The organism is Verrucomicrobium sp. BvORR034 (assembly GCF_000739635.1).
Taxonomy (GTDB): Bacteria; Verrucomicrobiota; Verrucomicrobiia; order Verrucomicrobiales; family Verrucomicrobiaceae; genus Verrucomicrobium.
In genome coordinates, this window is sequence record NZ_BATQ01000170.1 from 1 (window position 1) to 45,187 (window position 45,187).

General features: G+C 61.4%; 36 protein-coding genes. 17 read left to right on the plus strand and 19 right to left on the minus strand.

Translation table 11 applies throughout. From position 1 onward, the window contains the following. Nucleotides 1-227 precede the first annotated feature (227 nt). On the minus strand, nucleotides 228-674 hold the full coding sequence (gene tnpA / locus BV034_RS29640; RefSeq protein WP_050030561.1) for an IS200/IS605 family transposase: 447 nt from the start codon (nucleotides 672-674) through the stop codon (nucleotides 228-230). A 682-nt stretch (nucleotides 675-1,356) separates the two neighbouring features. On the opposite strand from tnpA, the gene BV034_RS29645 reads away from it, so the two are divergent. The 5 genes from BV034_RS29645 to BV034_RS29665 are packed head-to-tail and all read left to right on the plus strand — an operon-like array spanning nucleotide 1,357 to nucleotide 9,517. Further along, nucleotides 1,357-1,992: a hypothetical protein gene (locus BV034_RS29645; RefSeq protein WP_050030562.1), complete on the plus strand. Its 636-nt coding sequence runs from the start codon at nucleotides 1,357-1,359 to the stop codon at nucleotides 1,990-1,992. A gap of 27 nt (nucleotides 1,993-2,019) precedes the next feature. Then, nucleotides 2,020-3,201 (plus strand): AAA family ATPase, encoded by a 1,182-nt coding sequence (locus BV034_RS29650; protein WP_050030563.1) that lies wholly within the window; start codon nucleotides 2,020-2,022, stop codon nucleotides 3,199-3,201. 42 nt (nucleotides 3,202-3,243) lie between these two features. Further along, nucleotides 3,244-3,999 (plus strand): hypothetical protein, encoded by a 756-nt coding sequence (locus tag BV034_RS29655; RefSeq protein WP_050030564.1) that lies wholly within the window; start codon nucleotides 3,244-3,246, stop codon nucleotides 3,997-3,999. Continuing rightward, nucleotides 3,996-6,686 carry a hypothetical protein gene (locus BV034_RS29660; protein WP_050030565.1) on the plus strand — a complete coding sequence of 897 codons (2,691 nt, stop codon included), beginning with the start codon at nucleotides 3,996-3,998 and terminating at the stop codon, nucleotides 6,684-6,686. The genes BV034_RS29655 and BV034_RS29660 overlap by 4 nt, the downstream gene beginning before the upstream one ends. After that, nucleotides 6,683-9,517 (plus strand): hypothetical protein, encoded by a 2,835-nt coding sequence (locus tag BV034_RS29665; RefSeq protein WP_050030566.1) that lies wholly within the window; start codon nucleotides 6,683-6,685, stop codon nucleotides 9,515-9,517. The genes BV034_RS29660 and BV034_RS29665 overlap by 4 nt, the downstream gene beginning before the upstream one ends. Before the next feature lie 361 nt (nucleotides 9,518-9,878). Here the strand turns inward: BV034_RS29665 and BV034_RS29670 are convergent, their stop codons facing one another. Further along, entirely contained in the window at nucleotides 9,879-10,643 is a 765-nt protein-coding gene (locus BV034_RS29670; protein ID WP_050030567.1) for an ion transporter, read from the minus strand. Further along, entirely contained in the window at nucleotides 10,640-11,152 is a 513-nt protein-coding gene (locus tag BV034_RS29675; protein WP_050030568.1) for a DUF3592 domain-containing protein, read from the minus strand. The genes BV034_RS29670 and BV034_RS29675 overlap by 4 nt, the downstream gene beginning before the upstream one ends. Before the next feature lie 138 nt (nucleotides 11,153-11,290). On the opposite strand from BV034_RS29675, the gene recJ reads away from it, so the two are divergent. The 4 genes from recJ to BV034_RS29695 all read left to right on the plus strand — a co-directional run bounded on the left by recJ (nucleotide 11,291) and on the right by BV034_RS29695 (nucleotide 14,973). Continuing rightward, nucleotides 11,291-13,012 (plus strand): single-stranded-DNA-specific exonuclease RecJ, encoded by a 1,722-nt coding sequence (gene recJ, locus BV034_RS29680; protein WP_050030569.1) that lies wholly within the window; start codon nucleotides 11,291-11,293, stop codon nucleotides 13,010-13,012. A 250-nt stretch (nucleotides 13,013-13,262) separates the two neighbouring features. After that, nucleotides 13,263-14,165, plus strand: coding sequence for an N-acetylglucosamine-6-phosphate deacetylase (locus BV034_RS29685; protein ID WP_050030570.1), 903 nt, complete (start codon nucleotides 13,263-13,265; stop codon nucleotides 14,163-14,165). Between the two features lie 254 nt (nucleotides 14,166-14,419). Continuing rightward, a complete protein-coding gene (locus BV034_RS29690; protein WP_050030571.1) occupies nucleotides 14,420-14,677 on the plus strand; it encodes a type II toxin-antitoxin system Phd/YefM family antitoxin in 258 nt (85 codons plus the stop codon). Beyond that, nucleotides 14,665-14,973 carry a type II toxin-antitoxin system RelE/ParE family toxin gene (locus tag BV034_RS29695; protein ID WP_050030572.1) on the plus strand — a complete coding sequence of 103 codons (309 nt, stop codon included), beginning with the start codon at nucleotides 14,665-14,667 and terminating at the stop codon, nucleotides 14,971-14,973. The genes BV034_RS29690 and BV034_RS29695 overlap by 13 nt, the downstream gene beginning before the upstream one ends. Nucleotides 14,974-15,552: 579 nt before the next feature. Here the strand turns inward: BV034_RS29695 and BV034_RS29700 are convergent. After that, entirely contained in the window at nucleotides 15,553-17,154 is a 1,602-nt protein-coding gene (locus BV034_RS29700) for a YiiX/YebB-like N1pC/P60 family cysteine hydrolase (protein ID WP_050030573.1), read from the minus strand. A gap of 518 nt (nucleotides 17,155-17,672) precedes the next feature. On the opposite strand from BV034_RS29700, the gene BV034_RS29705 reads away from it, so the two are divergent. Then, the gene (locus BV034_RS29705; protein WP_050030574.1) at nucleotides 17,673-21,044 is read left to right on the plus strand and encodes a PSD1 and planctomycete cytochrome C domain-containing protein; all 3,372 of its coding nucleotides are present in this window, start codon (nucleotides 17,673-17,675) and stop codon (nucleotides 21,042-21,044) included. A gap of 6 nt (nucleotides 21,045-21,050) precedes the next feature. Beyond that, on the plus strand, nucleotides 21,051-22,460 hold the full coding sequence (locus BV034_RS29710; RefSeq protein ID WP_265593615.1) for a DUF1501 domain-containing protein: 1,410 nt from the start codon (nucleotides 21,051-21,053) through the stop codon (nucleotides 22,458-22,460). A 408-nt stretch (nucleotides 22,461-22,868) separates the two neighbouring features. Here the strand turns inward: BV034_RS29710 and BV034_RS29715 are convergent, their stop codons facing one another. Together BV034_RS29715 and BV034_RS29720 are read right to left on the minus strand one after the other, a co-directional pair. After that, nucleotides 22,869-24,200: a hypothetical protein gene (locus BV034_RS29715; RefSeq protein ID WP_050030576.1), complete on the minus strand. Its 1,332-nt coding sequence runs from the start codon at nucleotides 24,198-24,200 to the stop codon at nucleotides 22,869-22,871. A 131-nt stretch (nucleotides 24,201-24,331) separates the two neighbouring features. Next, a complete protein-coding gene (locus BV034_RS29720) occupies nucleotides 24,332-25,636 on the minus strand; it encodes a hypothetical protein (RefSeq protein WP_050030577.1) in 1,305 nt (434 codons plus the stop codon). Between the two features lie 86 nt (nucleotides 25,637-25,722). Between BV034_RS29720 and BV034_RS29725 the strand changes: the two genes are divergently transcribed. From BV034_RS29725 to BV034_RS29735, 3 genes are all read left to right on the plus strand, one after another. Further along, a complete protein-coding gene (locus BV034_RS29725; protein ID WP_050030578.1) occupies nucleotides 25,723-26,226 on the plus strand; it encodes a dihydrofolate reductase in 504 nt (167 codons plus the stop codon). Nucleotides 26,227-26,299: 73 nt separating this feature from the next. Then, the gene (locus BV034_RS29730; RefSeq protein WP_050030579.1) at nucleotides 26,300-28,387 is read left to right on the plus strand and encodes a prolyl oligopeptidase family serine peptidase; all 2,088 of its coding nucleotides are present in this window, start codon (nucleotides 26,300-26,302) and stop codon (nucleotides 28,385-28,387) included. A 231-nt stretch (nucleotides 28,388-28,618) separates the two neighbouring features. Further along, a complete protein-coding gene (locus tag BV034_RS29735; protein ID WP_081888211.1) occupies nucleotides 28,619-29,329 on the plus strand; it encodes a TPM domain-containing protein in 711 nt (236 codons plus the stop codon). A gap of 291 nt (nucleotides 29,330-29,620) precedes the next feature. Here the strand turns inward: BV034_RS29735 and BV034_RS29740 are convergent, their stop codons facing one another. Both BV034_RS29740 and BV034_RS29745 read right to left on the minus strand, forming a co-directional pair. Then, nucleotides 29,621-29,926, minus strand: a complete 306-nt coding sequence (locus BV034_RS29740) for a hypothetical protein (RefSeq protein WP_050030581.1) — start codon at nucleotides 29,924-29,926, stop codon at nucleotides 29,621-29,623. 132 nt (nucleotides 29,927-30,058) lie between these two features. Then, nucleotides 30,059-31,414 (minus strand): response regulator, encoded by a 1,356-nt coding sequence (locus tag BV034_RS29745; RefSeq protein WP_265593616.1) that lies wholly within the window; start codon nucleotides 31,412-31,414, stop codon nucleotides 30,059-30,061. A 182-nt stretch (nucleotides 31,415-31,596) separates the two neighbouring features. Here BV034_RS29745 and BV034_RS29750 point away from each other — a divergent pair, with 182 nt between their 5' ends. Beyond that, nucleotides 31,597-32,262, plus strand: coding sequence for a hypothetical protein (locus tag BV034_RS29750; protein WP_050030583.1), 666 nt, complete (start codon nucleotides 31,597-31,599; stop codon nucleotides 32,260-32,262). A gap of 66 nt (nucleotides 32,263-32,328) precedes the next feature. Further along, entirely contained in the window at nucleotides 32,329-33,267 is a 939-nt protein-coding gene (locus tag BV034_RS29755; RefSeq protein WP_050030584.1) for a rhodanese-like domain-containing protein, read from the plus strand. A gap of 1,147 nt (nucleotides 33,268-34,414) precedes the next feature. Here the strand turns inward: BV034_RS29755 and BV034_RS29760 are convergent. From BV034_RS29760 to BV034_RS36915, 11 genes are all read right to left on the minus strand, one after another. Continuing rightward, nucleotides 34,415-34,786 carry a hypothetical protein gene (locus tag BV034_RS29760; protein WP_050030585.1) on the minus strand — a complete coding sequence of 124 codons (372 nt, stop codon included), beginning with the start codon at nucleotides 34,784-34,786 and terminating at the stop codon, nucleotides 34,415-34,417. Between the two features lie 63 nt (nucleotides 34,787-34,849). Next, on the minus strand, nucleotides 34,850-35,257 hold the full coding sequence (locus BV034_RS29765; protein WP_050030586.1) for a hypothetical protein: 408 nt from the start codon (nucleotides 35,255-35,257) through the stop codon (nucleotides 34,850-34,852). A gap of 135 nt (nucleotides 35,258-35,392) precedes the next feature. After that, nucleotides 35,393-35,770, minus strand: a complete 378-nt coding sequence (locus BV034_RS29770) for a hypothetical protein (protein ID WP_050030587.1) — start codon at nucleotides 35,768-35,770, stop codon at nucleotides 35,393-35,395. 907 nt (nucleotides 35,771-36,677) lie between these two features. Continuing rightward, nucleotides 36,678-37,475: a hypothetical protein gene (locus BV034_RS29780; protein WP_050030589.1), complete on the minus strand. Its 798-nt coding sequence runs from the start codon at nucleotides 37,473-37,475 to the stop codon at nucleotides 36,678-36,680. 127 nt (nucleotides 37,476-37,602) lie between these two features. Beyond that, complete coding sequence (locus BV034_RS29785; RefSeq protein ID WP_050030590.1) at nucleotides 37,603-38,247, minus strand: HAD family hydrolase; 645 nt, start codon at nucleotides 38,245-38,247, stop codon at nucleotides 37,603-37,605. A gap of 1,811 nt (nucleotides 38,248-40,058) precedes the next feature. Continuing rightward, nucleotides 40,059-40,481, minus strand: coding sequence for an HIT family protein (locus tag BV034_RS29800; protein WP_050030593.1), 423 nt, complete (start codon nucleotides 40,479-40,481; stop codon nucleotides 40,059-40,061). A gap of 773 nt (nucleotides 40,482-41,254) precedes the next feature. Beyond that, nucleotides 41,255-41,809, minus strand: coding sequence for a dihydrofolate reductase family protein (locus BV034_RS29810; RefSeq protein ID WP_050030599.1), 555 nt, complete (start codon nucleotides 41,807-41,809; stop codon nucleotides 41,255-41,257). 203 nt (nucleotides 41,810-42,012) lie between these two features. After that, nucleotides 42,013-42,576 (minus strand): DUF3997 domain-containing protein, encoded by a 564-nt coding sequence (locus tag BV034_RS29815; protein WP_050030595.1) that lies wholly within the window; start codon nucleotides 42,574-42,576, stop codon nucleotides 42,013-42,015. Nucleotides 42,577-42,710: 134 nt separating this feature from the next. Further along, nucleotides 42,711-43,160 carry a hypothetical protein gene (locus BV034_RS29820; protein WP_265593617.1) on the minus strand — a complete coding sequence of 150 codons (450 nt, stop codon included), beginning with the start codon at nucleotides 43,158-43,160 and terminating at the stop codon, nucleotides 42,711-42,713. 98 nt (nucleotides 43,161-43,258) lie between these two features. Beyond that, nucleotides 43,259-43,642 (minus strand): VOC family protein, encoded by a 384-nt coding sequence (locus tag BV034_RS36910; RefSeq protein WP_050030597.1) that lies wholly within the window; start codon nucleotides 43,640-43,642, stop codon nucleotides 43,259-43,261. Nucleotides 43,643-43,922: 280 nt separating this feature from the next. Beyond that, nucleotides 43,923-44,444: an Imm7 family immunity protein gene (locus tag BV034_RS36915; protein ID WP_343123301.1), complete on the minus strand. Its 522-nt coding sequence runs from the start codon at nucleotides 44,442-44,444 to the stop codon at nucleotides 43,923-43,925. Nucleotides 44,445-44,831: 387 nt separating this feature from the next. Between BV034_RS36915 and BV034_RS29835 the strand changes: the two genes are divergently transcribed. Beyond that, nucleotides 44,832-45,187: hypothetical protein (locus BV034_RS29835; RefSeq protein ID WP_265593619.1), on the plus strand; the 356-nt coding region annotated here is incomplete at its 3' end.

Sequence of the window (45,187 nt, forward strand, 5' to 3'; positions counted from 1 at the left end):
GTTCCAGTGCGTCAGTGCGTCAAGGTGTCGGAGACGCAGTTGTACGGAGTACAGGCTTCAGCCTGCGGGAGACTGGGCCACTGAAGATTGTCGTGATCTGAAGCGGGACTTGGGGACGCCATGCCCCTGATTCAAAGCTTCCTCCCGTCTCAGGTCTTCTGTCTTCTGTCTTCTGTCTTCCAGTCTTGTGTCTCCCGCGCAGCGGGTCGCAGCAACGTCCGCCCCTGTCAATCAAGGTATTCCGGCTTGAAGGCAACCCCCGCTTTGACCAGCATTTGCACCAGCTCTTCCCTGAACGATTTCACCCGATGATGCTCCGGCTGCTGTGCAATGTACTCTTTGACCGCCTCCCGTGAAGTGGCGCTGACAGAGAATGCTGAATACCCTTCCTGCCAGGCGAAATGGTTCAGTCCGACCTCTTGGTGCACCCATATGGATGATGCCTTTTTCAACTCCCGCATAAAGTCGGAGAGACAGTGCGTGGGTTTCAGGCCGATCAACAGATGCACATGATCATTGATGCCTCCGACCCCCTGGCAAAATCCTCCGAGTCCGTGCACCGTACCACCTAAATACTCGTGCAATCGGGGAAGCCACTCCGCACCGATCAGAGGCTCCCGGTTCTTGGTACTGAAGACGACATGGTAGTGCAGCGAGACATAGGTGCCGGACATGTTTGATGATGCGTGGAGAAAGAGGATCTTGCTGGCATCCCCTTCGGGATGCAAATTTCTTTCTGCTTTCCGGAGGTATCAGTCGCTACGCTCCCTCAACCGTCCGGCTAATGGCTGCGATGCCTCCGGCATCACCCGCTGCGCGGGAGACACAAGACTGTAAGACACGAGACAGAAGACCTGAGACGAGAGGAAGCTTTGAATCAGGGGCATGGCCGTCCCCAAGTCTCGCTTCAGGTCACGACAACCACTTCAGTGGCCCAGTCTCCCGCAGGCTGAAGCCCGTACTTCTCACAACCCCACCCCCAACATCTTGACGCACTGGAGCTGCGACCTTGCTGCCACCCCTACCGGGGTGGAAATTTCCTCTTCTACCCTTCCGGAGGTATCAGTCGCTACGCTCCTTCAACCGTCCGGCTAACGGCTGCGATGCCTCCGGCATCCAGGTGCGTTGATCACATTCTCGCGTCGTGCCAGCGCCAACCAAGCCCGCACCCATGCAGGCTGAAGCCTGTACTCCGTACAACTTCGGCTCCAACACCTTGCCGCACTGCCTACTGCCCACTGCCCACTGCCCACTGCCCACTGCCCACTGCCCACTGCCCCCCGACGCACCGGCACTTTTTTCCGTATCCTTCACTGCCCAGTTGCCTCCCGCCTCCCGGAGCGGGATACTTTTCCTGTGATCGAATTTCTCCAATCTCTCCTCGATCAGGGCTTCGCCGTGGTGAAGCTCGGTCCGGCTGACCCGGCAACCCCCGAAGAGATGGCGGAACTGCTGGCGGAATTTGACCAGCGGCAGCGTGACAACCTCGCCCACGACGCCCCGGTGCTGGACCTTCCGGCCGCATCTTGGGCTGCTGGACTGCTCTACCAGGCGATTCACCTGCTCGCCGCGCGCGACGTCGATGCGGTCGGCATGGAGGTCGCTCTGTCTGAGCCGTGCCCCGTACCGCGCAGCGCCTCGGTGGACTACTCGGTGGACCTCCTCTTCCAACACCTGCCGGAGGTGGCCAAGTTCGCCGCCCGCATGGCCCCGGATGACCCCTTGGTGGCCCGGATCAAGAAACTGGGGGCCGCCTGGCCGCTCAGCTCCGTGGGCATGATGCTGGAATCCTGGAACGGGGTGAAACCCATCGTGAATCACCCCTGCCTTCTCGCGCTCTACACCGACCGTATCCTCCGCACCGCCGATCTGGCCCGTCTGGAGGAGTCCGCTGTCCGACAGGCCGCGGAGGACACCGTGGGAGCATATTCTGATCTCAGTCCCAAGGTGGCCCAGCATCTGCGCTTGCCTCTGATGGACGTTCCGCTTTGAATTAGAAAAAACACCGCCATTATCTCCATGACATCGCCTGATTCTTCAGACGCGTCGCACATCGCCGCCCGCCTCCAGACGGAGGTGTTGCAAGGCCTCCGCCAGTCTTTTGTCGCCAAAGATGAGGTCGTGGACCTGCTGGGCGTCTGTCTCGCAGCGGGGGAGAATCTTTTCATCCTGGGTCCGCCCGGCACGGCCAAGAGCGCGCTCGTGCACGCTCTGGGTCAAAGGCTGCGGGGTGATACGTTCTCGTACCTGCTCACCCGCTTCACCGAACCCAACGAGCTCTTTGGCCCCTTCGACATCCGGCGTCTCCGCGAGGGGGATCTGGTGACCAATACCGAGGGCATGCTCAGCGAGGCGTCCCTCGTGTTCATGGACGAACTGCTCAATGCCAACAGCGCCATCCTCAACAGCCTCCTCACGGTGCTGAACGAGCGCGTGCTGCATCGCGGGCGCGAGCGCCTGAAGGTGCAGGCCCTCATGTTTGTGGGCGCCAGCAACCACCTGCCGGAGGAAGACGCCCTGCGCGCCCTCTTCGACCGCTTCCTCCTGCGCGTGCGCTGCGATGCCGCCCCGGAAGACCGCCTCATGGAGGTGCTGGACGCTGGCTGGCGGCTGGAGTCCACCCCGCCGGAGATGTCCTCTCTGGGGCCGGAGCACATCCGCCTCATTCAGCAGGCCACATCACGGGTCTCCCTGAAGCCGGTGTTGAAGGACTACGTGGACCTCGTCCACCGCATCCGCCACGCGGGCATTGCTTTCTCAGACCGCCGCGCCGTGAAGGTGCAGCGCCTGGTGGCCGCCAGTGCCCTGCTCTGTGGCCGCATGGAGGCCCGGCACTCTGACCTCTGGGTGCTGCGCTACCTCTGGGACCGGGATGAACAGATGGAAGTGCTGCGCTCCCTGGTTCAGGAATCAACCAGCCGGGGTGAGGACACCTCCGATGCCACCGATCACCCGCGCGCCTCTGCCAGCGGGCAGCCGGATGCCGAAGCCCTGGCCCGCAGCCTGACCTGGCTGGAAGGCCGTCTGGACCCCGGTGCCGCTGCATCGAGCCAGGCCTACCTGCGCGACCGGCTGGCCATTCTGGAAGGCAGCGTGCAGTGGGTGCAACGGACCGATCAGCGCGAATTCCTCCAGTCCCGCATCCATCAGCTCTGGGGTGCCCTCAAAACGAAGGAACCCGAAGCGCTGGCCGGTGTCTGATGTCTTGACCGATCGCATCTCCCATCGACAAACCCTCGCCCCATGACTGCGTCGCCCCCTGCGCCTGTCGCCCCCTCTGCCACCTCCTGGGTGGCAAGACTGGCCGTTCCCTTGGCGGCGACGCTGGATCCGCTCCGGCTGCTGCCCGGTCTGGAAGGACGGCTCACTGGCGCGTGGATCTGGGTGAAGGGCGGCCCCCTCACCGACTCCCAGCAGGCGCTCTATGCCACCGTGCCGTGGCACAACCGTTTTTCCTCCGCTGCGGAGGGCTGGCTTTTTGAGTCCGATCAGGCGCTGCCTTGGGGAAAGCTCCCAGAGGGTCCCTGGCGTCCCCTGGCCGAGCTCCTGGTACCGCTGGCTCCGCCCTCGTCCTTCCCCGGGGAGTTGCGCAACCGGGCACTGCTGGAAATCCAGCGCAGTGACCTCGCCACTCCCGCCGCCCTGCTCATGCTGCCCGCCGCGGACTGGTACGAGTATGCGCATAGCGCCCCGGCCCTGCGGCTGGAGCGCCTCAGCTTTGTGCTCAACGAAGCCCAGGGCCAGGTCCTGGTTTGCGGTGAGCCCCTGCCCCCGCTGCCCGGTCGCCGTTATTATTTCCACGGTCCCGCCGCCATCCCGTGTGGACATGCGCCCTTTCCCGCACTCCAGCCCTCCACCCTGGCCTCCTGGCTGCGTCTGGCCGAAGGCGAGACCGCCCTCTTCGATGAAGACGGCACGTATGCCCGCATCAGCGCGGACCTCTGGCGGCCCGCCAGCCGCAGCGCCATCCGCGCCAACTGCGCCCCCTTGAAGCGATGAACACGGTGGTTTCCAAAACCGGATTCAGCGGGGAGATGGCCAACGCCGCCGCCTGGCTGACCCCTGCCATGGAGGCGGACTGGCACTGGGACCTGGACGGCAGCGCGATCCTGTGGGAGGACGACACCACCGTGGTCATGGCCGAGGAGCTGGCGATCATCTGCGAGCGTTATCACCATGAACCCCCGCCGCCCCTCTCCGCCATCGTCTCCGCGCTGGCCATGTTGAAGGGCTGCCGCGGCCCTTCCATCCCCCCAAGCCCAGAGAAGGCCGCGCCCCACTGGCCGGCAGATCTGCTGAAGACTCCTGCCGCCAAGCACGCGTTGCTGGACCTGATGTTCCACCAGTTGGAGGATCCCCTGCCCGCCTCCGGGGACACCATCGCCCAACTCATCCGGATCAACTGGCGGCCCGGTGTTGAAGACCGTCTACAACGGCAAAACACCCGCTACACGAGCCGCGAGCGCATCCGCGTGGCGATCAGCCGCGTCTCTCCTGAGCAGCTCCGGCTGCGCCTGGAAACAGGGGTGGAGGGCATGGTCCAGGCCGCGCCGGACCTCCCCAAACCGGAAGGCTACTCGCCCCAGACGCTCATGCGAGCGCTCGCGCAGGATCCAGAGACCGCTGGTCTCTCCCTGCTGACGCGGGACATCATGGCGGCACTCACTTTGCCCCAGGTCATGTCGCTCAAGGAAGAACGCGCCACCTCCGGTGTGTCGGACCTCAGCAACCGCGGCCCCATTCACCGGCTGCTCCTCTCTGAGCTGGCGCATGACGATGACATGCTGGCCGCCCGGCTGGCTCTGGGCGAGGCCCTCTATCTCCAACCGGAGCCTCCAGCTCACCGGCCCCCGGGCACTCAACTGCTGGTGATGGACAGCGGGCTGCGCCTCTGGGGTGCGGCCCGCATCTTCGCCCTCTCTGCCGCGCTCGCCCTGCGGCTCAAGGCCAAGGCTGGCACCAGTAACGAGGTCTGGCGGGCCAAAGGGGTGTACTGGGAGAAAGTGGACCTGGACTCCGTGGAAGGCGTCAAGAACCAGCTCAAGGTCCTGGAGACCTCCTACGACCTGACCGGGGCCCTGGCCAATCTGCCGGACTACTTGCCGGAGACTCCCGACCGCGCCCAGGACCTGGTCCTGGTGATTCACGATGCCACACTGCGTGACCCCGCTTTTCGCAAGGAGCTGGCCGCGCATCTGGACGCCTGTTGCCCGCTTCACATCGTCGCCGTGGATGCCGAGGGACGTCTGACCCTGCACCAGTACTCACGCCAGGGCATCAAGCTGCTGCACCAGGCCCGCTTGAAGCTGGAGAAACTCCTGTCCCTGGACCCAGGAAACAATCGCTCCGGCACCCGGCTCCGCGCCATGCGCTCGTGGCCGGCCGTCTTCGGCCCCGCCCAGCTGCCCTTCCTCCTCGCGCCGGCATCGCCCATCGTGGCCGCCCTCACCCTGCGGCACGACAGCCGCCAGACGACCTTTGGCCTCACTCAGAGCCGGGAGATCTGGTACATGCGCAATTTCCTCACCGGTGCCCGCCCCATGCCCATCGAGCCCCTGCGCGGGAAGGTGCTGGAGTTCTGCGCGCGCCAGGAGCCGGAGAAGGATCTGGTGGCGGCCTCCTGGGACCAGGACCGCGCCCAGGTGCAGGTGGTGGTGGTCCCAGCCCCCGCCAGCGATGAGCCCCCTCTCCCCAAGTCCTGGGTGCTGGATGGCGTGGACTCCCATCCCCGCGCCTGCTGGGTGGATGGTGACTGCCTGGTGGTCCTCACCTCCCGCACCCTCCGTGCCGTGCACCTCAGCAGCGGCGCAGAACTCCCCAGCCTGGATCTGCCGCCCAATCTCCACCATCTGGGGGAACGCCATTTCTACTCCGGCAGTGCGGAGCCGTACACCGTGCACCACTGCCTGGTGCAAGGAAACAGCATCAGCCTGCCCGCCTTTGGCACCACCAAGATCACCCGCCCGGTCCTCGCCTTCCATCGCAAGGGGCAGCTCGGCATGTGGAGCGTGGGGGCCAATGGCGTGATCATCTCGCCTTCCGGGAACCATCACATGGAGGGACTCTCCTTCCCCCACCGCCTCTCGGCCGCCAAGGCCAGTGCCGATGGCAAGAAGGTCTGGATGCGAACCCAGCAGGGCTCCTGCTTCACCAGGGATCTGGACACGGGCCAGCTCAGCTCCAACGCCGTCGACCAGGGCCAGTGGCTCTTCTTCGTGGAGAAGACGGCCTTCGCCCAGTTCTCCATGCGCACGCGGTTTGAGGCCGTTGGCCTCACCCCGGGCGGGGAGGTCGCCCTCCGCACCTCACGCGGACGCACCGCCATCGTCACCCTGTCCAACACCTGGTTCCGTCTGGAGCACAAGGCAGACGCGGTGGTGCAGGACTGGCGCACCTTCGGTGAACCGGAGCCCACCGGACACTTCTGCACTGTCCGCATCGCCGAATGGCCGGGCGGCAGCCGCGCCTTCCTGGATGATCGCGGCATCCTCCATCTCCAGGCGTCCAATCCCGCCCTGGCGGAGGTCAGCATCGGCCTGCCCGCCAACATGATGCTGCCCGCCTGGAGCTCCGACGGCCTGCTGGTGGGACCCGCCGCCTCCATGGACAGCGGACGCCCCGTCACAGGACACGCCCAGGCCATCGAGCGCCACATCCGTCGCTTCGTCACGGAGACCCTCACATGATCCCCCGTACGCTCCACCTCGAACCCGCCCGCCATCCCGCGGGCACGCCCGCCACCGCCTGGTGTCTGCCCGGGGCGGAGGCGGAGCATTGGATCGATGAAATCACACGCTGGCAGCTCAAGGACGAGTCCGCACTCAGGCTGTACGTGCTGCCAGCCTCCATCCGGTCTCGTGAACCTGCGGGATTGTTTGTCATCCCCGCCACAGGAGAAGTCCCCCAAGTGCGGCCTGCAGCCCTGGGCTTCACCTGCATTGGACGCGCGCTCTATGTACCGGTGGATGCCCTCCTGCTGCCGGCGGTGACTCCAGCAGAGGCGGACGCCGTGAACTCCTATTCCGGTGCGCTGGTTTTTCATCCCGGCCTCGGCGCGGTCGGCTTTGATGCCGGGGAGGAGTTCGCCCTTGGAGACCTCCTGATCCCACCTCCAGAGAGAGTCGAGGAATGGACGACCCCGCTGCCCGGCGTCGCGCCCCTGCCGCGTCTGCAGTCCGTGCTGGTAAAGGCCCCGTCACTCGAGAACCTCTTCGGTGATGACTCCCTTGAGATCGGCTCGGATCCCGCACCAGAGTTTCAGAATCCACCTGCCGGGGAGACGGCGGGCAAAGCCCCAGGCAAGACGCCCTCCAAGGCAGCCAGTGCCTTTGCCATACCCTTCCTCTGGCTGGCGCAGAAAATTGTCCAAAGCCTTCCCCGCACGGGCGGTCAACGCACCTTCTGGAATGATCTGGAAGACTGGGTGAACCGCAAGCTCTCCGGTCCGGAGCGCAGTCTGGGCGAGGACCGGAACCGGGCCTTGCAACGGCTGCTGGATGAACTGAAGAACAATCCGGATGAAGGCCTGAAACACGCCCTGCCGCTCACTGGCAGCGGCATGCATCGCGGCACCGCGCCGCCTTCCTCCAAGCTCGGGACCCGAGCGCCGAACTTTGACCTCGGCCGCCTGGGCGGCGGACGCGCCATCGATGCGTGGGATGTCTCACAGCAGCACCAGCAGGAGCTGCGCAGGCAGTACATGGAGCTGGCCAGCCGCGAGGTCCAACTGGGCCGCCATCGCCGCGCCGCGTACATTTACGCCGAGTTGCTGGGAGACCTCAGCACCGCCGCCATCGTGCTGAAGAACGGCGGACATCATGCAGAAGCCGCCGTGATTTTCCGCGATCACCTGCACCGCCCGTTGGAAGCCGCAGAATGCTTCGCCTTGGGTGGCCAGATCGCTGAGGCGGTGAAGCTCTATGAGGAAGGGCGGCGCTGGGATAAGCTGGCCTCCCTCTATGGCGAACTGGGGGAGGAGAAGAAGATGCGCGAGGCGTATCAGACCTGGATCGCCGAGCTGGTCCGGGCGGATGATCTCCTGCAAGCGGCAAGCCTGACCCTCAATGAACTGCAAGACCGCCCCGGCGCACTGAAGCTGCTGGAAGATGCGTGGCCCACCAGCCGCCTGGCCATGAACTGCATCGAGCGCGCCCTGGAGCTCCGCGGGGCCGCTGGTGAGCACCATGAGGCCACCCGTCTGCTGGAATCTCTGCCGCATCATCACGATGCCTCCAAGATGCAGCAGATGCTGAGCGTGTACGGCAATCTCCAGCGCACGTATCCAGACCGAACCGTCAAAGCCCGCGCCGAGGACTTGGGACGTCGCGAGATTGCCCGCCTCCTGCCCACCGTGCCGGACGGCCAGCGCAGCACCCTCATGCGACTGCTCCAGTGCCTGAGCCCCGCGGATACCCTGCTGGCCCGCGATGGACGCCGTCACCTGGACGAACACCAGGCCACACGCCGCCCTTCCCTCCCGCAACGCAACCCGAAGATCGCCCCTGCGGGCAGAGTGGATCTGGTGTCCATCTTCAGCGCCAGCCTGCCCTGGAAGAAACAGGGGCTCAAGGTGGTGCAGGCAGCCGCTGTGCACGACAGCTTCTGCCTGCTGGCCTACGATGCCAGGCAGCCCCGACTTCTCGGCCTGCATGCGGGCTTCCGTGAGACCTCCACCGCCCGGCAGATCGAGTGGAACCTGTCCAGCGATGACTGGTCCGCCGCCCCCATGCCCCTGCTGGTGGCCGCGCGGAACACGAGGAAATATCTGGTCCACCTGCCCCAGTCACCCACAGTGGTGCATCTGCACTCCCTGCCGGGCAGTGTGTCAACGGACCCCCAGGTGGAGATTGGCACCCCGGGCTGGCTCACCGATCCCATCTGGGCAGCCGCCTATGATGCCAACGGCTACCTCTGGGCACTGCGACTCACCCGAGTGGGCTGGCGGCTCAGCCAGTTCTCCCCCCAGGGCACCATCTCCAACGACCGCCTCGTCGAAGGTCTGGACGACCTGCCCATTCCCACCGCCCCGCTGCCCATGGTGGTGACCGCCACACACGTCGTCCTTGCCGCCGTGAACCGCGTCATCCTCATGCCGCTGGGGAGCGCCCCTCAACGGGCTTTCGAGGAAATCACCTTCGACGCCCCGGTGCGCTCCCTCGTGCCCGCCCCCGCCTGGAGCAGCCCCCGCGTCGCCGTCGCCGCCGGCGCAGAGGCCCACGTCCTCTGGCTCAGCGGCGCCCAGCCCCACGCCATGCTGGTGGCGTCAGACCTCGAACCCACCGCCGTCACCTCCTTCACCAACGACGGCGCCCTGCACGTCATCAGCGGCAGCCAGGGCACCATCGTCCTCGCCAACCACACCGGCTCCATCCAGCGCTGGCAGTTCGACCTTCCCAGACGGGTCACCGCCGTCATGCCCTGCGCCGACCTCTGGACCTTCGCCACCCTGGACGAGGAGTCCACTCTTGCTCTGTGGCGGTATGAGGGGAGGAATTTGCAGCAGAAGAGGAGTCAGTAGTCGGTGAGTCAGTGGGCAGTGCGTCAGTGGTCAAGGTGTTGGGGGCTGAGTTGTACGGAGTACAGGCTTCAGCCTGCGATACTTGCAGGAGCCGGAGTTCCTCCGCCCCCAACCTCTGGCGACGAAGTCGCTATGGAGTGCATGCGGGAACCGCCGCTTTCGCGGACCCAAAACGCTTCATCGAGCCCAAACAGACTGACGTTCCCGGCAAGATGCCGGGAACACATCAATGTATTGGGGAGCGCAGGCCGCTGACCTGCCATTCCTGGCGACTCGCCGGGGACTCAAGCTTCCCAGGCGCGACATTCCCGGACTCAAATGGGGAAACCGCCCCCATCCAACGGGCTCATTGCGGCACCTTTCAACTGTTCTCCTTCCGTCCAGCCTCTCCCGCCAGGCGGGCCTCCACCGCCTCCAGCTTCCGCTCCACGCTCTCCAGCTTGGCCAGCACCGCCTTCAAATCCCCCACCTCCTTCTCCGCATCCTTCTTCAAAAGGTTCGATGAAAGATACGCGGTCAACGAGCCGAACAGCCCGATGCCCATGATCATGAGGCACGCGGCCACCAGACGCCCCTGCGGAGTCACCGGGTAGTGATCACCATAGCCGACGGTAGTCATCGTCACCACCGCCCACCAGAAGGCGTCTTGCACGGTCTGGATGTTGGAGCCCGTCACGCCTTTCTCAAAGTGGAGCATCGCCATCGCGCCCACATCCACAATGAGGAAGCAGCCAAAGAGCACGCTCAACAGCAGGCTCTGCGCCCGGCTCTGCCGCAACACCAGCATGATCTGCCGGCCAGAGCGGATGATGCGCAAAATGCGGAACAGGCGGAAGAACCGCCCCCAACGAAAGATATCCAGCGAGGGGATGCTGGAAACAAAATCGATCCAGCCCCACTTCAAGTAAGCCAGCCGGTTCGGCGCGGTGGCCAGGCGGTGGAAGAAGTCGCCCAGAAAAATGAAACACATCAAGTTATCCGTGAGGTTCAACCCCCACCGGATGTCGTCATCCAGATCCAGAATCATCTCCACCCCCAAAGCCACCAGGAGGTAGATGGAGAGCAGCGCCAGCACCAGGTCCCAGACCCGGAGTTTGGTCTCTGAAGGATTCCAGGAGCGACTCATGACGTGGACGTGGGCGTGCCCCCTGGCGAAGCTTTGGGCCGGAAGAAAGCGGAAACAATCATGCCGAACCCGCCTACCACAAACAACAGCGGGAACCAGATGCTGTAAATCCCGTAGTCCGGCGCATGCTTCAGGATGGCCTTGGTGTGATCGGCCGGATCCACATAGCATGTTACCGTCTTGCCCACGGCGAAGTTCTTCACATTCTCCAGCGCGCGGTCGGTTTTGTTGGATGGGCCGTCCGCGCCCAGGCGGGTGCCAGTGTAGGTCTTGTCATCCACCGTGTAGCGATAGTGCACCTCCGCCCGGTAGTAGAGCGGCGAGTGCGGCGTGGGGCGGTCCGTCAGCATCTGGGAGCTGATCACCACCGCCTCCACCGACTGCCAGTGCCGGGTTTCCTCCGCCTTCTGGTAGGTGTACCACAGCCAGCCCGTCCCACCGCAGCCCATCAGGACCAGAGACAGGCCGAGGAGCACTTTGATGAGACAGGAACCCTTGCTGGAAGTCATGCCTGATGGTGCGCGCGAACCCCCTTCTGTCGAGCGACAAGATGCCACTCTCCCCACCTCGGAAACAAAAAAGACATGTACGCAGGCTCCACAACCGCTAGGGTGAAAACTCTCCCTCTCTGCCGCCGTCCTCTCCTCATGCCCAACTCCTCTCAGAAAGCCGTCCGCTGGATCTTGGAACCCGTTGATCCCGAGGTTCTGACCAGTCTGAGGGGCACGGCGCTGGGAACCACGTTGCCGCCGCTGCTGGTGCAGCTCCTGGCCCTGCGCGGCCTGGCCACGGAGGCCCAGGCCAAGGGCTTCCTGCAACCCCGTCTGGCCGAACTAGGCGACCCCTTCGTCCTGCCGCAGATGCAGCAGGCCGTGGACCGCATCCTCCTCGCCGTGGACCGGCAGGAGCAGGTGGTGCTCTATGGGGACTATGATGTGGACGGCGTCACCTCCCTCACCCTGATGACGCTGGTGCTGCAGGCCTACGGTTTGCAACCGCACGCCTTCCTCCCCCTGCGCATGGAGGAGGGCTACGGCCTCAGCCACGACGGCCTCGTCCGCTGCTTCGAAGAGCACGGCAAGCCCGCCCTACTCATCGCCATGGACTGCGGCACCGTCTCCGTGGCGGAGGCCGACTGGCTCCAGCAAGAGGGGGTGGACTGCATCATCGTGGACCACCACGAACCCGCCGACCGCCTGCCCACCTGTGTGGCGCTGGTGAACCCCAAGCTGGAGGCCCACACCGGGCTCACCTACTTCTGCACCGTGGGGCTTGTCTTCAAGCTCACCCACGCCCTGCTTAAGACCCGCAGGCTGGACACCTTCGATCTCAAGGAGCATCTGGACCTCGTCGCCATGGGCACCGTGGCGGACCTGGTGCCGCTCAAGGATGAAAACCGCGCTCTCGTGCGCAAGGGCCTGGAAAAGCTCGCCACCACCCGCCGCGTCGGCTTGTGCGCGCTCAAGCAGGTCGCGGGCGTGGACGGCTTCATCCAGGCCCATCACATCGGCTATCGCCTGGGGCCCCGGCTCAACGCCGCCGGTCGCCTGGATACCGCGCAGACCGCGCTGGACCTTCTGCTGTGCGAGGATCCGCAGTTTGCCCGCGAGTGCGCCGACCTGCTGGACGCCCACAATCGCGAACGCCAGGACGTCGAGTCCGTCGCTCAGAAGGAGGCACAAGCCATGATGGCGGCCGATCCGAGCCTGGGCGAAGCCGCTTGCATTGTACTCGGCTCCCGCACCTGGCATCAGGGCGTGGTGGGCATCGTCGCCTCACGCCTCATGCGCGATCACCATCGGCCCACCCTGCTCCTCGCCTTTGGGCAGGATGGCCATGGCAAAGGCAGCGGTCGCAGCGTCACCGGCATTTCGCTGGTGGCCGCTCTGGATCAGTGCCGCCATCTCCTGCTGAAAGGCGGCGGTCACCCCATGGCCGTGGGCGTCTCCTTGAAGGAGGAAAATCTCGCCGACTTCCGCGCCGCCATGAGCGCCGCCGTGGAGCGCCAGATCACCGCAGACGAGCTCACGCCCCGGCTCCACCTCTCCGCGGAAATCTCCCTCGCCGACCTCACCCCGCGCTTCCTCGAGCAGTACATACTCCTCGAACCCTTTGGCATGGGCAACCACGAGCCCGTCTTCCTCTGCCGCCGCATGGAGCCCGTCCTGCCCGGCCAGGTGCTCAAGGAAAAACACTGGAAACTCACCCTCCGCCAGGGCGGCCAGTCCCGCCCCGCCATGTGGTTCAACGCCCCCCTCAACGACGTCCCTCCACCTCCCTGGGACGTCGCTCTCAAAGTCCAGCGTCAAGTCTGGCGCGGACAGGAGTCCTGGCAGCTCATGATCAGCGAGGTGCGCGAAGCGGAGTGAAAAGCCAAAAAATTGGGAAATTAGGAATGATGAATTAGGAATGGAATTCCTTGAGGCACCTGGATTGCAAGTGACGCCCAAATCTCCGCTCCCCACATTCATAATTCCTAATTCATCATTCATAATTTCGAATTCCCTGTGCCTCTGTGGTTTAATCCAATCGGTACAAATATGACTTCTTCCTATTCTTTGCCCAGCGCTTCCAACGTTTGACCTTTACGCCCGACGGCAATCGCCCAATTTGCCCTCCATGTTCGATCTCCAAGTCAACGGATACGCCGGCACCGACTTCAACCGCGATGGCCTAACGGCGGAAGCCCTGCACCACGCCTGCGAATGCCTGAAGGCGGATGGTGTTTCCGGCATCCTCGCCACCATCATCACGGATGAACTGCCGGCCATGGAGAACCGGCTCGCCACTCTGGCCCGTTTGCGTGAGGCTGATCCGCTCGCGCAGGAGATCATCGCAGGTTTTCACATTGAAGGCCCCTTCATCAACCCGGAGAAAGGCTATGTTGGTGCCCATCCTCCCCACGCGGTCAAGCCCGCTACGGTGGACAATGCCCGCCGCCTGCTGGATGCCTCCCAAGGCCTTGCCAAACTCGTCACCCTGGCCCCGGAGCACGATGCCGGATTTGCCACCACCGCCTGGCTCACCCTCCAGGGCGTGTGCGTCTCCGCGGGTCACTGCAATCCCACCTATGAAATCCTGCGTGAGTCCACGAACCACGGGCTAAAGATGTTCACGCACGTGGGCAATGGCTGCCCCATGCTCATGCACCGGCATGACAACATTGTGCAGCGCGCCCTCAGTCTCCGCGACCGCCTCTGGCTCTGCTTCATTCCTGATGGCGTGCACATCGAGTTCTTCGCCCTCCAGAACTACCTCCGCGCCGCCGGCGTGGAGCACAGTATCTTCGTCACTGACGCCATCTCCGCCTCCCGTCTCGGCCCCGGTAAATTCACCCTCGCTGGCTGGGACATCGTCATCGGCGAAGACCTCGTCGCCCGCTCCCCCGATGGCTCCCACTTCGTCGGCTCCACCGTCACCTGGCCCCGCATCCAGGAGAACAACACGAATCACCTCGGCCTGAGCGAGGAAGACTTGCACACCCTCTCTGTGGTGAACCCGCGGAAAGCGCTGGGGCTTTGAGACAGCAGAGAATTCGACTTAACCACAGAGACCACAGAGACTGAAACTGAGGTTTAGACAGAATTAACAGAATTTACGGAATTAGGTTTAGCTTCCAGATGACGGTGTTAGCGCAGGCCTGTTCGAAGCTAAAACCTGAATTTTGATAATTCCGTTAATTCTGTCTAAAAAGCATTCCTCTGTGTTCTCTGTGCCTCTGTGGTTTAACCCCATATCCTTTGCACCCCACCAAGTGATACTCTAGTATCACTTTCATGAGAACCGAGCTCGTCACGACGCTCAAACGCAAGGCAACCGAACTCATCAGCGAGGTGACCGCTGACCATCAACCCGTGCTCATTACCCAGCATGGACTGCCCGCCGCCTACCTGGTGGATGTGGCCACGTTTGACGCCATGGAGGCCCGACTTCAGCTTCTGGAAGGCATCGCCAAAGGAGAGAAAGCCATTCAGGAAGGCCGCACGGTCAGCCACAAGGAAGCAAAGAACCGGCTCTCCCGATGGCTCGAATAGTCTGGGCCGAACCCGCCCTTCAGGACCTGGATCAGATTGCCGACTACATCGCGCTGGACCACCCGCCCGCCGCGAAAAAGCTCGTGCAGCGTGTCTTCAAGAAGGTGGAGATGCTCCGCACCTTCCCGGAACTCGGAACCACACCCCACGACCTTCCTGATTCACGCTACCGGCACCTGGTCATCAACCCGCTTCGCGTGTTTTACCGGGTTGCAGGTAATACCATCTTCATCGTCTACGTGATGCGGGCCGAACGACTGCTCCAACTGGGCGATCAGGAATCGAGAGACCCGTAGCGTCTCGAGCTGATCGACAACATCTCCGCCATCCCATTTCCAAAAGCAGGGTTGGAATTCCGCGTTTAGGCGGTCAGGACTCACCGTCCATAGCACCTCGAACCCGCACCAGTCAAGCTTGGCACCCTGGCACAAGACCAACGCAGCAGACGCTTCAGTGAGTGCCTCCTCACGTCGACAACTACATGGCCGCTGGGTGGTTGATCACCAAACACCAGTGGGGAAGCACCACAGCGTCAGCCGTCAGCTTGCCTACGGCTCCATCAGCCCGCGAGACCTTCCCTTCTGCCCGAGCCCTCACAACACGACCGTAGTTGTCGACGTGAGGAGGCACTTATTTCCTCGTATGTGGCATTTGATTCACGGAGCACGATCATGCTCCCAAGGGGTACCACCTTGTCGCAAGGGGAATGCACCCTCAACAACCTGCCCCCAACCTTCCAGCACCCCAAAACCGAAACTCCAATTCCGTAAATTCTGTTAATTCTGTCTAACCCTCAGTTTCAATCTCTGTGCCCTCTGCGCCTCTGTGGTTAAACCGCTTCCCTCACCGCCCTGCCGATTTACCGTCCTGCCGAATTACTGTTTTACCGACATCACTTCCTTCAACCTCCCCTCCCCTTCCTTCCCCGTCATCACCTTCGCCCGGTGCCCGCCCTTGGCCAAATCCTCCTCGGCGCACAACACAAAATCAAAATGCCGCCCGCCGGTTTTGAAGTGGTAGTTCATCACATCATCCGCGCTCAACGTGGGATGTCCGCCGCGCTTGGTCAGGGCAAAACGAATGCCCTGTCTCCCATCCAGTCCGCGATAGATCACCTCCGTGCAGACCTGCCGTGAGGCATCGGCGAAGTCGAAGAGGAAGTCATACGCATCGCCCTGATAGGCGAACACCTCCGTCACAAACGCCGCCCGGTCCGCCTCGGACAGCCGTGGCCGCAGCACCGCCAGGCGGTTCACATGCGTGTCCATGATGTGGCCCAGGTTATTGAAAATAACTCCCTCCGCCACCGCCTCAATCACATCCGCCTTCTGCCCGCTCACTGTCTCCCGCTGCTGCAGACGCTGCCGCACCGCGGCCTTCTCCGGCGCGGCCAGTTCGGGCAACCGGTCCACACTCACGCCCGCTGCCACACGCTGTTCCGGTGTGCCCACATAGGTGATGCCGTGCTTGAAGGCTCCGGGGATGAACACATCGCTCATGTACCCCGCCGTGTAGGTCAGGATCACATCCCCCGGCTGCAGCAGCGACTCTACCTCCGCATGCTGGGCCTTGCTGAACTGGATCACCTTCACGCGTGGATTCTTCATGCGGCTCACCACCTTGAACAACAGCGACCGCGCCGAGTACGCCAGATCTCCGCCTTCCGCCCCCAGTTCGCGGGCCACCTTGGCCGCCTCTGTGTGCGACATGCGGTTCTCCGCGGACGCCTTCAATCCCGGTCGCAACCCCTGCGCACGACGCACCGCCGCCACCGCGCGCTCATGATCCTGCGGCGCCCGCGACAGCAAACGCTCATACCCCGGACTGCTCAGCAATGACGCACCCGTCCCCTGCTTTGCGGCCTGCGTTTCCTTTTCAAACAACACCTGTGATGCCTCCAACCGCCGCTCCAGATCTGCGGCGGTCACATTCAGTTGCAACGTCTCGAAACTGCCTGCGGGAAGGTGCGATTCGAACTGCGCCTCATTCAGCTTTGCCATCGACACCTTGTCCCCGGCGAACAAGGCCACCAGGTCCGCACTGTGCCGTACCAGCACCCACTGGGCATCCACCGTGAGCAGATGCGCCGCGCGCGCCTCCTCAGCCGTCGCACCCGCTGGCAGCGATCGCTTTCCTCCCAGTGTGGCGACCATCTCGCACAACACCTCCCGCGCCGTCATGTACTTGAAGAGGAGCGTCTCCATGCGGTCACTCTCCCCCGCATCCAGATACCCCCGAGCTCTCCACGCACCGCCGGAGCGGGCCGATAGTTTCCTGAACTCCGCCAGGATCTCGTCCATCTGCGTTGAGACCGACTCCAGCCGCTCCGGCCCCCGCCGCAGGTCATCCATCACCTGACTAGCCGGGACCGCTGCCCGCCGCTTCTCGCCCTTCTGCTGGAACCCTGCACAACTGGAACCCAAGGCCAGCAAAGCCAGCAGCAACAACCGGGAGCAGATCGAATTGACGTTCCTCATAGACGACAAAAAGGGGGCTGATTTTCGGAGAGTATGAGACCATGCCAGCATGGAGGCAATCCTCGTTTGCCGACGCCTCAACCAAAATCTCAGGGACCGCGCGCTTCCAGCGTGCCGGCTTCTGCATCTTGCAGAAGCCATCAGTCAAACGTCCCCCAACCTCACCAGCCCCTCGACTCTCCCCCAATCCCACCGCCCCCAACACCTGGCGACGCAGTCGCTTTGGGACTGCGGTGAGCATCACCGCTTTGGCTACGCCCTGTGAAGTTCGAGCCCCTCACCACCCCCAACGAAGCCCAATGCCCCCATCAAGCCTTCGTGCCTTTGTGCCTTCGTGTGAGACCCTCCCTTTCCCCTCCGCTCACCATTGCCGATTGCCAATCCACGCAACAACCACTCCCCACCCCAGCGCAGCGTCTCAACCAGCGAAGCGTCTCAACCCTCATCGCAAGGACCCGGCATCCCATGGCGTAATGATCACCCGCAACGGTTGATCTGAATCTCATGCTGCCCCTGCGATGAAACTTCTCCGCATCAGCCCCTGCTTGCTGCTTCTCCTAGGCAGTGCGCCTGCGGGCCAGATTCACGCTGTGGACGCTGGCACTGAAACCAAGGACAATGCCGCAGGGCTGGCTCTCTTTGAGGCGAAGATCCGGCCCATGCTCATTGAGCACTGTTACGAATGTCATTCGGCCGAATCTGGCCAGACCAAGGGCGGGCTGCTGCTGGACTCAAAACAGGGCTTGCTCACCGGCGGGGACAGTGGCCCGGCCATCGTCCCTGGCGCTCCGTCCGCGAGCCTGCTGCTGACCGCCATCTCCCACACGGATCCGCATCTGAAGATGCCGAAGAAGAAGGCGCAACTCCCTCCCTCCGTGATCGCGGACGTGGGGACCTGGATCAGCCTGGGCGCCCCGGACCCTCGCGAAGGCAGGACGAAGATCACGGTGAAGTCCCCGGCCAAGGTCGGACCGGAGCCGCAATACTGGTCCTACCGGAAGCCGGTGCATCAAGATCCGCCGGAGGTGAAGCAACCTGCGGCGGCCCTGGGCGATCTGGACCGTTTCATCCTGGCGAAGCTGGATGCCGCCGGCCTCTCCCCCTCTCCGCCTGCGGGCAAGGTGGCGCTCATCCGACGGGCCACGTTTGATCTCACCGGTTTGCCACCTTCTCCTGCGGAGGTGGAGGCGTACTTGCGGGATGACTCCCCGGAGGCCTACGCCCGGGTGATCGAGCGTCTGCTGGCCAGTCCCCACTATGGAGAACACTGGGCCCGGCACTGGCTGGATGTGGCGCGCTATTCCGACACCAAGGGTTATGTCTATGCCCGTGAGGAAAAACGCTTCGTCCATGCCGCTCCCTACCGTGACTGGGTGGTGAAGGCGCTCAACGAGGACATGGGCTACGACCGCTTCCTCCTCCGACAGATTGCTGCGGACCAGGTGGAGCCCGCCGGTTCACCGCACTTGGCGGCCATGGGGTTCCTGACGTTGGGACGCCGTTTCCTTGGAGTCACTCATGACATCATTGACGACCGCATCGACGTGCTGATGCGCGGCACGCTGGGGCTCACCGTGGGATGCGCCCGGTGCCATGATCACAAGTTTGACCCCATCCCCACGCGGGACTACTACGCGCTCTACGGGGTTTTCCAGAGCTGTGCCGAGAAGCTCGTGCCCAGTGCGCCCCCCTCCCGGGATGAGGCCTTCGCCTCGAAGCTCCATGCGCTGGAAGCCAAACTTCAAACGACCCTCCGACTGCGCCGGGATGAACAGGCTGCTCGCGTGCGGGCCACCCTCTCGCAGCACCTGACCGCCCAACTGGAGTTGGAGAAATATCTCGAGGAAGCCTTTGGACAGCTCCTGGATGCGCAGGACCTCAATCCGGTGGTGGTCCGACGCTGGCAACGCCATCTGGAAAAAGCGCGGGTGCGCCATGACCCGATATTCACCGCGTGGCATGCCTTTGCCAAACTCACTCCCGCGGACTTCCCACAACAGTCCGCGGCTGTTTCCTCTAACCTGGCTCACCGTCAAGATGAAGGGCATCCTCTGGTGACAGCGCTCTTCACGAAGCCGCCTGCGAGCATGGTCGAGGTGGCGGAGCGCTACGGTGCCCTGTTTGTCGATCTCGAGAAGCAATGGCAAGCCCACTTGAAAGTCCACCCCGAGGCCGAGGCCCTGCCCGATCCCTCTGCGGAAATGCTGCGGCAGGTGCTCTATGGGCCGGATTCGCCCTGCCTGGTGCCGGATGAAGCGATTGCGAACATTGAGATGTTTTTTCCCAACAACGTCGTCGTGGAGCTCTGGCGGCTTCAAGGCGAGGTGGACAGGGTCCTCATGGAGCCCTCCCACGCTCCCGCCCATGCCGTCATCCTTGAGGACCGCGCCCAGCCAGTCACCGCGCGGATCTTCAAGCGAGGCAACCCGCTGACCAAGGGCGATGAGGCACCGCGCCAGTTCCTCCAGGCGCTTTCCGGTGACACGCCCCGCCTTTTCACCCGTGGCAGCGGCCGGTTGGAGCTTGCCCAATCCATCACCGATCCCGCCAACCCGCTCACCGCCCGCGTCATGGTGAACCGCGTGTGGATGCACCACTTTGGCCAGGGCCTGGTGACCACCCCCAGCGACTTCGGCGTGCGGGCGGAACCGCCCAGTCATCCGGAACTGCTCGACTGGCTCGCCCTGCGCTTCATGGACAGGGGCTGGAGCATCAAGGAGCTGCACCGGCTCATCATGCTCTCGTCCACCTATCAACAAAGCTCGCAAGGCCCAGACCATCCCGCAGCGCTCCGGCTGGCGCAGGAGCGTGATGCCGACAACCGGCTCCTCTGGCGCATGAATGTGCATCGCCTGAGCTTTGAAGAGGCCCGCGATGCATGGCTCGCCGCCGCAGGCCATCTGGATGGGCGTGTCGGCGGCCGCCCCCAGGATCTGTTCGCTGACTCCAACACCCGGCGCACCCTCTATGCCACGGTCGATCGCGAGGATCTTGCTCCGGTCTTGCGCACCTTTGATTTTGCCAATCCCGACCTCTCCATTCCCCGGCGCACGGAGACCACGGTGCCCCAGCAGGCCTTGTTCGCCATGAACCATCCCTTCCTCGCGGCGCAGGCCCGGGCTCTGGCCGGCCGGAAGGAAGTCCAGGCCTGCCGCACGGATGCAGAACGGATTGCCCTGATCTATGCTCTGCTTTATCAGCGAAGCCCTGAGTTCGAGGAGCTACAGGCGGCACTGGACTATGTGCGTGATGCCGCAGTGCCGGAGCGTCTCGCCATACGCGAAACGGCCAAGGCCTGGCAATACGGCTACGGCGGGTGGGATGAAGCAGCGGGACGCCTGAAAAGCTTCACGGCCCTGCCCCAGCTCAAAGACCGCGCCTGGCAGGGCGGAAGCCACTGGCCGGATGTGAAGCTCGGGTGGGTGCAGCTCACGCCCAAGGGAGGCCATCCCGGCAATGACAAGGAGCACGCCGTGGTGCGTCGCTGGACAGCGCCTGCCGATGGCGACTACATCGTGGAATCCCTCCTGAAACACGAGCCGGCGGCCGGTGACGGGATTCGCGCCTTCGTCAGCCAGGGCTCCCGGGGTCAGTTGCGAGCCGTCACCCTGCATCAGTCGGAATCGGTGATGAACCTCGACGGACTCTCCCTCAAGGCAGGCGACACACTCGACTTCGTGGTGGACATCGGCAACGGACTGAACAGCGACCAGTTCCTCTGGTCACCCCGGATCCGTTCCGCCGGGAGTGCAGGGTCCGGGGGCGATGTGGACGCCCAGGTGTGGGATGCGGAAGCTGATTTCCCTGAACACACCGACGGTGCCCTTGATCCCTGGGCCCAGCTCGTGCAGGTCCTGATGCTGGCGAATGAATTCATGTTTGTGGACTGAATGGCTATGAACCCAATTCTCACGCCCCCTCTTCCGCTCTCGCGACGCGAGTTCCTGCGCCGCTCCGGGCTTGGCTTCGGCATGATGGGACTGGCGGGGCTGGTGGCTTCGCCTGAACGACTGGCCGTGGCCAGCACGAGCGCGGGGCAGCTCAGTCACATCGCACCCAGGGCCAAACGCGTCATTCATTTCTTCCTCAATGGTGGGCCCTCTCATGTGGACACCTTTGATCCCAAGCCCGCATTGGCCCGGTATGTGGGCAAGACCCTTCCGCAGACCCGCCTCACTGAGCGGAAGACCGGAGCAGCCTTCCCCTCCCCGTTCACCTTCCAGCGCTACGGTCAGAGCGGCATCGAGGTCAGCGAGCTCTTTGCGAAGACGGCCGCCCACATGGATGACATCGCCGTGATCCGCTCCATGTACGCCCAGGTGCCCAACCATGAGCCGTCCCTCATGCTCATGAACTGTGGCGACTCGGTGCAGCCGAGGCCCAGCCTCGGATCCTGGCTCATGTACGGTCTGGGCACGGAGAATGAGAACCTCCCGGGCTTCATCGCCATGTGCCCCGGCGGCCAGCCGATCAAGAGCGCGGAGAACTGGCAGTCCGCCTTCCTGCCCGGCATCTACCAGGGCACCTATGTGGACACCCAGCACCGTGAACTGGACCGGCTCATCGAGAACATCCGCAGTCCCCATGCCACCGCCGGGGTCCAGCGTCGACAGTTGGATCTGCTCCAACGGATCAACCAGGCCCATCGCCAGGACCGGCTCGATGTCCGGCTTGACGCCCGGATCCAGTCCTTTGAGCTCGCCTTCCGCATGCAGACAGAGGCAGCGGACGCCTTTGACCTTTCGCATGAGCCTAAACACATCACCGACCTCTATGGCAATGGCGTCCACGGCCGGCAGACGCTGATCGCCCGCCGTCTGCTGGAGCGCGGGGTCCGATTCGTGCAGCTATGGCACGGCGCGGGCCAGCCCTGGGACAACCATGAGAAGATCGAGGAAAACCATCGCAAGCTCGCCGCCGAGATTGACCAGCCCATCGCTGCCCTGCTCAGCGACCTGAAACAGCGTGGCCTGCTGGATGAGACCCTCGTCATCTGGGGCGGCGAATTTGGCCGTACCCCCACCGTGGAGATGGGCGGCGGCACCTCCAAGCTGGGCCGCGACCACAACCACTATGGCTTCACCGTCTGGATGGCTGGCGGTGGCATCAAGGGCGGCACCGTCCATGGCAGCACCGACGAACTCGGCTTCGCCGCCCAGGAGAAGCCCACCAGCGTCCATGATCTTCACGCCACCATCCTGCATCTCATGGGCCTCAATCACGAACACCTCACCTACCGCTACGCCGGCCGAGACTTCCGTCTGACAGACGTGTATGGAGAGGTGCTGCGGGAGATCATTGCCTGAGCCGCCTGCCCGGTGATGGTCCATCCGCCATCCAGCGAGATTTCAGGAAATCACCACTTTCGGCCCGGCTGACTTTTGCATCTTGCAGAAGCCCTCAGTCAAACGTCCCCCCGACATCACCAACCCCTCGACACTCCCCCAATCCCACCTCCCCCAACACCTGGCGACGAAGTCGCTGTGGAGTGCGGTAAGCATCACCGCTTTGGCTACACCTTGTGAGGTTCGAGCCCCTCACTACTCCCAACGAAGCCCATTGCCTCCATCAACCCTTCGTGCCTTTGTGCCTTCGTGCCTTCGTGTGAGAACTTCCCTCCTGCCCATCCCACGCTGCAGGAGCCTCAACCAGCCGCCGCCCCGGGGCGGCGTCTCAACAAGCGAAGCGTCTCAACGTGCCGCTTGCGGCACACCTCAACTTCCCTTGCCCCCTCCGCTCACCGAATCCATCCACTCCACCACACGCTCGGTGAGTTTGAACGAGCCCGTACGGTTCACGTGATCCGCATCATAAAACTCGTCGGGCGGATAGTCATGATTGCCCCCTTGATTGAAGTCGTGGAACCAGCTCAGGGGCAGGTCCTTGTCCAGCGCCTCCAGCCGTTTCACCATCTGCGCCATGGCCTCGTGCGTGCTCCAGTCCGGATCTGCGGCCGGTGCGTCCTTCACCCAGGGGTGCATGGGGGTCACCAGCAGGAGGACCTTCACGCCTTTCGCATTGAGCGCCTTCACTGTTTCCACGAACTCCGTCCAGCGCTCTTCGCTCCATTCGAAGTTCGCGGTCTTGAACGTCTCATTGATATAGGTCCGCAGCTTTTCGGGCTCCGTCGCATCCGGCATGCCGCCGCGCTTGCGACCTTCCCAACCCCAGTCGTCAAAGTTGTTCACCTCCAGCTGGCGCACTTCATCCACGGTCACGGGTGTGGTCGCCGCCGGCACCGGCCAGAGCTTGGCCTTGTTCTCCTGATCATAGTGCCAGCCCGGACTGGCCAGAAACTCCGAAAGCTTCCGCGGATCCTCCCGCTTCGCATTGAAGCTGCGCGGGCTCACGCCCCACACCACCCACTCCAGCTTGGGTAGCGGCAGCACATACTCCCGCACTACCAGGCACTGCATGGCGTTGTTTGCCCCGGCCGGGGCCAGATTCAGCGCCACGGGCGTGCCCTGATTGATCTGCCGGTAGAACATGCGCGTGGAAATGCCCTTGGTCACCAGCGAGTTCCCCATGGCCACGACCCGCAACTGGGGACGCAGCTTCCAGTAAAGCCGCATCTGCTCTGAGAAGAAGCCGCCGTAGTCCTCCCGCAACACCAGGGGGGCCTCCTTGCCCTTCGGCAGCGGTGTCATGTCCAGGTACTTGGGCAGGTCCTCGGTCACGTCGAGGTCATCACTCTGGCTGACGTCTTCCAGCTCTTGTTTTTCCGCGAACGGCCGGAGGTTCAGCGTCACTTCCTCCTCCAGCTTCTCATTCACCGGCACCTCCTTGGCCGCCGCCACACACCAGTGGGCCACCCGGATCTTTGGCTCGTCACACACGCCGTACATCACCTTTTTCACCGCGTACTCGTGCCACACGAGGGCATCATCATACGGCAGGATGTCGGCAGGCAGCTTCTTCTTGGAGATGGCCACCCTCGTGGCGACCACCTGAAGATCTGCCCCCGGCACCCTCTCCACGCTCTTTTTCTCGCGACAACCCACCAGCAGGGCCAGGAGCCAGAGGGAACAGAGCAAGCGGGGAGTCATTGAAGGGCAATCTGAAACAAATCCCATCGCATTCAAGCCCGGTCAAACCGGCCTGATGCCCTGCGGAATCAATTCGAATCCAAACTGATCCAATCGATTCACCCCCCATCGAAACGACGCCACCCCCTTTTTCACTTGCCCTCGCAGGTCGCCATCCAGGCAACGATCCGCTGGGTCAGCTTGACCGAGCCTGCCCGGTTCATGTGGTCGGCGTCATAAAACTCTTCGGGAGTGAAGTCATGGTGGCCCGCCAGGTTGTAGTCCCGGTACCAGCTCCCAGAGAGCTCCTGGTCCAGGCCCTCCAGCCGCTTCACGAGCTGTGCCATGCCTTCGTGGCTCGTCCAGTCCGGGTCGGCAGCCTCGGTTTCCTTCACCACCGGGTGCATGGGCGTGGTCACCAGCAGCACCTTCACCCCTTTGGCATTCAGGGCCCGCACGGTTTCCACGAACTCCTGCCAGCGGTCTTCCCCCCAGGAAAAGTCGGGCTCCTTGAACTCCTTCTTGATGAAAGCGCGGCGTGTCTCCGCATTGCTGGTGCTGGGCAGGGCGATTTGATCGCGCCCCTCCCATCCCCAGGCGTCAAACTTGGCCACCTTGAGCGAGGCAAGCTCCTCCACCGTCACGGGCGCGGTCGCGGGGGCTGGCCAGAGTTTGGTTTCATTCTCCTGATCATAGTTCCATCCCGGACTGGCCAGGAAGACCTCCAGCTTCATGGTGTCCTCCCGCTCCGCATTGAAGGCCCGGGGACTCACTCCCCAGACCACCCACTCCAGCTTGGGCAGCGGCAGCACATACTCCCGCACGATCAGGCACTGCAGCGTGTTGTTGGCACCGGCCGGGGCCAGGTTCAGAGCCACCGGAGTACGCTCATTCTCGGCCGGGAAAAACAGGCGGGGGTTGATCCCCTTGGTCACCAGGGAGTTCCCCATCGCCACGAGCCGGAGCTGGCTGCGCAGCTTCCAGTACAAGGTCATCTGCTCAGAAAACAGGCCGCTGTAGTCCAGCCGCAGGGATTTGGGAGTCTTGTCCACGCGCAGGGTCTGCCCCAGATCGATAAAGCGCGGCACCTCCTCATCAAAGGCGAGGTCATCGCTCTGCGCCACCTCTTGCAGGGCCGAGTTGGCCTCGAAAGGCCGCAGACTCAGGGCCAGTTCGTTGCCCACCTCTTCGTCCACCGGCACCTCTTTGGCCCCGGCCACACTCCAGTGAGCCACGCGGATTTTCTCGGCCTTGCAGTCCCCAAACCAGACCTTCTTCACCTGGTATTCATGCCAGACCAGCGCGTCATCATAGGGCACCACATCCATGGGTTTCTTGGCCTTGGAAACCGCCGTGCGCTCTGCCAGCACTTGCAGTTCAGCCCCAGGAACACGCTCCTCCCGACAGCCTTGGACAGCTAAAAGCACCAGCACAAGGCCCAAACGGGTGGCAATCATCTGGTGCCACTCTGGAGCAAGTCCTGTCCCGCGCAACCACCGGAAAACCAACATTGCGCCACACGTCCCGCCTCCTAGATTGGCCCATGCCTTCCCCGCTCGCCCCGGACGTCCAGCTCATCGCCATCGCCGCCATGGCCTCCAACCGTGTGATCGGCCGGAACGGCACTCTGCCCTGGCACTTGCCGGAGGATCTGAAGTTCTTCAAAAAAACGACCGCTGGCCACCCGGTGCTCATGGGGAGGAAGACCTTCGAATCCATCGTGGCCGCCTTGGGCAAGCCTCTGCCGAACCGGCGCAACATCGTCCTCAGCAGCACCCTTGCACCGCAGGAAGGCATCGAGGTCATCCCAGACCTCGCCAGCCTTTCCCAACTGTCCGCCCTGACCTCACCCGTGTACCTCATCGGCGGCGCCCAGCTCTACTCCGCGCTGCTGCCCGTCTGCGATGAACTTTTGCTCACGTGGATCGACCAGGCCTATGAGGGCGATGCGTTTTTCCCGGCCTTTGAAGGGGATTTCACCCTGCAGGAGGTGCTTGGCCGCGGAGAGGGCTTCGAGTTCCGCCGTTACGTGCGAAGCGGCAGATAGGGTCTCGCGGGCCGGGACGTTAGACTGCTCCGCGCTTGGCGAAACCGGGCGCGTGCTTTCTTTTCTCCCACTCATGAAACCATCTGCCTCGATCCTCCTCGCTCTGGCGCTGGCCACCGCTACGGCTGGCCCCGCCTTCGCCGACGGCCCCAAAGACAACATCCCCACCAACGTCCGCCCCATCCCGCCCGTGGGAGTGGAGGTCCCCCAGGCCGACCGCGAGGCCATTGAAAAAGGACTGCAGGAGCTCAAGGCCGCCATCGAGGATGCGAAGAAGGCTCAGGCCAAGAACCCCCAACTGGCCGACCTGTTGCCGGATGTGGAAGTCTTCTACAAGGCCGTGGACTGGGCGCTGCGTTACCAGCTCTTCAGCAAGCCGCCAGAGATCAAGCTCGCCTTTGAGCAACTGGCCGAAGGCAAGTCCCGCGCCGAAGCGCTGAAGAAAGGCGACGCCCCGTGGACCCGCCAGAAGGGGCTCGTGGTTCGAGCCTATCGCTCCAAGATCGACGGCTCCGTACAGCCCTATGGCCTGGTCATTCCCGACAGCTACGACACCAGCGGCGGCGCCCCGGTGCGCCTCGACTTCTGGATCCACGGCCGCGGCGAGACGCTCAGCGAGCTCAGCTTCGTGGATCAGCGCATGAAGCAGAAGGGTCAGATTCTGCCGAAGGACGCCATCGTCCTGCATCCCTACGGCCGCTACTGCTGCGCCAACAAGTTCGCCGGTGAGGTGGACCTCTTTGAGGCGCTGGAGCACGCGAAGAAGTTCTACCGCATCGATGAAGACCGCATCGTCATGCGCGGCTTCAGCATGGGCGGTGCTGCCGCCTGGCAGTTTGCTGCGCATTTTGCCGACCAGTGGTGCGCCGCCAATCCCGGAGCCGGGTTCGCGGAGACTGCGGAGTTCCTCAAGGTCTTCCAGACGGAGGACGTGAACACCGTCCCCTGGTGGCACAAGAAGCTCTGGGGCTGGTATGACGCCACGGACTATGCCGTGAACCTCATGCAGTGCCCCACCGTGGCCTACAGCGGCGAGATCGACAAACAGAAGCAGGCGGCCGACATCATGGACCGGTTCCTGAAGGTGGAAGGCCTGGACCTCACCCACATCATCGGGCCGCAGACCGCGCACAAGATCCATCCGGACAGCCTCATCGAGATCGAGCGACGCCTGGCCGACATCGTCGCACTGGGCCGCAATCGCACGCCTGCGGAGGTGCACTTCGCCACCAAAACCCTCCGCTACAACCAGATGAACTGGGTGACGGTGGACGGACTCGAAGAGCACTGGGAAAAAGGCCGCGTGGATGCCGTGGTGAAGGGCGACGCCTCCGTGGAGGTGAAGACCAGCAAGGTCACTGCGCTCACGCTCAACTTCGACGCCGGGCACAGTCCCTTCCATCTCCAGAAGAAGGTGACCGTCACGCTGGATGGCACCCCCTTCACCACCAGCACGACCAAGCTGGACCGCTCCTTCACCGCCGCCTTCCAGAAGAAGGACGGCAAGTGGCAGCTCGCGGAAACAACTGCCGCCGGCCCTGCCCCCGCCGCTGGCAACGTGCTGGCCAAGCGCCACGGCCTGAGCGGCCCGGTGGATGACGCCTTCATGGACGCCTTCCTCTTTGTCACCCCCACCGGCCCGGCCCTGAATCCCGCCGTGGAAAAATGGGTGGGCAGCGAGCTCAACCACGCCGTGGTGGAGTGGCAGAAGCAGTTCCGCGGCGACGCCCCGCAGAAGAAGGACACCGAGGTGAAGGACGAGGACATCGCCCGCAACAACCTCATCCTCTGGGGTGACCCCTCCAGCAACGCCGTGCTCAAGAAGATCGCCGACAAGCTGCCCATCAAGTGGACCGCCGAAGGCCTGGAAGTGAACGGCAAAAAACACGCCCCCGGCGAAAACGCCCCGGTGCTTGTTTACCCGAACCCGCTGAACCCCGCCCGCTACGTGGTGATCAACAGCAGCTTCACGTATCGCGAGTATGACTACCTCAACAACGCCCGCCAGGTGCCCAAGCTGCCCGACTGGGCCGTGGTGAACTTCAGCGAAGCGCCCAATGTGGTGTCGCCTGGCAAGATCACTGACGCGGGCTTCTTCAATGAAGCCTGGCAGTGGAAGCCCGCCCCCGCGGAAGCCAAGACCGCCGCGACCAAGCCCTAAGGCTCCCGTCACAAGGTCCCATAAACGCAACTCCTCGCTCCATCACCGCCCGCCGGTGATGGAGCATGGGGGAAGGGATAAGCAAGCTCACCAAGAGCCACCCCTGGCCCCCGCAAGCTGAACCCCTGCCCTCCAGACCACTCCGCCCCCAACACCTTGACGCACTGCCCACTGACGCACTGACACACTGGATTCTCTTGCTCCGCGCCAGAAACGAAAGATAATTGCGCCATGCGTTTCCCCATGCTCCAGCTGCTGCTCGCATGGTTGCTGGCCGTCACCACCCAGGCTGCGCAGGAGGAGCCCCCGCCCCTGTCGCCCACGAGTATCCAGGACGACGCCCGGCTGTTCAATCCTGAGCAGACCGCGAAACTCACCGCTCTGCTTGCCACCACCCGGCAGCAAACGGGCGTCAGGATCACCGTTGCCACCTTCACCTACACCAGCGGCATCACCGTCAGCCAACGCGCCCAGAGACTGGCCGCCGCCTGGTTGGGAAATGAGCCCGGCCTCGTCTTCGCTTTTGACCGTGGTTCCTCCCAACCCGCCATCGCCGTCTCCCCCGGGCTCTGGAACACCTACCCGGCGGATGACATCACCATGATGGTCCTGCGAAACAGCACCGTCTTCACCCAGGGGAACCCCATTCCAGATGAGCGCATGGTCGCCGCGATCGAAGCCTCCGCCCACCAGATTGGCAGTCTGGAAACGATCCGCCGCCAGCGGCTGAAGGTCTTCACCAAAGACGACCGCCAGCTGGCCACCGTGGTCATCATCGTGCTTGCCGTGCTCGGCTTCGCCTCCCTCTGGTTTTCCCGCCGCATCCGGCACAAACGCGCCGTTCAAGAGGAAACCTACCTGTTTCCCGACGTCCACGTCGGCCTGCGCCTCGGCGCCCCCTTTGGCGGAGGCACGGCTGCCGAAGTCAAAGGCCGGGAGTGAGGAACTCCTGACGCCCCACTTCCAGGCAAACTGGTCTTCACGGCAGGATGCTCCACCAAAGAAGAAGAACTCCCGTCCCCAAGGTCAGCGAAACTCGGGGACCACATGCTTCCAGCGCGTCGCCTTCAGCATCCTGCAGAAGGCCTCAGGGTCGCAAACACCGTCCTAGATCTTCCCACCCCAATGTCCACCAGCTGCGGGCGGCCGCACCACTCCCGCAATACCCTCGAACCCCAACTGACGCACTGACGCACTGGTTTACCGAATTACCGAATCACCGAACCCCCGTCCTCAATCCTCCTCCGCTCCTTTGGGCGGCAATCCCAACTGCAACCTCATCTCGCCCAGGCGGATATCCATCTCCTCCACAAAACGCCAGGGCAGGCGCTTGCGTTGGTACTTGCGCCAGAGCACGTCCCGCAGGGCCTCATAGTGCTCCAGCTTCGGCTCAAGCAGCGGCTCCCACTCATCCATCTGATTCGTCGTGTGGAAGAAGTGCCACTTTCTCGCATCCCAGCAGGCGCGGAAGTGCAGACGGCGGTGGTCTTCATCCCGCTCATGCCATTCATGGGTCTGGGAGTGGAGTTTTACTTTCATGGATAACGAAGCGGAAGGGGGCTGAGCGAGCGGGTGTCACACACCTCTTGCAGCCAGTTCAGGCCAGATGCAAGCCCGGCCTGCCTGACCGGGCCTCATGCCCCCCTGGTGATGGCAGCCCCCCCGAGCACCTCAAAGAAACTCCGTCATCCCGTCAAAGCCGTGCGAGACCGGGATGGCGTGGCCGATGTCCTCCAGGATCTGGCGGGTGAGGCACAGCTTCCGGTCCAGGAACACGTCATCATGCATAGGGTCGTGATGGGTCACAATCCAGCGCTGCACCCGGGCCAGCTTCATCAGAGCGCACGCATTCGGCAGGGAGCAGTGGCCCCAGCCGATCCGGGACGGGTACTCGTCTGCCATGTATTGGGCCTCGTGCAGCACCACATCCACCCCGTTCAGGAAGGAGACGATTTTTTCAAACGGTGCCACCTGGGGGTGATACCGGCTCAGGGCGTGGGGAGCGCCAGTGTAGCCCTGGAGGAACTCGTCATCCGGCATCCACACCACCGACTGCTCGCCCGTCTCCACCTTGTAGCCCACCGTCGGCAGCGGATGGTGGGAGAACTCCCAGGTCACCCGCACATTGCCGATCTCCACCGGCTTCTCGCCGATGTGCTGGAAGCGCAGATTCGACCGCATGTCCTCCATCTGCACAGGGAAGTAGTCCCGGTCGAGCTGACCGCGGAAGAGCGCCTCCAGGTTCTTCCCAAAACCCGTGGAGCCGTACACCGTGATGTCGAAGCCCGGCAGATAGGCTGGGGTGAAGAACGGGAAGCCCTGGATGTGATCCCAGTGGGTGTGGGTGATGAAGAGGTGCAGCTTGCGCGGCCCGCCTTCCAGAATGTGGTTCCCCAACTCGCGAATGCCGCTGCCCGCGTCAAAGATGAGCAGGTCATTCCCCACCGCAAAGGACATGCAGGACGTGTTCCCGCCATACCGCTGGAACCGATGCCCCACGGTGGGCGTGGACCCGCGGGTGCCCCACAGGGTGAAATGCGTGCGCCGCGTATCCAGCACCGGCTGGTAGCTGATGGGCACCGCCGAGGCGGGCAGCACACCTGCTCCCGCCACCCGGGCATCAGCCACCATGGTGCCGCCCAGGGCAGCAGAAACTTTGCGCACCAGATCCGCGGGATTGAAAGGCTTGATCAAGTAGTCCAGCGCTCCCAGCTCTGCCGCCGCCTGACGCTCGGTCTTGAAGTCCTTCGCACTGCACACGATCACGGGCAGGTCCTTCGTCTTCTCGTCCGCGCGCAGGATCTTGAGCGCCTCGATGCCGTTCATCTTCGGCATCATGATATCCAGCAAAATCAGGTCCGGCAGATCCTCCCGCACCTTCACGATGCACTCCTCGCCATCCGCCGCCAGTTCCACATGAAAACCCGCCCCCTCCAGGGCGTAGCTCATGGCTAGCGCGATGATATTGGCATCTTCAACCACGAGGATGCGCGCGGGTTTGGTACGTGCAGGGGGATTTTGGCTCACTGGGGTGAAACAAAGGCGGCTGTCGCGCGGGCGCAACCCCCAAAATGAGGGGGCACCACCAAACGGAACCGTCAGAAATTGGATTGCAAGATCTCCAGCGACCAGCTTGTTTGTTTGTCTGCGCTTATGCGCATATAGACGATATCATTCTCACTCTCAGATCCATCCACCGCACTTCCTCAATGAATACACGACTCCTGGTCGCTCTCTGCACTGCCCTGGCCGCCCCCATGGCCTTCGCCACCCCGAGCGGCCTCAACAACATCCCCACCGCCGACGTCACCCCTCCCGGCGTGCTGGTCATCCAGAGCTTCACGAACTTTGGCAACGACAAGGACGCCGACCTCACTCTCGGCTTCAAGACTGGGCTCGACCTCTTCGGCCAGAAGTTCGAGTTTGGGGCAGACTCCCACATCGTTCCTGACAAAGGCGGCCCCATCGTCCTTCAGGCCAAGTACAGCCTCCCGCTGGGTGAAGGCCTCCCCACCCTCGGCCTGGGCGTCGCCAACATCGCCATCACGGAGGACGACCGCGCGGGCGATCCCTTCAGCTACCTGGTGCTTTCCCATGACTTCGGCGGCCTCTTCCGCGCCCATGCCGGTTACGGCTTCCAGACAGACAACAACAGCGTCCTCCTGGGCTTGGACAAAACCGTGAAGCTCTTCGAGCGCGACCTCACCCTCCGCAGCGACTTCATCCAGATCCAGGACGAGTCCCAGTGGATGGGCAGCCTCGGCTTCCTCTACGCCCTGCATGAGAACGTCGTGCTCGAGTCCTGGGCCAGCCAGCCCTTCGACGACGGCGACACCATCTACACCGTGAAGCTGAACTTCGTCTTCAAGTTCTAGACCACACACGGTACCCCCCTCCTTTTCCTCAACCGCAAACCTGCCCCAATCCTTAGCCAACCACCCATGAAACCCACATCATTCGTTGCCGCCCTCGTCGGCATCACCACCCTCCTGGCCGGCATGGCCCAGGCTGAAATCGGCCTCATCACACCCGCCGACGCCAAGGCCCTCATCGAGAACCCGGATCCCGCCAAGCGCCCGATCGTGCTCGACACCCGCGGCGGCTACAAGGACTACTTCCGCGGCCACCTGCCCACCGCCCACCACATCAACTTCGACACCCTGCGTGGCACCGACCACGCCGTGCCCGTGCAATACCTGCCCGAGGACATCACCAAAGCCCTCCTCGTGCGCGCCGGTGCCGACAAGGACCGCCTCCACATCGTGTACGCCACCGGTGAAGCCCTGCCCAACGACGAGATCCTCAGCGCCACCATGGTGGTGCATGTGCTCGAGAAGGAAGGCATCAAGAACATCCGCATCCTCGATGGCGGCCTGCCCGCCTGGAAAGCCGCCGGGTTCAAGCCCACCCAGGAATACTTCGGCAACCCCGCGGGCAAGCTCCCGGAAAAAGGCAACCCTGAAGTCGCCCTCACCGCAGATGAAGTGATCGCCAAAAAGGACAAAAAAGGCGTTATCCTTGTGGATGCCCGTCCGATCAACGAATACCTCGGCCAGGACGAAGTCTGGCTGCGCAAGGGCCACATCCCAGGCGCGGTGAGCTTCCACTGGGCCCGCCTCACCGAGAAGGACAACACCCACAAGTTCAAACCCTTCTCCGAAGTGAAGGCCGACCTCGAAGCCGCAGGCATCACCAAAGACAAGGAAATCATGTGCTACTGCGGCACCTCCCGTGAAGGCAGCCTCCTGCGCTTCTACCTCAAGCATGTGGCTGGCTACCCCAACGTCCGCCTCTACGAAGGCGCCTGGAAAGAATACGTCTGGCTCAAGGACAAGTCACTCCCCGCTGAGACCGAGGCACCAAAAACCGCCGCCAAATAAGCTGCAGACCTGCACCGCCTCCGGTTTAGCTCAGGAATCATACCCCAAAGCATGCCTTCGCAAGAGGGCATGCTTTTTTGCTTTGTGGGTTCAGGTTTAACCGCAGAGACACAGAGGGCACAGAGGTTTCGTGAAATCACCATCTGAAGGCAGGGCAGACGCCCATGGCTTTTGAGCCCGCGTTCCCGGCGGAAGAGCTCCTTCTAGCCAAAGCGCAACCTCTCATCCCCTCGAAGTCCGCAAACAGGGTTGGAGTACCGCGTTTACGCGGCTCACTCTACAAGCCACCCGTGACGTCTCCTCAATCGACAACGTCTGGAGTCTTGATCCCCTTGGAGGCAGTTGGCAGCACCTCACGAGGGACACATCGCATAGCGGGAATCTAGTGCCTGCCAAGGAACCTGGGTGGCGAAACGCGGTCTGGCGATTTCTCAAAACGACCTGTGCCGGAGAAGCCAGGGGAGCGCACGCATCTGGAATGCTGTTTCCGGCATCTTGCCGGGAACATCAGTCAGCGCGGGGCCTCGCGAGGGGCAACCAAACATTCATGCCACATCGCATTCGAGCGACATGGAGGCGTTGAAGGTGGTGGGAGGAAATACGCATGTTGTCGGCCTTCCCACCTGAGTCTCATCGTGGGACGGCACCCAACGTAGACTCGCTGGAAGCTCGTCAACGTTGGGCTTGTAGCCCCATCCTCTTCGAGGAAGAACTTCGAAACTGAGCCCAGTGGAAGTCGCCAGTTCTTTGGCAGCCACCTACTGGTCTTTGATCACCCTCCATCCCAGCGCCCCTGTAGTCGTCGACGTAAGGAGAACAGACCAATCGCGCGAATTTTGGGTGGCCGCCAAGGAACCACCCGGAGGTGCCATTCTCAGTTCGAAGCTGATCCCCAGCGGGGATCTCTAACACAGCCCAACGTTGGACGAGCCCCAAGCGAGTCAACGTTGGGTACCCCCGCAGAGGATGATCAGGTGGGAAGGCTGACAGCATCTCCTTTCTCCCCACCGCCATCAACACCCCCACGTCAGTCCCCCCGGTTCCTTGGCAGGCACTAGCTGAAGCGTCTGCAAGCTTCGCCTTCTCACCGTATCACCAAGTTTCGAAAGACTCTGGTCCTCTACGCGAAAGACGCTGGAGCAACCCCTCACTTCGCCTCTCCCTCATTCCCCTTGTCTTCCTCCAACGTCAGCGAATCAAAATAAGACCTCGGCGGCCAAATGCTGATCACATGTCTCGGCTCAAACTCGATCACCTCACCAGTCCTGATAAACTCAATGTTTGACGCATCGTTGTCGAGCACCCCCTTGTAGCCCAACGACGTGTACCCGGTGACGCGCACCCACAGACGCTCCACCTCAGGATCACGATTAACGGGAAAGCGAAACATCAGCTTGCACCATTCTCCCACCTCCAGGCGCTGACGATTCCACTCATCGGGCAACTCGAAGGTCGCCGCGTGTAGCTTCCGATACTCCACCGCATCAACAAGCTCATAACTGGGAACAAAATCCTCCATAACAGATGCGATACGCCACTTTCACGCCTCCCCATCACCTTGCCCCGGCCCATCTCCCGCACACTAAAATCCACGAAATACCCCGTCCTTACGAACGGCCTCGGCAAACTCCTCGAAGTCCATGTTTCCGATCGCAAGGTTGTTCTCAATTTCTGCCACATGCTTGGCAGCTGCCCGAAACTGCGCTCCGCGATTCTCGGCTAGATCTACCACCAGCAATGGGAACCTGGACTTCGACATCGCAATCGCATCCGCCACCACCAGGAAGCTGTGCGGATAACCATCTGGAGCCGCCGCAACCAGATCATCCACACTGGCACCACTACGCTCAGCATCCTCCAGAACCTCCATCGTAAAGAAAAACGGGTCTATGGGGTCATTCACCTGCTCCATGAGGCGTTCCCAGGCTTCGTTGTCTGCAAAATCGGTGCGCACCAACAGTGCGTACTTGGTGATGGGGAGAGGATCCATACGTGCTTTGTAAGAAGCATGGACCTTCGGCGCAAGAGCACCCCTGTCCAGCTCTCTCATTGGGACAGATCTAATCGGGCGCTTTCCACTTCTCACCCCTCACCCGCTCCACCATGTCTACATACGCCGCCTCGATCAAAAGCCCGACCCCGGATTGAAATGATCATTCACCCGCTTTGAGAGCACAAGATAAACCCCGATCGCGGCCGAAAGCACGGCGGAGAAAAGCAGCCACAAACGGATGATGGCGAAGAAGTTCACGTTCAGATTCCCCAGTTGAGTCCAGGAGGCAAACGTGAGGATGGCGCCCACACCACAACGAGCAGCCGTGATCCACCGCGCCCAACCCTGGCCAGAGATGAGAAACAGGGCCAGCACGACGTTGATCACCAGCCCCGCCACATTTCCGGCCAACCCACGGGTACCGACCAAGACGCCCCACAAGACAGCATTGAGCAGTGAGAAGCCGATGATCAAAAGGGCGATGCGGGTGACAAGAGCTTTGCTGTCCATAGTGAATTTCAGAGACGTGGTTGGAATGAAGAAAGGAAGAATTTCCAAAGCAAACTAGCCCACCTTCTGCCCAACCACCAGATCTATGACGGCCTATCGATCGAACAAATCGAAATCTGATCATGCCGTCCGCTCCAATACGCCGCTCCCTCTACCGTCTTCCTCCGAGTGGGGGAGGCCTGCTCAGTGCCAATTCCCAGAACTCCGTAACCCGGCTCCAAACTCACGAGCGCACCCGGACACGGACATCTACCACTCCACCCTACTATTGCCCTCTCTGCCCCCTCGTCCCGGAGGGACGCTGGACTGTAGCCGGTGGTGACAACCACCGGATCACACCATCCCACCGCCCTCGCGTCCCGGAGGGAAGCCGGATCGGCTTCACTCTACGCTCTCCAAGCCTCCGCCCGATCCTCGCTAAAAACACCTGGCACCGCTCGAAGCTCATCCCTGAAAGGGATATCTACCACAGCCCAGTGGTTGGATGAGCCCTATGCGAGTCAACCCTGGGTACCTCGCCACACGATCCATCAGGTGTGAAGCCGACCACACTTGCTCTCCACCTCAAGACACTCACCGGAACCCATCATCCCCCGGCTCCACTAGCGAGGCTCCCAGCTCCGCTCATTCACAGCAGTGCCAACAAAACCCAGCATCACAATTGTTCCAAACAATCCTCCTCAAGCCGAAGGTCATTGAGAAAACCACCGAACCGTCCGTCCACGTCCAAGCTCACGTCGAGGACGCACAGCCCTCGATCTTCGACCTCTTTAACCAAATAAATTCTCCCCAAGCAGAATTCGAAGATGCGGCGGCTTTCCTCAGGAAGCTCATCCACCCAATCCGGCATCTTCACAAACCTGACTCTGCTGCCAGCTTGAATCACAATAGTCAAGTACGAGTGAGATCAGACCTCAGGCTGGGACACTGCGCCATTTGCTGTAGATGAAAACCAGATCCGCTCGTCGTGGTCGATCAAAAGCAGGTCACCGGTATCGAAAACGAACAGGATATCGGAAACTCCATCCAACAGTCCAATCGGACGGCCGCCTTCCTGACGCTCAAACTCCTCCACGAACCGGGTAAAATCATCATCCGTCAACCGCAAAGGCAGGAGCGACACCATTCCGCAGTCCGGAATCACGATGACTTCCCGAGTTCGCGGCAGAATTCCAGGCAACACGTTTTCGATGATGAAAGTCTCAAGGTTGGAAGAGACATCCTGAACGATGCGCTGAAAGCCGCCTGGAGCCGCTGCCATGATGGAAGCGACAGCATCGAAGCTAAGCTGCTTAAGCGTTTTCATGGAAGCAAATCCCGGCACCCACTTGGTCAAGGTTGCCAGCGCAACTTCCCATGACAGCGGCTCCGCTTTGTATCCGGTATGATCCGAAACCAAGTTTGCCGAATCACGGGCGGGCGGAGCAGGGTTCCGTTCATAGCAAATCTCCGACAGGCTGGCGACAAACTCTGTGACCTCCGCCGACGCTCTTTCAACGGACAAGGAGACCACCAATTCATCTTGAGGAAAACGTCCAAACATAGCTCCCTTCGGCACCGTCGAAGGAATGCCCTTGGCTGCAAAGTGCTGAAACAGCAGCCCCGATACCTCAATGGGGCAAAACAAACACACGGTCTCATCATGAAGATCCTGAATAGCAATTTGCGCTCTCAGTCGTCCTCGATTGATCTGTTCGCGGGGCATACGACTCCAAGAATAGCCATACTTCCGAGATCAAGCAAAGTCAGTTCCCGACTCCACTTCGCACACCACCTCCCTCTCACCCCGCCGGATCGGCATCACTCCACTACTCCATCACTCCCCGTCCCCCTCACCGCCCCTCCACCAGCGCCAGCAACTCAACCGGCTCCGCCACACACGCAAACGCCCCCGCCGCATGCAGCTCCTCCCGCGTCCCATAGCCCCACAGAACACCCAGCCCCCTCACCCCATTGTGGTTCGCGCCTTTCATGTCGTACTCACGATCCCCAATCATCACTGCCTCCTCAGGACGGATGGCCTCCCGCTCCAGGATGTAGGCAATCAGCTCCGTCTTCTCCGTCCGCGTGCCATCCAGCTCGCTGCCGTCCACCGTGTGGAAATACTTGCTCAGCCCAAAGTGCTCCACGATCCGCCGGGCAAAGACCGTCGGCTTGGAGGTGGCTACTCGGATGATGTGCCCGCTCTGCTGCAGCTGCTCAAGCGTCTCCACAATCCCGGCATACACCGCATTCTCAAACAGTCCGACGGTCCCAAACCGCTCCCGGTATTTTCCCAGCGCCTCCTCTGCCAGATGCTCCTTCTCCGGCCCCAACAGCGTAGCGAAGCTCTTCTTCAGCGGCGGCCCAATGCACCAGCCAAGGTTCTCTGCAGGAGGCGGCACCACCTCCAGGCTGGCCAGCGCATGCTGAATGCTCCGGGTAATGCCCGGAAAGGGATCAGTGAGAGTGCCGTCGAGATCAAAGAGGATGTGCATAGGGGAACAGGTAGCGGGCACCAAGGCAAACTTCACCGACTCATCGCCCGATTCGTCCGGATTGCAACAGACGACAAGGCTATCACCGTGTCCTGCCTACTTGGCCCTTTTGTCGGCGAGAATATGTTGAGTCAGCCCCCTCTGACGCAGTTCCGTCTCTATTTGCTGCAGCAGTTCGAGCTTCACTTTTGTCGGGCTGGGCAGTGGAGGCCCCATGCCTCGACGCACGCCAGTAGGCTTGTGTTCAATCCAAATGCAATTTCCGCCCTCCGCTCTCGCGGACGTGATAATGATGTCTTCGACTCTCAACATAGCTCCCGTCGACACTAGCCGCAGTTTTCCCGCCTGCCACCTCAACCCTCCGCATCCTCCCGCTTCGGGACCAGCTTCAGTCGCGTCCAACAACTTGTGTGACGCTTGCCATCCCAGCTGCCATGGCGAAGCGCCGTAGAGAAGGTTCTTCCGCAATATGGGCACTTCGCATAGCCATTCTTGTTGACCGAAGCAGGCCGTCGTCGTCTAAAAAATCCACGCACCCTGCTTAGCAACGCTCGCGCTCAAATCGGGAGTCCATTGCCATAGTTGTCCCAGAACACTGCTGTGCAGCCATTGGGACAGATTGAAGATCCGCCGCCCAATCCCGCGGCCCGGTCCATGGGAGCGCCACACTTCTCACACAGATATTGTTTTCTTCGGAAGATTCCCATGATGTCCGGATTGATGATGTTCAATGATGCTTGCACGTGACGGATGCGGGCGCGCCATCGGTCAAGTCGATCCTCGCAGGTAGAGCACCACTTTATCCCGGGGCTCGAGTTGCACATTCACTTCTCCGTTCATCATGTCCCTGAGACCCGAGTGAATCCAGATGTTTCATAGAACCACCATATGGACCGCCCTGGACCTACCCGACGGGCGAATGGGGATTGCCGTCGATCTGCTTCCGTCTTCATAGACTTTTTTCTTCAGGGAACCCGTACATTCTGTCGGACCACATTTCCTGAATCAAGGTTCAAGATGCAGAACTCCAGTTGTATCATTAGGGTGCACTCCACCCATCCGATCGGCCCTTGGCTATTGACATCTGGACAACTCGCCTCGCCTACTTCCTGAACTCAGCATACACGAGCTCATTCGGCTCCCCTCCAGCCCAGTGAGCCCCGATTCCGCTCACACAGGTGATGACCTCCGGTACACGACCTTCACCATGGTCGAGCTCTAACTGAGGCAACGCAGCGAAATCGATCTGGACCCTCGCCCGGATCTGATCAAAGGACTGGCCACCTGTGTGAGGAGCCGACCCCTTAAAGTAAGGTTGCAGTTCAGCCCAATTAGCAGGCAACCTCTGCTTGTCCTTTTGGTGAGCAATGATCAACTCCGCCGTCGCCCATTGCGCATAGCAATCCGGCACCGTCTGTTTGACTTGGTGGTGGAGCGCGACGGCCACAAACACCGCGACCCCCAGGAGCCCAAGCAAACACCAAGCCAGAATTTTCTGCCATCTCTCCATAAGATCCACTCGCGTCTTTTCAGCACCGGGCAACCCGCCGCCAACGCCAAAATACACCCGCAGCCAGAGGGATGGCAAGCACGATGCTGACCATCCCCGTCAGCGTTGGTCGCTCCAGGCCGCCGCGATTCCAGAACAGCACAAGGTAATCAAAGTAGTGCGAAGAAGTCCGGACCGTTGATGCCGATGTACGCCAAGGTCCAGGCGACAAGGTAGCACGCGACCACGATGGCAAGACGCTTCACAGTATTCTTCATCATGAGGTGACCGTTGCGTGAATGAACTCTCAAAATTGGGTTGTCTAAGGTGACTCCAACGATTGGCGAATCAACGCACCCGTCGCCTCCAGCGTCTCCCGCCCGGCCTGTTCACCAAACCGTCGCCACCCGAACCCATCACCCGTCGATCTCGGGATCACATGGAAGTGCACGTGAGGCACCTCCTGCCCCGCCGCCTCGCCATCGGCCAGGGACAACGAGATCCCCTCACACCCCGGCAGCGCCGCCTTGAGCCCACGGCCCACACGCCGCACCAGGTCAAACACCTGATCCCCCTCCACATCCTCAAGCTCAGTGAACGACGCCACATGACGTCGAGGAACTACCAGCACATGCCCCGGATTGACCGGGCGAATGTCCAGAAAGGCAACCGCCCGGTCGCTTTCCGCGATGCGGATGGACGGGATCTGATGTGAAAGGATCTGGCAGAAGATGCAGACACACATAGAACGATCGTTGGGCAAAACTCTACTCAATGAGTGCGAACGATTCAAGCCTTCCACAAACGGGACACCGATACGTGGCCACAGGAATCTGCAGGACCGGAACCTTGAGACCGCCGAGCCAGGAAGATTCTGGTGAGCCCGACACCCAAGTGGGCTGTCGGATAGACATCTTGTGATGATAGTCAGGTACAAATCCCTTTTCCATCTCAACATCGCATCGTTGGCACTTGGGAGTACTCATCAGTTCGGTTTCCTTAAATCATTGGTTACAAGGTTTCTTGATCCAAATGGACAGCACTCCGGGCCACCATCAAATGTCACCCTCTCACCCGCACCATCTGCACGAGCCTCGCCATGCCTGCAGCGGGAGCGCAGAGGAGGATGACAGCAATTGAATTCAACACCAATCCTCTCAGCACTTCTCCCGCTGAGCTTCCTCTGACAAGAATCCCGTACCCGCTTGCGACCACCACCCAAACCAAAAAAGACACGATGGGAGCCAATAGGACGCACAAATGAGCGCGATGTGATTCCGGTTTCCAAATGACGCCCAAGACACCTCCAACCACATGCACACCGATCAACATCGCCACCACAAAACGCCATTCAGAAGGAGTCGTATCAGGTGTCGAAAAGATCACCCACAACAACAGAAGCGCTGGGAACCACGTCACAGCGATAAAGAACGCACTCGGAACCCATTGGGCCGAACCTCTCTTCATCGCTGTATCAGTCATTGATTGTTGAATTTTGCAGTTTGAAGTTTTGAGCTTTCACCCCTTCTGCACCTCATAGCGCAGCTCCACCATGCTCGGCCCCATCTGCCGCACCGCCGTGAGACGCAGCACGGGGCTCAACACGGTACGAGGAAAGAGCGGCCTGCCCTTGCCCAGGGTGACTGAGCCCACTTGCAGGATCAGCTCATCCAGAAGCCCTGCATCGTGGAACTGCCCCGCGAGATCCCCGCCTCCCACAACCCAGAGATTCTTGCCATCAGCCGCCGCCTTCATCTCCTCATGCACCGGGCGCACATCCCCCTGCACAAACCGGATGTCCGCCCCTGCGATACCAGGCAGCTTGCGACTGGTAAAGACCCAAGTCGGCTGAGTGTACGGCCATGCCGAGCCGACCTCCGCCACGACCTTCTCCTCGTTGCGCAGCATCCATTCATAGGTGGTCGAGCCCATCACCAGCGCCCCCACATCTGCAATGAAGGCGGGATAGCTGGATTCATTCAGCTCCCCCAGGGGAAACAACCATTCCAGAGAGTCGTCCTCCGTGGCAATGAAACCGTCAAGTGTGGTCGCAGTGTAGTATTGGGTTTTCATGGTGGCCATCCTGTACTGCTCAGCAACCGGGATCAAGCATCAGATCATACGTCGTTGCTCATATCCTGACGCGATGCGTCTCATCGTTGTTCAAAGATCACAGCCATCCCAACCCTCACCAGTGCCACAAGAATTCGTCGTAGGCGCATCGAAATGTGGGCAGAGGAGGTTGATTGATTGTTTCTTGGTGGAGGCACATACCGTCAGGCTCCAGTAGTGTTCTTCTGAATGGCACCCGCTTTTCTATCTATGGGGGCACTCCCATCTTTCCTGGTCACATCCCGAAATTCATAGGCCCCACGCAATTCCAAGGCGGGGTTGATCGAAAGCGATGCTCTTGTCATCCCGAATTGCTGCTGATCCAATGGACCGTGCAACTTCCTAGACTCGACATCAAGGATCCAATAATCCACTTGTGAGGTATCTTCGACCTCGTAGGTGTCGGCCGGGTTGCCGGGACTACGCCGTTTCAAACCATGTCGTTCGGCCAAAATGTACCTGCCATCGGTAACGCACTGGGTAACAATAGTAGGAATGATCGGGTTCCCTTCACTTCGGCCAGCTTCCGACGCGATAATGATCTGGTAGGGAGAAGTCCGGTGCAGCCAATAATCTCCAGCAAGGTGACCGGAATAGTCCTGATTCCCAGGCCCTGGAAACCGCATCGGATGCTCCCGGACGCAACGACGCACCAAGCCTGCCAGAGCAATGCAGACGAAGAGACCGACAGTCACTAAAACAAAAACCGTTGCTTTAAGTTTGTTCATGGTCTCACACTTATTTGGCACATGACAAAGGATCCCGTACCGATAGAGGTCGTCAACACCCAATGTCGCAAGGTCAGGATTTCGGAAAGGTTGTTACGTGAGAAGGAGATGCAGGGAGCTCCTTCTGCAATCTGTCATCGTACGCCATCAATCCGCTCGGCATAGATTCCGTCTGACAAGATCAACCTCCGGTGAAGCATCTCGCAGCCAGTCATCACTCCATCGCTGATGCTATCCCAAACTTCGAAGTTGATCATCACGCCCTCAGGCATCGAGGGGTGCTCTGCCACAAGCCAGTTCCAAAGGCCCTGCCAGTCCATCGCGCGGTTTTGCAAAAGAATGCTCACCCCTCGATCTCCGAAGAAACCTACGGCTGTGCAGAAGTCCCATCCATTCTCCCATTTTTTGGACAGCTGTTCATAGATTCGCTGCTCAATTGCCTCCTCCATGCCGGCGATCGATGGAGTCGCAGAATGCTGATGTTGGTAGCGCTGAGCAACTTCCATCCACTCCTGTGAAGTGACGAATTGCAACGTGAACATTTTCTCGATAGCCATCGCAGCATTGTCCAGTCCGCCACCCATGTCGTCTACTTCCCGATCTGTGACCAGAGCGCGTACTCTGGGATGACGCGCAACGTTGCCAGCCCTGGCTGGGGTAGAGACGCACCAGTTCGCAACCCTCATCCGTCGGATCCCCCACCAGTTGGCACTTCCACCAACTCGATGGAGTGCCCATCCAAATCTCTCACCACGGCCCGTCTTCCCCAAGGTGAATCTTTCGGTGGCGACACGATCTCCGCTCCCAGCTCAACAAAAGCTTTCAAAAGGGAATCCACCTGTTCTACAACGAACCCCAGTCTCGCCGCGGACGTCGGAGCATCGGTCGGCCGCAATGGATAGATCTCGAAGACCAATCCATCCACTTCACAAGAGTAGTGCTCTGGGCCACTGCCATGGGCGTGCTTGGTGAATTGAAGCCCCAGGTTTTGATAAAAAAGCACGGCCCGGTCAATATCGGGAGAACGAATCACCACGAGATTAAGAAATGGGGGAGAGGCTGGCATAGGAAGAACAATCAGGCTCCGGCACTAAGAACCTGTTTGGATAAAAACATCCGGGTGTGGCAGGTTCAATTAAGGGAATGAGATAAAAGCGGCTTCGCCGAGCCTGAGAACTGCCCCCTCCGGGTTGCGGTCCTTTTGAGCCTGGACTGCGTTGCTCATCGGTTGTGAATCTCGATTCACGCCCTCTTCGCGCCTTGTCCAGACTCAAAATGCCTCGCAACACACCCAGCGTTTTTATCCAAACAGGTTCTAAGTACCGCTTCGGTTCGCAGATCTCGCTTCAACTGCTGATATGGGAAGCCCCAGCCACCTCGTCACTGAGCACTCGCTCATCAGGGTGAACCGGTTCCAGATCACCCTGGATCTGCCCCAAGAAAGGGTCTGGCAGCTCTTCCAGCACTCCCAGTTTCAAACGATGAACTCTGAAGACATTGTCAAAGTCCATCGGGGGATTCCGGTCATGACGCCCTCTGCCCATGGTGTCTTCATCATCGTGGCAATAAAACAACCCGTAACTACCCGGTGCATGAATGCGAATCCATTCAAGCATTGCCCAAACCGAGGAAGTCCGGTGATTGCGGGAAAGGCAGAAGTTGAGCAACCCATGATGATTGTTCAGATCTTCAAAGAGGCTCCACTGGAGCCAGGGATCGCAGTGATCCGCCATCCATGCTCTGAATTCAGCAAACAACCTTGCGTCAGCCGCGGCAATGCTGGCGTCAACCTCCGTGCCCCTGTCTATCGTGGCCGTGCGAAGAGGTTCGCGGGAAGACTGCAGGTGACACCATCCAAATCCGAGCATGGTTTGTTAGCGGTTAAATCGAGCGGCTCTATCCTCTGCGAAGACACGCAACACGTCAACAGAGGGACGCTCGCATCAATGCATCCCTGTCCCGGAGGGGACGCCTGACGTTAGCCGGTGGCGTAAACCACCGGATTATCGCGCCCAACCCCAACTCTGCCCCATCGCAAATCACCCGACATCTCCTTCACCCCCCCCGCTGCCAAGAGCCGGGACGGCTCTTCTACCTTTCCTCCACCACTCCATCACTCCCCGCTCACCGCTTACCGCTTACCACCCACCGCCCCATACTCCATTGAAAAAACCCTTTCATTAACCGCCCTTATTGCGAATAATGCGCTGGCACTCGCGCCCGCCCCTAGATCACCGGAATACCCACTGGTTCCCATGAACAACGCCCTCCCGCTGTCCGCCCGCCTGGTATTGCTCTTCGTCCTGCTCTTTACCATCCCCGCCTGCCAGACCAAGCCCGTCTGGAAGCCACAGCACCGGCCTGACTACAAACAGCGCCTCACGCGAGGGTGCATCTTCTACATGGATGGTGCCGGGGGCGGCACGGACAAATCCAACTACGCCGCGGGGGTCGTGGCCGGCATGTTGGATGCCGGGTACAACGGAGCCGGGGAACTCGTCACCTGGGAGACCGGCAAAGGCCTGATGGCCGACCAGGACGCCAGCGTGGAGTACAAGCGGGCCAAAGCAGCCCTGGCCGCCGCCAGCATCCTGAAGTACAAAACGAAATA

Bases quoted from the DNA above. Each gene is read 5' to 3' on its own strand.
- BV034_RS29650 (WP_050030563.1), top strand. From the start codon at position 2,020: ATGACATCGCCTGATTCTTCAGACGCGTCGCACATCGCCGCCCGCCTC.
- BV034_RS29700 (WP_050030573.1), bottom strand. From the start codon at position 17,154: ATGAGGAACGTCAATTCGATCTGCTCCCGGTTGTTGCTGCTGGCTTTG.
- BV034_RS29780 (WP_050030589.1), bottom strand. From the start codon at position 37,475: ATGCCCCGCGAACAGATCAATCGAGGACGACTGAGAGCGCAAATTGCT.
- BV034_RS29765 (WP_050030586.1), bottom strand. From the start codon at position 35,257: ATGGATCCTCTCCCCATCACCAAGTACGCACTGTTGGTGCGCACCGAT.
- BV034_RS29815 (WP_050030595.1), bottom strand. From the start codon at position 42,576: ATGAACAAACTTAAAGCAACGGTTTTTGTTTTAGTGACTGTCGGTCTC.
- BV034_RS29770 (WP_050030587.1), bottom strand. From the start codon at position 35,770: ATGGACAGCAAAGCTCTTGTCACCCGCATCGCCCTTTTGATCATCGGC.
- tnpA (WP_050030561.1), bottom strand. From the start codon at position 674: ATGTCCGGCACCTATGTCTCGCTGCACTACCATGTCGTCTTCAGTACC.
- BV034_RS29720 (WP_050030577.1), bottom strand. From the start codon at position 25,636: ATGATTGCCACCCGTTTGGGCCTTGTGCTGGTGCTTTTAGCTGTCCAA.
- BV034_RS29685 (WP_050030570.1), top strand. From the start codon at position 13,263: ATGTTCGATCTCCAAGTCAACGGATACGCCGGCACCGACTTCAACCGC.
- BV034_RS29730 (WP_050030579.1), top strand. From the start codon at position 26,300: ATGAAACCATCTGCCTCGATCCTCCTCGCTCTGGCGCTGGCCACCGCT.
- BV034_RS29670 (WP_050030567.1), bottom strand. From the start codon at position 10,643: ATGAGTCGCTCCTGGAATCCTTCAGAGACCAAACTCCGGGTCTGGGAC.
- BV034_RS29810 (WP_050030599.1), bottom strand. From the start codon at position 41,809: ATGAAAACCCAATACTACACTGCGACCACACTTGACGGTTTCATTGCC.
- BV034_RS29705 (WP_050030574.1), top strand. From the start codon at position 17,673: ATGAAACTTCTCCGCATCAGCCCCTGCTTGCTGCTTCTCCTAGGCAGT.
- BV034_RS29750 (WP_050030583.1), top strand. From the start codon at position 31,597: ATGAATACACGACTCCTGGTCGCTCTCTGCACTGCCCTGGCCGCCCCC.
- BV034_RS29690 (WP_050030571.1), top strand. From the start codon at position 14,420: ATGAGAACCGAGCTCGTCACGACGCTCAAACGCAAGGCAACCGAACTC.
- BV034_RS29655 (WP_050030564.1), top strand. From the start codon at position 3,244: ATGACTGCGTCGCCCCCTGCGCCTGTCGCCCCCTCTGCCACCTCCTGG.
- BV034_RS36910 (WP_050030597.1), bottom strand. From the start codon at position 43,642: ATGCCAGCCTCTCCCCCATTTCTTAATCTCGTGGTGATTCGTTCTCCC.
- BV034_RS29755 (WP_050030584.1), top strand. From the start codon at position 32,329: ATGAAACCCACATCATTCGTTGCCGCCCTCGTCGGCATCACCACCCTC.
- BV034_RS29710 (WP_265593615.1), top strand. From the start codon at position 21,051: ATGAACCCAATTCTCACGCCCCCTCTTCCGCTCTCGCGACGCGAGTTC.
- BV034_RS29785 (WP_050030590.1), bottom strand. From the start codon at position 38,247: ATGCACATCCTCTTTGATCTCGACGGCACTCTCACTGATCCCTTTCCG.
- BV034_RS29660 (WP_050030565.1), top strand. From the start codon at position 3,996: ATGAACACGGTGGTTTCCAAAACCGGATTCAGCGGGGAGATGGCCAAC.
- BV034_RS29725 (WP_050030578.1), top strand. From the start codon at position 25,723: ATGCCTTCCCCGCTCGCCCCGGACGTCCAGCTCATCGCCATCGCCGCC.
- BV034_RS29695 (WP_050030572.1), top strand. From the start codon at position 14,665: ATGGCTCGAATAGTCTGGGCCGAACCCGCCCTTCAGGACCTGGATCAG.
- BV034_RS29665 (WP_050030566.1), top strand. From the start codon at position 6,683: ATGATCCCCCGTACGCTCCACCTCGAACCCGCCCGCCATCCCGCGGGC.
- recJ (WP_050030569.1), top strand. From the start codon at position 11,291: ATGCCCAACTCCTCTCAGAAAGCCGTCCGCTGGATCTTGGAACCCGTT.
- BV034_RS29740 (WP_050030581.1), bottom strand. From the start codon at position 29,926: ATGAAAGTAAAACTCCACTCCCAGACCCATGAATGGCATGAGCGGGAT.
- BV034_RS29675 (WP_050030568.1), bottom strand. From the start codon at position 11,152: ATGACTTCCAGCAAGGGTTCCTGTCTCATCAAAGTGCTCCTCGGCCTG.
- BV034_RS29735 (WP_081888211.1), top strand. From the start codon at position 28,619: ATGCGTTTCCCCATGCTCCAGCTGCTGCTCGCATGGTTGCTGGCCGTC.
- BV034_RS29715 (WP_050030576.1), bottom strand. From the start codon at position 24,200: ATGACTCCCCGCTTGCTCTGTTCCCTCTGGCTCCTGGCCCTGCTGGTG.
- BV034_RS36915 (WP_343123301.1), bottom strand. From the start codon at position 44,444: ATGCTCGGATTTGGATGGTGTCACCTGCAGTCTTCCCGCGAACCTCTT.
- BV034_RS29760 (WP_050030585.1), bottom strand. From the start codon at position 34,786: ATGGAGGATTTTGTTCCCAGTTATGAGCTTGTTGATGCGGTGGAGTAT.
- BV034_RS29820 (WP_265593617.1), bottom strand. From the start codon at position 43,160: ATGGGTGGCGGACTGGACAATGCTGCGATGGCTATCGAGAAAATGTTC.
- BV034_RS29800 (WP_050030593.1), bottom strand. From the start codon at position 40,481: ATGTGTGTCTGCATCTTCTGCCAGATCCTTTCACATCAGATCCCGTCC.